A 45548-nucleotide genomic window follows, 5' to 3' on the forward strand; every position below is an offset into this window, starting at 1 on the left:
CAGCGTTTCCGCCAGAATCTGTTGCAGTTAAAGTTTCACCTACTACACTGTCACCACAAGAAAGGGCTATTGCACCAGCGCAATCATCATAAGTCACTACCGGTCCGCCACAGCTAGCTGTACCCACACCTGTAATTGTATTTTCAAAGTCACCGAAGTCACCAGCGCTAAAACCAGTTGTAATCAAATAATATTCAGTACCTGCAGTTAAGTTTACATCTAATATTTGAGAAGTTCCTAAACCACCTGGACCGTCATCATCTCCAGCTACATAATTTGTAGTTTGATCTAATGGATCAAAACAAGTTTCATATAAGAAAATATAACCATCCCAAGCACCGCCATCTTGATCACTGTCAATAGTGTAAAGACCAGTAACATCAACGGTAAATGGACCGTAAACGTCATAAGATACAGGGCCTAAACCTGAGCAGCACGTACCATCTGCAAAAGGTCTGTCCCAAATATCAGGACTTGTTGCGTCGTCTGGAGTGGAGTCTATTAAGTTACAGTCGCTAACTATTGGACAGCCGCCTCCGCCGCCGCACACGAGACCAGGGAAGGTATTATCTGTACCGCCAGCAACTGTACCAGTAATTATTACATTACCTCCACAAGAAACAGTATATGTAGGTGTATTATCACCAAAAGTTCCTATGGACTCTATATAAAATTCTAATGGCTCATTTGAAGTCATTACCATTTGAGTATCTGAATAAGGGGGCGCACCATAGGGACCGCCACTTAAAATTACCGCTCCCAGATTGTCTCTCAATTCCCAAGATACCTCATCACCAAAATTAATAGCATCTTCTACGGTAACGGTCCAATTATTACCACCGCCACTATCACAACTATAAGTTCTAAAGGTATAATCAAAGTCTGGAAATGGATTATAACCTGCATTTGCAAAAACATTACCACCAGGGTATGGGTTAGTAGTGTCTCCCGCAACACAAGGTAACGTTGGATCTCCTTCAATAACAATATAATATGTATCTCCTACCGTTACGTCTACAACGGGATCCCAATATACATCGGCCCATACAGTTCCATCGGTTTGCGATGTTCCGCTCGCTAGCATAGTTCCGCCAGCATTCGGAAGTCCATCCCACAATGATAAATTAACATCCAATCCAGTGGAAGGATCTGTAAACATAATACCAGCTCCAGCAGATTGGTCTTCTAAAGCAATATAAGATTGTGCCAAACCTCCTTGAGTAATGTTAGCCATACAAGTATTGGTAGCATCTTGATTTACTTCGAGGATGGGAGTGCCACAAACTCCGCCGCCACCGCCGCCAGTACCTTCTTCAATTGTTAAAGTATCAATACCTATATAATCTGAATTACTGCCCGCAGGACCTCCATTGGTTACCCAATATCTAAATGCAACGCGCGTATCTGTTGCTCCTGTAAGGCCAGTAATTGCAACAGTGAATTGAGTCCATGTCTCAGGATAACCGCCCACAGTTAAACTCGGGTTTATCTCTAATAACAACTCAGTGTAAGACCCAACATCTGCCGGCCCGGTTGGATCCACATTAGCTCCATCTGGGCTAATACGCACTTCCAATCTATCTGGAAACGTACTTCCCGTAGGAACACGTGTCCAGAAAATAATTTCGTCTCCGTTTTCTAAATTGAGAACTGGTGTAATCATAAAGTTATTAATAACACTTCCCGCAGTATTATTATAATTGGCTCCAATATATGCGGTTGAAGCTCCAGATTGTGCCGGAAAAACCGCATCGTTACCTTGAAACCAATCAGTGGAGCCTACCACATCACTTGCATTCACAAAAGTAAAGCCTGCTCCCGGCAATGTTGTAATGTCGTCAAAATCTTCAGTAAGTAAAGTTGCCTGTGGACCCCGAGCACCAGCTCTTTGGTTGCTCAATATGGGGGTTTCTGAATTGAGGTTCTGCGCATCAAAAGTGGCAGACCGTGTTTCATTATTCAATACTACAGAAGGCATCGTTTCTTGCTGTCTGTTTTCCACACCAGATGTTTTCGATCCGTAAATCGAAGTATTCTGTTGAATAAATTGCGCTTCTACGGTAGCCATTATACCGATGAAAGCAAAAATAAACATTGTAATTTTTTTCATAATTGCTATGAGTTTAGTTAATAAGTCCCTAAATGTACCTAAAAAATGTTTAAAAAAATGATTTTTAGCCCACACATTATCTGTATTAACGAAAAAATCCTGCCTCAGAGAATGGGACAGGATTTTTTAATATTTATTCTCTAGAAAATTACTTGCCTTCTACAAAAGCCTCCATGACACCATCACTCACGCCCATATTAGAAAAACCGCCGTCGTTATATAAATTTTGAAGGGTTACGCGTTTTGTTAAATCGCTAAACATCGCTACCGTATAATTAGCACAGTCTAAGGCTGTTGCGTTACCTAATGGCGACATTTTATCTGCATAACTAATAAAGCCATCAAACCCTTTAACACCTTGTCCGGCCGTAGTTGGTGTTGGCGATTGCGAAATAGTATTTACTCGAACCTTTTTATCTCTTCCAAAGAAATAACCAAAACTACGCGCTATACTCTCCAAATATGCCTTATTATCTGCCATATCGTTGTAATCCGGAAAAACACGCTGCGAAGCCATATAGGTAAGCGCTATAATACTTCCCCATTCATTCATGGCATCTTTTTGGTAAAGCACTTGCATTGTTTTATGAAACGAACCCGCAGAAATATCCCAACCTTTGTGGGTAAAGTCATAATTCTGATTGGTATAATGATTGCCTTTTCGCACGTTAACAGACATACCAATAGAGTGCAAAACAAAATCTATTTTTCCACCCAAAATTTCAGTTGCCTTTGCTACCAAGTTTTCCAGATCTTCAATGCTTGTGGCATCAGCAGGAATAACTTCTGAGTTAGTTTTCTCCGCAAGTTCATTAATGGTTCCCATGCGCAGTGCAATTGGCGCATTTGTAAGTACAAATTTTCCGCCTTCTTCGTGAACGCGTTCCGCGGTTTTCCAAGCTATTGAATTTGCATCCAATGCGCCAAAAATAATTCCTCGTTTTCCTTTTAATAAGTTATACGACATGTTTTAAGTATTTTATTAGTTGAATAGATTTTCGTTTTATCTTAGTTTTAAACCGATGAGTAAAGATACATTTTAATTCAATAATTCCTTCGCATTTGCAATGGCGGCTTCCGAAACATTTTTACCACCCAGCATTTGCGCAATCTCTACAATTCGTTCCTCGGTGTCCAAAATCTTGAGATGAGTTGCAGTAATTTCGTTCACGTCGTCTTTGTAAACTTTTAAATGATGGTCGCCTTTTGCGGCTATTTGCGGTAAGTGCGTAATGCTCAGTAACTGCATCGACGTACTCATTTTATGCATAATTACCGCCATTTTATTAGCCACTTCGCCCGAAACTCCTGTATCAATTTCGTCAAAAACAATGGTTGGTAGTTTTTTGTATTCGGCTAAAACAGCTTTTATGGCAAGCATAATACGGCTCATTTCGCCACCCGAAGCCACTTTTTTTATCGGACCAAAAGCCAATCCCTTATTTGCAGTAAATAGCAATTGTAACGTATCTGTTCCGTTGCTTTTAAAAGTTTCCGAAGCAGTAAGTTCAAACTGAAACCGTGCATTTGGCAGTCCCAAAGGAAAAAGCGTTTCTTCCAGTTTTTTCTTAAGAACGGGAATAGCATCTACTCGCTTCTTATGAAGCTTTTCCCCAGTTTTTAACGCCTTTTCGCGCAAGTCGCTTTTTTGTTTTTCTAATTTTTCAATTTGCTCGTCCAATCCAAGTGTGGTATTCACTTTTTCTTCCAGTTCCTCTTCAATTGCAATCAATTCGGCAACGGTGGCTACTGAGTGTTTCTGCTGAAGTTTATAAAGCGTTTGTAACTTTTCATTAATCTGTGAAAGTGTTTCGGGGTCCGCTTCAATTGTTTCGGCAGTGTTGGCTACTTCGGTCGAAATATCTTCTAATTCAATAATTACGCTGTTTAAACGCTGCCAAAAATCTTCAAATATTTTTGAAAAATCTTTAATTTTCCCCAAAACAATGCGCGCTTCTTTTGCAGTTTGTAAAGCACCAATTTGTTCTTCTTCAAAAAGACCGTTAACACTGCTCAATGCTTCTTGTATTGCTTCAGCATTGTTAAGCGTTTCGTATGTTTCTTCGAGCTCTTCTTGGTTTAGTTTTTTTAAACCCGCAAGCTGCAGTTCATTAAAAAGAAATGTATTGTAATCCAGCTCTTTGGAAGCATTTTCCTTTTGTAATTTTAAAGCCGAAAGTTTATCCGAAATCTTTTTGAAATCTTCAAATTGAAGTTGATACAATTTTAAAACTTCAGCATTTCCTGCAAGCGCATCTATTACTTCCATCTGAAATGTTTCCGAAACAATTTCTAAGGTTTCGTGCTGGCTGTGAACATCTACCAAATACGGCGCCAACGCTTGCAGTTGCGCTAAAGCCACCGGCGTATCGTTTACAAAGGCTCGCGATTTTCCACTGGGCAAAATTTCGCGACGAATAATGGTGTGGTCTTCGTAGTCTAATTCATTTTCGGTGAAAACTTGGTGTAAACTGTAATTTTTTATTTGAAAATGTCCTTCAATTACACATTTAACAGCTTCATTTTTTATGCTACTTAAATCGGCTCGTTTTCCTAACAAAAGCGCCAAAGCTCCTAAAATAATAGATTTTCCAGCACCCGTTTCGCCTGTAATTATGGTTAAACCCTCGTTTAAATCCACACGAATATCTTCAATAAGCGCATAGTTTTTTATGGCGAGGCTGGTTATCATTTTTCGATGTTAGATTTTAATCGTGAGACGCTAGATTTTTCAAAATTAATATTTCAAAGTTGCGTTTTTGAATATTTAACCCTGAATCTATTTTAAACCTATAAATTTAAAGGAAAGATACTAATTGGTATAATCTTGCTAAAATTAAAATTTAATTTCGGCCCAGTTGCTGCGTTTTGTGGGCGCCAATCTATTCAGGTTTTCAACAAGTCTTGTAATATCAACCTGCGGGCCGCCGCTGAAAATGGCTTGTATTTCGTCGCTTTTTGCATCAAAAAACGTACGAACCAAAAAAGAATTTGGTCGGCGATCGTTAATACCTTTTAGCTTATTGATGGCTTCGGCAATGGTTTGTTTGGCTCCTTTTTGATCTGCAGCCATTTTATCCATTCCTTCGCGGTGATATTGATACATTACATCGTGGAATTCCTTATAAACCGAAGACAACAACGCATCGTTATAGCGGTATCTTGACTGGTTACCATCTGTAGCTTTCCAACCTTGATAATTACTTGGTGCAGCCGTATTTGTTATTTGTTTGGCAATTTCAAAATAAGGCGTACCTCCGTTTAGGGTAAAAGTATCGGCATCTAAACCAATCACGGTGTAAACGTGGTAGGCAATCACCGATACAAGGTTAGAATCAAAGCTGTTTATATTAAATGATAACGGCTCAAATTCCTTATAACTAAACTTTACTTGCCTGTCAAAATAGTTGTAAACTGGCGTATCATAAGTAGATTGAAAAACGGGTCGCGAAGACTGAACTTGCAGTGTAGCAGTAAATGAATCGCCGTCAAACTGACTTATAACAAGCGTCATATTACAATCTATTCGCTCTTGGTTTTTGTATTCTTTATCGGTCCATTTTGTGTTGTTTACAAACTCTCGCAACTGCGTTTCCAGGGTGCGGAAAATTTGCAAATTGGGTTGACCGGTTTGTTCGGCATCAATAGAAACGGTACAATTAAGTTCTTGGGCTTCTGCAGTAAATACAGCTACAGTCGCTAATATAAAAAGTAAAATTTTACGCATTTGTCTGTTCTATAATATATTCTAAAATATCTTTTGCTACTTCCGTTTTAGGTTTAACAGGAAAAGGAAGCGTTTTATTGTCTTTGCTAATTAAAGTTATTTTATTGGTGTCAGATTTAAAACCGGCACCTTCGTCTCGAAGCGAATTTAACACAATTAAATCTAAATTCTTTTTTTTCAGTTTCAATTTTGCATTTTCTTCTTCGTTTTGAGTTTCCAACGCAAAACCAACCAAAAATTGTTGTTTCTTAATTTCGCCTAACGAAGCCAATATATCCTTAGTTTTTGTAAGGTGAAGCGTGAAGTTATCTGTTTTCTTTTTTATTTTTTCTGAAACAACTTCCGTCGGGCGATAATCGGCTACAGCAGCGCTTAAAATGGCTACGTCGCTACTATCGAAATATTCGTGCGCCGCATTATACATTTCTTCGGCGGAAGTAACGCGAATAATTTTAATAAAATCGTTTTCAAGTTTTAGAACTGAAGGGCCTGAAATTAAAACAACCTCAGCGCCAAATTCGGCTGCTGTTTCGGCAATTGCATAACCCATTTTCCCGCTGGAATGATTTCCTATAAATCGAACCGGGTCAATTGCTTCGTACGTGGGGCCGGCGGTTACTAAAAACTTCTTCCCGCGTAGTGGTAGTTTCGATAAAATATTATTTTCCAAAAATGAAACAATCTCTTCGGGTTCCGCCATTCTGCCCTGCCCTACCAAACCGCTTGCAAGTTCACCAAAAGCCGCGGGAATTTGAATATTTCCGAAGCTGTTTAGTTTTTCAAAAGTTGCAGCAGTACTTGGGTGTTGGTACATGTCTAAATCCATTGCGGGCGCGTAATACACTGGGCATTTCGCTGAAAGATAGCAGGCAAGCAATAAGTTGTTGCAAGTGCCATTGGCCATTTTGGAAAGTGTGTTTGCAGTAGCCGGAGCTATCAAAAACAAATCAGCCCAAAGGGCCAATTCTACGTGATTGTTCCATTTGGGCTCTTTAAAAGCATTTTCATCTTTTTCATCTGTAAAAGAAGAAAACACTTCGTTTTTTGAAAGTGTTGCAAGAGTAAGTGGGGTAACAAATTCCTTTGCAGAATCCGTCATAACCACTTTTACATTAGCTCCTTTTTTCACTAAAAGCCGAACCAAAAAAGCTGTTTTGTATGCGGCAATCCCGCCAGTTACGCCAAGCAAGATATTTTTCCCGTTCAAAACAGACATAGTTCAGTGTTCAGTAATCAAAGTTCAGTAATCAATCAACACACAGCTTTAAGCGTTTGTATACGCTCTGTGTTCCCCGCAGCGGCGGGTAAGGGGCCTACTCCTCTACTACTTCGTCAGCAGTATTGCGGTAGTATATTTTGTTTTCCAACCATTCCTGCACCGCCAAAGCGTGTGGTTTAGGAAGTCTTTCGTAAAATTTTGAAACCTCTATTTGTTCTTTGTTTTCAAAAATCTCTTCCAAACTATCGTTGTAAGTAGCGAACTCATCAAGCTTTTCAAGCAATTCTTTTTTGATGTCACCATTTATTTGTGTCGCTCTTTTCGAAATAATTGAAATAGCTTCATAAATGTTATTTGTTGGTGCATCAATTAAGTTCTTGTCTAGTGTAACCGTATTGATGGGTGCGTCTGAATTTTTAATATCCATAGTAAAAATTAATTAAATAGTGGGTTCTGTTTCTAAAGGAACGAGCTTGCTCTCAATGTCCTGATAATATTCTAATGCTTGGGGAGCCAAGTCTGTATCCTTGTAATATTTTATAAAATTATTGTAGTGCCCTTTCGCATCACGTAAACGCTCTTGCACCAAAACAGGTATACTGTTAATGGCTAATTTATAAGCGGATACGAATCTTCCGTAAAAGGCATCTTTCCTATAAATTGAACCTGGATTGTCTGTTATAAAATTATCAAAAGCTTCAATTGCAGCTTTGTAATCTTCAACACGTAAATATTGTTTTGCTACTTCAAACTCTTTCTTTTCCAGCTTGTTTCTTAGCTCTGCAACCAAAGCGTTTGCTTCGGGGCGTTTATCTGAGTTGGGGTAATCATTTATAAACTCCTGCAATTTCTCAAGCCCTTTGTAGGTATCTCTTTGATCTAACGAATATCTTGGAGAAAGCTGATAGAAGCTTTTTGCAGATTTAAACGATGCAACTTCAATGCTATCACTCATTGGATAGGCTTGCGTAAATCTTTCAAATTGATACCCGGCAAGATAGTAATCTTCTAAATTGTAATAGGTATTTGCGTAGATATACATTAGTTTTTCGCCTTGCGGCTTTCCTCTGTACGCGGGCACTAACTGCTCCATTAATTTAAGTCCTTTTTTGAACTTTCCCGTTCTATAAAGCGAATCGGCTAACGCGTATTTTTTACCCATATCATCCTTTCGCAAAACCTCTTGATATTGACTACAAGAAGTAAGAAGAATGGTAAGGCAGAGTATTAAAAAAAGTGGTAATCGCATGGGCTTAAAAAACATCGTGCAAAAATAGGGAATTAAACGTGATTGAACAAACTTATTATTTGGCTAAAATATTGCGCCGAAGGCTATTATTTGCAAGCCTTTTGAAATATTTAACTTCTAAATTAAATGAAGTGGTTTCTAAAACTTTTCAACAAAGGCGTCAATTTTAGATTGCAAACCCTCGCTAACTCCCACTAACGGAAGCCGTACGGTATCGCCGCAAACACCTAATTTCTTGAAAACTGCCTTAATTCCGGCCGGATTTCCTTCGGCAAAAATATAATCAATCGCCGGGGCAATTTTATGGTGAATTTTATAGGCTTCATCTACTTTTTTCTCCAAACCTAGTTTTACCATTTGTGAGAATTCCTTCGGGAAACCTTCGCCAATAACCGAAATTACGCCTGCACCTCCAGCAAGCACCATCGGCAATGTAATCATATCGTCACCCGAAATTATTAAGAAATCTTTTGGGCAACCAGCAATTAACTTCATTGCTTGCACAATATCGCCCGCCGCCTCTTTTATTGCCACAATTTTTTCGAAATCGTTTGCTAATCTAATCACTGTTTCAGGCAACATATTTGAAGCCGTTCTCCCCGGAACATTATACAAAATAACAGGTAACGGAGCCGCTTTTGCAATGGCTGCAAAATGTTGGTAAATTCCTTCTTGTGTAGGTTTGTTGTAATATGGCGAAACCGAAAGAATAGCCGTGAAAGCTGATAAATCGCGGGTTTTCATTTCTTCAATAACTTCTTGCGTATTATTGCCACCAATACCTAAAACCAAGGGCAAACGTCCGTTATTTGCCGTAATTACCGTATCGATAACAACTTGCTTTTCTTCTTTTGAAAGCGTTGCGTTTTCGGCGGTGGTGCCTAAAACTACCAAGTAATTAATTCCGTTTTCAATATTGAAATTCACCACATTTTTAAGCCCATCCACATCTACTGAAAAGTCGCTTTTAAATGGGGTGATGAGCGCTACGCCCGTTCCAATTAATTCTTTCATAACAATCTATATTTTTTTAATTTCAAATCTTTTTAAAGATTTTCAAATATTTTATCACTTCACTTTTAAAATCATCTAGTTTTAGAGGCGCCACGGCTAAAAGCAAATCGTATAATCGTTCGTCAGCACCTTTAAAACCAATGGTAAATTTTGCTTTGCTCTGTACAACCATTGCACTTAAATACTCGTGTTTACCTGGGTAAAAACCTATTAAAACATCAAAAGGCAATTCTAAAAATTCTAATGCATTCTGACTTTTAATTTCACCGCGCCACGTAAATTCTTTGTTGGTTATTTGGTTTTGTCGTAGCGAAGGTAACTTCTTCCGCGTTTCAATAAAGCTGAAAATTTTTACGTCTTTTGGTTGTAATCCGAGCGCTGCTCCAAATTCATACAGTTTTTCAAAATCGTTAAAAAAAGCTTCATCTACCACAAATCCCAAACTTTTTAAAGGCTCGTTTCGCTTCGAAAAATCCCGCTTCGACAGGTTTTTATCGATATGTTTTTTTAGTGATTTTTGTTTTACTTTCTTCAACATAAAATGGGCAATGCTTGAGTGGCAAAAATAGTTTTTTTCAATGCTATTTCTATTTTCAATTTGAAATCATTTGCAAAAAATCATCTTCCGAAATAATTGCTACGCCTAGACTTTCTGCCTTGGTTTTTTTACTCGGCCCCATATTTTCGCCTGCGACAACATAATTGGTTTTAGACGAAATTGAGCTGGAAACCTTTCCGCCATTGTCTTCAATCAATTTTTTAAGTTCGTTGCGCGAAACTTTTGTAAAGACACCGGAAACTACAAAGGTATTTCCTTTTAAAGTATCGGTTTGGTTTGCGAGTTTTTCTGCCGAAATTTCCAACTGCACACCGTAACTTTTCATTCGCTCAATTATAGCAATATTTTCTTCGGAAGCAAAAAAAGAAACTACACTTTGAGCGATGCGTTCGCCAATTTCATCAACGGTAATCAATTCTTCTTCCGTTGCATTTTGCAGCGCATCAATTGTTTTGTACTGCTTTGCGAGTTTTTTCGCTACGGTTTCACCCACATAACGAATTCCTAATCCGAAGAGCACTCTTTCAAACGGAATTTGTTTGGAAGCTTCAATTCCCTTCACAATATTTTCGGCACTTTTTTGCGCCATTCGTTCCAACGGAATTATTTGTTCTTCAGTTAAAAGATACAAATCTGCATAGTTGTTTATTAAACCGTTGTTCACTAATAGTGCCACAGTCTCACCGCCCAAACCTTCAATATCCATCGCCTTTCGCGAAATAAAATGCTGAATACGGCCAATAATTTGTGGCGGACAACCAGCCGCATTCGGGCAATAATGCTGGGCTTCGCCTTCGGTGCGAACTAAGGGCGTGCTGCATTCGGGACATTCGGTTATATAATTTGTAGGATTTGAATTTGGATCGCGCTGCGTAAAATCTACTCCAATTATTTTCGGAATAATCTCGCCGCCTTTTTCAACAAAAACGGTATCGCCTTCGCGTATATCGAGCTTTTCAATTTGGTCTGCGTTGTGAAGCGAAGCGCGTTTTACAATGGTTCCCGCCAATTCAACGGGTTCTAAATTTGCAACCGGCGTTATTGCACCAGTCCGCCCTACTTGGTACGTAATTTGGTTTAAAACGGTAGAAACCTGTTCGGCTTTAAATTTGTAAGCCATCGCCCAACGCGGCGATTTTGCTGTATAACCCAACTCTTCCTGCTGCTGGAGATTGTTCACCTTAACCACTACTCCATCCGTTTCGTAAGGCAATTCGTGACGGTGAATATCCCAATAATTTACAAACTCCAAAACCTCATCCATGCTTTTAGCGAGCTTGGCAGCTTCGGGAACTTTAAACCCCCATTGGCGTGCTTTTTCTAAACTTTCAAATTGTGTTTTTATAGGAAGCCTTTCTCCCGTAATACTGTATAACAAACAATCTAACGGACGTTTTGCCACTTCTGCACTGTCTTGCAATTTTAAACTTCCCGAAGCGGTATTTCTTGGGTTGCGATAAGGTTCTTCACCCAATTCAACTCTTTCGGCATTCATCTTTGCAAAACCTTCAAAAGGCAAAACAATTTCACCGCGAATATCAAACAAAGGCGGGTAATCGCCTCTTAATTGCAACGGAACGGAACGGATTGTTTTTACGTTAGCAGTTACATCATCGCCTTGAAAACCATCGCCACGGGTTACGGCTTTTTTCAACTTTCCGTTTTCATAAGTCAAACTAATGGAAGCGCCGTCGTATTTGAGCTCGCAGGTAAATGCGACTTCGCCATCAATCGCTTTTTCAATTCGCTTTTCCCAGTCTTCCAAATCTTCTTTTGAATACGAATTATCCAAAGAATACATTCTGTAAGTGTGGGGAACGGTTTCGAAATTCTTAGTAACCGCTCCGCCAACCCGCAGCGTGGGCGAATTAGCATCGTAAAATTCGGGATGCGCTTTTTCTAACTCCTGAAGTTGCTTCAGTTTTTGATCAAATTCAAAGTCGGAAATTGTTGGATTATCTAATATGTAATAGTTATAATTATGCTCGCGAAGTTCGTTGCGAAGCGATGTTATTTGTTGTTCGATGTTCATGCAACAAATATAAAATTTAAACCTCACAGGTCTTTGAGACCTTTGAGGTTTTTTTTACGCTCTATCCTCATTCAGCCATTTGGGAACATCTGGGCGTTTAAATTCATTCATTTTCTTTAAAAGATTCACGGGATTGGTATCTACCAAAAGCAAACTGTAATTATCCATAGAAAGAAAGCCTTTGCGCACCATGGTTTCGAGCATTTTAATAAGATCGTTGTAAAACCCGTTAATATTCAACAGACCGATTGGTTTTTGATGCAGCCCTAATTGAAGCCAAGTTATTATTTCAAAAAGTTCTTCCAAAGTACCCATGCCGCCCGGAAGTGCGATAAAACCGTCGCTTTCTTCTTGCATTTTCAGTTTACGTTCGTGCATGTTTTCAGTTGTAATTAATTCGGTAAGGCCCAAATGAACAACTTCTTTCTTCTTTAAAAAATTAGGAATTATCCCAATAACCTTTCCTTTGTTCTCCAAAACACTTTTGGCAATAACGCCCATCACGCCAATCTTCGCGGCGCCATAAACTAAAGTAATGTTGCGTTTAGCGAAAATCTGTCCTAAATTCTTTGCAGCATCAGAAATAGCCAAATCGTTGCCATCACTGCTCCCGCAAAAAATGCATATTTTTTCAAGTTTATTCATATTTCCTGTTCTAGTGGAACTTTGCGTATTTGGCTTATTCTTCACCATAAAAACACAGAGAACACGGCGGTTATAAATTACATTTTACCATTCGGTCTTTTCCAAAAATGTCTTTTTTTACTTCAATATTTCTGAAACCTTCACTCGTTAAAAGCGCAGATAATTCTTCACTAAGGTACTCATTAATCTCGAAAAAAAGTTTTCCATCGGGTTTTAAATGACTTTTTGCCAACGTAGAAATTGCTCGGTAAAACAGCAACGGATCGACATCTTTAACGTACAAAGCCGTGTTTGGCTCATATTTTAAAACGTTTTGCTGCATCTTTTCCATTTCCAATTCGCGCACATAGGGCGGATTTGAAACAATTATATTATATTGCGTCGGAAGGGTTTCAGCCTTTAAAATGTCTGTTTGAAAAAAAGTTACTTCAGCAGAATTTAGTTTGGCATTTTCCCGCGCAATTTGTAAAGCCTCCTCTGAAATATCCAAAGCAGCAACTTCAGCGTTTTGAAGATTTTTGGCAAGTGAAATAGCAATGCAACCACTCCCGGTTCCAATATCTAAAATAGTATTGAAGTTTGAGATTTGAGTAGGGAGAGCTTTTTCAGATAATATCCATTCAACCAACTCCTCGGTTTCGGGACGCGGAATTAGAGTGTGTTTATTCACTTTAAAAGGAAGACCGTAAAATTCAGTTTCACCTATTATATATTGAATGGGTTCGTGTTTTTTAAGCCGAAGTAGCGCCTTTTCAAATTTTTCTGAATCTTTTTCAGTTACTTCAACTTTGGGGTCGAGTGCAATTTGCAATCGGGTGAATCCTAAGTATTTTTCAGAAAGTATATTAAAAAACGACTGTATTTCTTCCGAAGGATAAATTCCTGAAAGTTGGTTTTTAAAATGTTCCTTTTGTTCTAAAATTTTCAAGTGATCGTGTTTATATTCAAATGAAATTGAAATTGAATCCCAAATCAACGTTTGAAATTTTGGATTTTGTTATTTGAGGTTTATTTGAAATTTACAAATGTTTAACCATATGCACGGGACACGAATAATGACCCGTATCGCCCAGTGCACCGGCAATATATTCAAAGCCCGATTGTTTGTAAAGTTTTTGGGCGTGCGTCATATATTCCATGGTTTCAAGGTATATTTTTTCATATTCAAATTCGCGTGCTTTTGCCAAACAAAATTCCATCATTTGCGCGCCAAGACCTGTGCCACGGGCTTCGGTAAGAAAATACATTTTTTGAAGTTCGCAGACATTACCTTCATAATTGTCTAATTGGGCAATGCCCGCACCGCCAATAATTTTATTGTTTGCTTCAACTACAAAATAAGCCGCTTTTGGTTTTTGGTAGGTTTCAAACATACAATCTAACGCGGCATCTGCATAAGCCGTACCCACTTTTGGCACATTAAAATCTATTAAAACACTGCGTATTACTTTGGCGATTTGCGGATTGTCTTTCTTTTCAATAAGACGAATAAATGGTGCACTCATTCTAATTAAAACCTTGTATTTTTACGCGGTGAAGATACACGAAAAATATATTACCCGCTGCATTCAACTGGCTAAAAACGGACTGGGAACCACCTATCCAAATCCGTTAGTTGGCAGCGTCATTGTTCATAAAAATGAAATTATTGGCGAAGGTTGGCACTACAAAGCTGGGCAACCGCACGCCGAAGTAAATGCTATTTCCAGCGTAAGCAACACCAAGGTTTTAAAGGAAGCAACCATTTATGTGAGCTTGGAACCGTGCAGCCATTTTGGCAAAACACCGCCCTGTGCAAATTTGATAATTGACACCGGAATTAAAAAAGTGGTTCTAGGTAGTTTAGATCCAAATCCACAAGTAGCTGGTCGGGGAATAAAAAGATTAATGGAAGCCGGCTGCCAAGTAATCGTGGGCGTTTTAGAAAACGAATGCAACCAATTAAACAAACGGTTTTTTACATTTTATCAAAAAAAACGGCCTTATATTTTCTTGAAATGGGCGCAGACTGCAGACGGTTTTATCGCTCCCAAAAGCGAAACCCGCAACGAGACCAAACCTGTGTGGATTACAAATGAATTTTCACGACAATTAGTGCATAAAATGCGAGCCGAAGAGCAAGCTATTTTAGTGGGAACGAACACGGTTTTGCAGGACAATCCATCGCTTACGGTTCGGGAATGGACGGGTGAAAATCCAACGCGGATTGTTATTGATAAAGAGCTGAAAATTGCGCAAGACTTTTCAGTTTTTGATACAAGTTCAAAAACGATTGTTTTCACTGAAAAAGAAGGCAAAACTTCGGAAAATATAACTTTTGAGAAAATTGATTTTTCTGAAGAAATTCCGAAGCAAATTTGCGAAGCTCTTTTCCGAAGTAATATTCAATCCATTATAATTGAAGGCGGTGCGAAAACGCTTCAAACTTTTATTGATGCCAATCTTTGGGATGAGGCTTTCGTGTTTTATGGAAACAACACATTTATTGAAGGTGTGAAAGCTCCTGTTTTTAAAGGTGAAATGATTTCCGAAAAAAACATAAAAGACGACACTTTCCGAAACTTTAAAAACCCCAACTCTTGATAGCACTCGCGCTTAGCATCCTCTCTTCCACAATGATTTTTGTGGTTTTTAAACTATTTTCAAAGTTTAAAATTAACACCCTTCACGGACTTACCTTTAATTATGTAACGGCCTGTTTTTGTGGAATTATTTTTCAAAAAGAAACTGTAGATTTTCTTGCCATTCCAAGTTTTAGTTGGTTTCCATTTGCGTTGGTTTTAGGAGCATTGTTTATAATTGTTTTTAATTTAATGGCAATAACCACGCAGCGCAGCGGACTTTCAGTGGTTTCGGTTGCGACAAAAATGAGCGTTGTAATTCCTATTATTTTTGGCTTAGTTTATTATAACGAAAGTTTGGGGTTTTTAAAAATTACAGGTATTATTTTAGCATTAATCGCTGTGTATTTAGCTTCAATAAAAACGAAGGACGGCATAAAAATAAAACGCTCCAATTTCATCTTTCCTATTTTGGTATTTTTAGGAAGTGGAATAATAGATACCACCGTAAAATATTTGGAAGGAGAATTTATAGCTAAACACGACATCCCTATATTTTCGGCCACTATTTATGCCATGGCCGGCGTAATTGGATTTGTAATTTTAGCATTCCAAGCGAGTAAAGGGAATTTTAAATTTCAGTTTAAAAATGTGCTTGGCGGCATTGCTTTGGGAATTCCAAATTATTTCTCCATCTATTTTTTGGTGCAGGCGCTACGCAGTGGTATTTTTGACAGTTCGGGCGTTTTTACAATCAATAATGTGGCGATTGTAATGTTTTCAACTTTAGTGGGCATTTTACTATTTAAAGAAAAATTATTAGTGAAAAACTGGATTGGAATCGGGCTTGCCGTAATTAGCATTATTTTAATTGCCTTTGAAAAATTTTAGATCACTGACCAAAAAAACCTTGTTATTTGGAAATTGAAAAAGACACATATAAAACCATTTTAAAACCTGCAACAGAAGTTCTTTTTAAGGAAAAGGGAAGCAAATTTTTTGGCTACGCATTTCCTGTAAAATCTGAAGACGATGTAAAAGAACATATTGAAGCGCTTAAAAAACAGCACCACAGTGCGCGACATTGGTGCTACGCTTGGCAGTTGGGCAAAAGTTACGAACACTATCGCGCCAACGATGATGGCGAACCGTCAAACAGTGCAGGAATGCCCATTTACGGGCAACTCCAATCTTTTGACGTTACAAATATTTTAGTGGTGGTTGTGCGTTATTTTGGCGGTACAAAGTTGGGAGTGGGTGGATTAATTCAGGCGTATAAAACCACTGCGCAAATGGCGTTGGAAACCTGCAAGATCGTAAAACGAACTATTGACGAAACATTTCTTTTGAAATTTGAATATCCAGAAATGAATACCGTTATGCAACTAATAAAAAATGAAAATCTAAAACTGATAAGCCAAAAAATGGAATTGAATTGCGAATTTGAAATTGCGGTTCGAAAAAAAGATGCCGAACGTATTTATCAGTTATTCGAAAACACCTATAAAGTTACCATTAAACCAATTGAAGACTAATTACTCTTCTTTTAACTTGTCTATTAAATAGTTAGGTGCTTTCATTAACTTTTTAGTAGTACTATTTACAAAAACGAGAATAGTAGTTGCGGTTACCAAAAGTTGTTTGGATTCATTATAAATTTCATATTGAAATTCAATTTTCACCGATGGCATTTGCTTTAAAGTTGTCTTTATTGTTAATAAATCATCGTAAAAAGCGGGTTGTTTATAATCAATACTCAAGTGCACTACAGGCAAGTGTACATCATTGGCTTCCATCCATTTATAGCTAAAACCAAGCTCTCGCAACCATTCAGTCCTACCTTGTTCTAAATACTGTGCATAGTTGCCATAGTAGACCACACCCATTTGGTCGGTTTCACCATAACGCACTCTAATTTGTGTAAAAGTATTCTTCAAGATTTTGTGCCTTTTAAAGAAAGTTTTTTGTAGTTTTATCGAAAGTCAAGTATGGCGAAAAAAAACTAATAATTCAACCCCAATGTGGTTTTTTTTATAACTTTTTTGTTCACATATTTGCATTGTTAATAAATAGCCCGGAAATACTCCATCCCCTATTTTTTGGCCACACTTAATTAAACAAAAAAACACGACTTTTAACTATGAGCAGAACTGCGGAATCGGTTTGGAACAATTGTTTGGCTTTTATCGAAGATAATATTACTTCGCAGGCTTTCAAAACTTGGTTCGAGCCAATAAAAGCGGTAAAGCTAACCGATAATGCATTAAGCATACAGGTGCCGAGCAAATTTTTTTATGAATGGCTCGAAGAACATTACGTTAAAATTTTAAAGGTTGCCCTCACCAAGGAATTGGGCGCTACAGCCAAATTAGTTTACATTATTAGAATGGAAAACACCTACGGCAACAAACAACCTTTTACCGAAAAAATACCCAGCGCCAACCGTAGCAACCTTACCTCACAAGAGGTTGACGTACCGCTAAAAAATAAAAGCCCAGAACTTAAAAATCCGTTTGTAATTCCTGGTATTCGCAATGTAAAAATTGAATCGCAACTAAACCCAAATTATAATTTTGAAAGTTTTTTAGAAGGCGAATCCAACAGATTGGCCCGCTCGGCAGGATTAGCTGTGGCTAATAAACCCGGTGGCACTTCATTCAACCCCTTGCTTATTTTTGGCGGTGTTGGACTAGGGAAAACACATTTAGGTCACGCAATTGGCGTTGATATAAAAGATAAATATCCAGAAAAAACCGTACTCTATATTTCTGCCGAAAAGTTTACGCAGCAATATATTGAATCTGTAAAAAAGAACAACCGTAACGACTTTATTCACTTCTACCAAATTATAGATGTGTTGATAGTTGACGACATACAATTGCTTTCTGGAAAAGCGGGAACGCAAGATGTTTTCTTTCATATTTTTAATCATTTACACCAAAACGGGAAACAAGTTATTTTAACCAGCGACAAAGCTCCTGTTGACATGATTGATATAGAACAGCGACTGCTTTCACGTTTTAAATGGGGACTCTCTGCTGAATTAAATCATCCAGATTACGACACGCGTGTTGCCATCATTAAAAACAAACTATATCGCGACGGCGTTGAAATGCCCGATGATATTATAGAGTTTTTGGCGAATAATATTAAAACAAACATACGTGAACTTGAAGGCGCCATCATTTCGTTGATTGCGCATTCTTCATTCAATAAAAAGGAAATTACAATTGAACTTGCCCGCAAGATTGTTGACAATTATGTTAAGCACACCAAGCGCGAAGTTTCTATAGATTATATTCAAAAAGTTGTGAGCGATTATTTCCAAATGGATGTAGATACATTACAGTCTAAAACACGAAAAAGACACATCGTTCAGGCACGCCAATTAGCGATGTTTTTTGCGAAAAAATTCACCAAAGCATCGCTTGCATCAATTGGTTCGCAAATTGGGCAACGCGATCACGCAACCGTACTTCACGCTTGCAAAACAGTTGATAATCTTTCGAGTACCGACAAGCAATTCCGCAAATACGTAGAAGATTTAAGCAAAAAATTGACGCTTTAAATTAAGTTGGCAGTAATCTGTTGGAGCATGTTGCAATATAGCTCCTTAATGATGCTAACCTTCTAAACTTACAGAAAATTGGTTATGAAAAAACACAAAATCCTTATGGTCTGCCTTGGCAATATTTGCCGTTCGCCTTTGGCTGAAGGCATTTTAAAATCTAAGGTAGATTCATCAAAAGTTTACGTAGATTCAGCTGGGACAGGGCATTGGCACGTGGGTGATGAACCCGACAAACGAAGTATTGCCGTTGGCAAAAAATACAATATAGATATAACACAACAACGCGGAAGACAGTTTAGCACCAGCGATTTTGAAAATTTCGATGAAATTTATGTGATGGACAATAGCAACAAAGAAAACGTTTTGGCACTGGCCGAAAATGATTCACATAAAGAAAAAGTGAAGCTAATTCTCGATGAAATCTTCCCCAATGAAAATGTAGATGTTCCCGACCCCTATTTTGGCGGAGACGCTGGGTTTGAAAATGTGTATAAAATGCTCGATGAGGCTTGCGAGCAAATAGCACAAAGGTTTTAACCAATTTTACGGTTGATTTTCTTATATTTAATATTTCACATAAAAAATCAACTATGAAAAATCTATTACTCCCGCTCTGCTTTTTTATATTTTCAACATTGGTCTTCTCTCAAGATGTAAGTATCGAATTGTTTAAAGATAATTTCAACCAACCTTTGAGCTTGCAACATGCGAATGATGACCGATTATTTGTTGTTGAAAAAGGTGGAAAAGTAAAAATAATTCAAGTTAATGGCACCGTTAACACTACCCCGTATTTAGATATTTCGGCACAAATTACAACGAATGGTGAACGCGGCTTGCTCGGCCTCGCATTTCATCCCAATTATGCCAACAATGGCTTCTTTTATGTGAATTATACCGACACCAACGGCGATACGCAGATTTCTAGATTTTCAGTAGATAGCAACAATCCCGATTTGGCCGACTTCAATTCAGAATTACCTCTTATAAGCTACGATCAACCCGCCTCAAACCATAATGGCGGTAATCTGGCATTCGGCCCAGATGGTTATCTCTATATTGCTTCTGGCGATGGTGGCGGTAGTGGCGACCCAAACGACAGAGGTCAAGACTTAATTTATCCGTTGGGGAAAATACTGCGGATAGATGTTGATAACCCCACTGGTGGGAATAATTACGGCATTCCGGCTACTAATCCATTTGTAGGAGATCCAAATGCCTTAGATGAAATTTGGGCATACGGCTTGCGAAACCCGTGGCGTTTTTCATTCGATTTTACCGAGAATAATATTTGGATTGCCGATGTGGGGCAAACTAGCAGAGAAGAAATAAACCGAGCGAACATAACTGAAGCAGGCTTAAATTACGGCTGGAGATGCTACGAAGGCACCCAACCGTTTAACACACAAAATTGTCCACCTCAATCTGAAATGACTTTTCCGCTGGCCGAATATACTCACACTAGTGGCAATTGTTCCATTTCGGGCGGCTTTGTTTATCGCGGTTCAATTTATACAGATATTTATGGCCTTTACTTTTTTGCAGACTTTTGCAGCGGATTAATTGGCACAGTTGACGATGCCGGAAACTTAGTGGAACACGGCACTTTTACAGGAAGTTGGGTTTCCTTTGGCGAAGACGTTACTAAAGAACTATACCTACTTGATCTTGGTGGTTCTATTTATAAAATTAAAGGCGACGAAATCGCAAGCACTGAAGATTTTTCAATTGAAAATACGCTGAGTATGCTTCCAAATCCGGCTTCGGAAAATGTTTCTTTTAGTTTAAATAATGAACAACTTAACAGCATTTCACTATTCGATGTTCGCGGACGTTTGATTATTTCCGAAGAAAATATTTTTAACAGTGAAAAAACAATTTCCATTTCAAACTTGAAGTCAGGAATTTATTTCGCTAAAATTACTTCAACGAAAGCGCAAAACATTATTAAAAAACTAATTGTTCAATAGTATTTAATGACTTCAAAAAAGGGAAATTTATACCTAATTCCGTGCCCCATGGGCAATGTGCCACCTTTGGTCGTACTTCCTATTTCAGTAAAAAATGCAGTTGAAAAAATAGATTACTACATTGTTGAGCACGAAAAGAATGCGCGTCGTTTTATAAAAAGCATTGTACCAGAAAAGCAGCAACCCAAGCTAAAACTTAAGGAAATAAATAAATTTACCCTTCCAGAAGAAATTCCAGCTATGCTCAATCCGTGTTTGGAAGGGTTTGACGTTGGTGTGATAAGTGATGCCGGTTGCCCCGGGATTGCAGATCCTGGCGCTCGTGCTGTGCATTATGCGCATGAACTTGAAATTAAAGTGGTTCCGTTGGTAGGGCCATCTTCAATTTTACTGGCCATGATGGCGAGTGGTTTTAATGGGCAGAATTTTGCTTTTAACGGGTATTTACCCATTGATAAAGGCGAACGAAAAAGAGAATTAAAACGTTTGGAAAAACTATCAAAAGACCTAGACCAATCGCAACTCTTTATTGAAACCCCCTATCGCAACAACCAAATGTTGCAAAGTTTGACCGAGAACCTCAACCCACAAACAAGAATATGTGTGGCCTGCGATATTACGTTGCCTTCAGAATACATAAAAACGGCACCTGTGAGCTTGTGGAAAAAAATAAAGGTGGACCTTCATAAAAGACCCACCTTATTTATTATTCAAGGATAATAAATATTAGATTATTCTCGGTTTTTTATTCGCCACTATATGCGAAGTATCATATCCCGAAAACTTGCGCAAGTAGTAACGGATTGAAGTACCGTTAGCATCTTCAAATCGATTTGTTCCTGCACTTCTAAGGAATTTTTTTACATTTCCAGCACCAGCTAAATGGGCAGCGGCTAAAATTCCAGATTCGGTAATTTTAACACCAGCCATTGTTTTACCAACGGAACGCTTAATGTCTTTGCGTAAAATCCACTTATTTAATGATGTGTAAGCCATAAATGCAGCTTCTTGCTGGCGGGTATCGAAAAGAAAATTATCGGCATTCTTAAGCCCCATCATTCTAAGAGTTGCTCGTGAAAACTGATATTTCCCCATATAACCATAATCGTTAACGATTTGGTAATCCCCTCTCGATTCTTTAAAACCAAGCGCTTCTTTAAATCCTAAATAGGTTTTTCCCAAAAATAAATTAAATTGTGGGTTCACAGGAACTAATAATGGAGTAAGCTCAGCTTCTGTGGGAACGTGATAGAATAACTCTAATCCTTCTGTGCTAAAGGCAGAAAAATCGTGGTTTTCCTTTGTATTGAAACCTGTCCCTACTAGTACGGTAACAACAAGTAAAACTGCAATTACAAATATTCTTTTTTTCATTGAGTTTTAAAATTCGAACGTATAATTACGTCTTCGTTTCAGCCGGCAAAGATAATACTTTTTTTAATAATCTGATTTGTAGGCTGTTAAATAAATATTAAATAAAAAAACCAGGCTTGTCAACCTGGTTTTTTCAATAATTATAATGTCGCTCTGGCGTTGTTATCAGGGAGGATTTGTGAAATATCGTAACCTACAAAGCGTTTCATGTATTTTGTAATTGGTACATGATTGGCATCTTTGAATACGATTTCACCATTGCTATCCAGAAATTTTTTCACATTTCCGGCTCCTCCTAAATGTGCCGCCGCCACTAGGCCCGATTCGGTTATTTTTATACCATTAATTGTTTGACCAACAAATTCATCAATATAATCTCTAAGTACCCATTTGTTTTTAGAAATTAAAGCTTCAAAAGCTTTTTCTTGTAACAAAGGGCTATTTAAAAATTGAGATGTATTGTAAATTCCTACCCAATTAAGAGTAGAACGGCCAAACTGGTATTTGCCTAAATAACCCAATCTGTTTACGGCTTTGTAATTACCACTGCTTTCACTAAAGCCGAGGTCATAACTAAAGCCATGGAACGACTTCCCAAGATAGGGAATACCCGCTTGGGAATTCAAATTCACTTCATACTCGTAAGGAACATTGGCAACGCTCCCTACGGGATTTGTAATGAATATAGAACTGCTGTAATCTACTTTCTTTGAAGAGAATGCCATTGCAACAAAAACTGCAACAGCCAGCAGCGCAGACAATTTCATAAAACGTTTTGTCATGTTTTACTTAGTTTAAATTATAATTATCGCGTCATCGCTTTGTGCGAGACGAAATAAATCTTTAATACAAACACGCATTACGGCAAACGCATGTTCGCCGCGCTGTATGAAAAAATCGTGCCAAAGAACGTGTGATCATCAATATTACACTTGATAATCAATTGCTTATGAAAAATAAGATACTATAAAAGGGAAGAATAACCATAGCGTTAACACAATTTAACCTGTGATAACAAGTGGTTTTAACAAATTAAAAAAAATATGCGTAGTTTATCTTTTTAAGCCTTGCTTATTTACCCACCGCACATATTCGGCTTTGTTTACGTTGTGCTGCGCTAAGTTTTTGGCGAACTTGTGATAACCAAAATTTGTAACATCGGCTACAAAGTAGTAATAATCGTGCTTTTCGGGATTTAGCACTGCATCTATCGAAGAAATATCGGGCATTGTGATTGGCCCCGGAGGAACGCCAGCATATTTATAGGTATTGTACGGCGAATCTAATTCTAAATCTGCATAAAGAACTCTTTTTATAATCTGATTGTAATCGCCACTTTCACGTTTTAACGCGTAAATAACCGTTGGATCTGCCTGTAGCAACATTCCAACTTTCAACCTATTAATGTACACCCCTGCCACTCGCGGCCGTTCATCAACCTTTGCTGTTTCCTTCTGAACAATAGAAGCCAAAGCCATTACCTGTTCTTTTGAAAGGTTTAATTTTTTTGCCTTTTGGGTTCTAGATTCATTCCAAAAACGTTCGTATTCGGTTTTCATTCGGTCGCGGAAAGTTTCGGCAGCGCTATTCCAATAAAATTCATACGTATTTGGAATATACATGGATAATCCCGTTTCTTTATCTAAGTCAACTTCCTTTAAAAATTCGGGGTCGGTCATTGCTTTTAAAAGTGAAATGCTATCTGCTTCAATTTGATTTGCAATATGGCCCGCCAAATCTTCCAAACGTTCTTGATTGTTAAATTTCACATTAATCGGAATATTTCTACTGCGAAGCGTATTCACAATATCATTATTGGTCATTCCTTTTTTTATAATGAAATGACCCGGTTTAATGTTTTCAGAATATTGCTTTTGGTCTGCAATTGTTCGAAACGATTTGGCATCTTTTAACAGGGGCTCCAACTCGTCAATTACATTATTTATACTCGCATTGGTAGGTATATAAACGTGCGCTTCTTTATTATTAAAAGCGGTGTTTCCCGTAAAGGCAGTATCGTAAACATACCACGCAAATGCACCCATACCAACGGCTCCGAGCAAAAAGACAATTATTAATATTTTTTTTATATACATTTTTTAGAGTATGAATTCAGGATTTTCAATTTTGAAATAGTTGATAAAAATATTCACTTTTATATTTCCCTTCGGAAAAAATCCAATCCTTTTTTAAACCACTTCGTTCAAAACCTGCTTTTTCGAATAATTTAATGCTGCCTTCATTTTCTTCGGTAATACCCGCGAAAATTTGATGCACTTTTAAATGTTTAAAAGCGTAATTACAGGTGAGTTTTAAAGCTTCGGAAGCAAAGCCTTTCCGTTTATCTTTTTCAGAAAAAATTACAATGCCAACCCCTACTCTGCTGTGTTTTGGATCGAAGTCGAAAAGATCGATAAACCCAACTTGATCTTCATTTTCACTGTTACAAATTACGAGTCGCAATTGTTGTACATCGTAAATATCGCGATGGCTGTTTTCTAAATATTGCTGCAGCATGTATTTTGAATAGGGCGTTGTGGTATTGCTCACTTCCCAAAGCGATTCGGTATTTTCTAAATTGTACAGAAAATCCAGGTCTGAAAGTTCCAATGCGCGTAAAAAAATATTTTCTCCCTTTAGTGTGTTCATTTCCAAATTCCTTTAAAAACCTGTATTGCTGGTCCTTCCAAATATACATTTTTATAATGCGAACCTTTCTTCTTAAAACGCACTTGCAGTTTGCCGCCGGGGGTTTTTAGCGTGATTGTATTTTCTGAAGTTTTACCCGCTTCAAACATTGCAATTGCAACGGCCGTAACCCCCGTGCCGCACGAAAGTGTTTCGTCTTCCACACCGCGTTCATAAGTTCGAACTGAAAATTTGGCAGTATCAAGCTTTTCAACAAAATTTACATTCGCGCCTTCCTTTCCGTAGATTTTATTTCGAATACTTCTGCCATTGTTGAACACATCAAAATTTTCCAAATCTGAAACTATTTCAATGTGATGCGGCGAACCCGTATTTAAAAAAGTATGGTTTTCAGAAGCATTGATTTTTTCAACATCGTTCATTTTTAATGAAACCCAATTATTATTAATCGTCGCTTCGTGCATTCCGTCAACGGCTTCAAAAGTTGTATTATCAGAAATAATTCCCAGAAACTTTGCAAAATGGACAATACACCTTCCGCCGTTACCGCACATTGTGCTTAGGTTTCCGTCGCTATTGAAATAAACCATTTTAAAATCTGCAGTTGCGTGATTCTCCAATAAAAGCAAACCATCAGCGCCTACGCCAAAACGACGATCGCAAATTTTGGCTACGAGCGCGATGTCTTCCTTTGGAAAAAATGTTTCGCGATTATCAATAATCACAAAATCGTTGCCCGTGCCCTGGTATTTGTAAAAGGTGAATTCCATAGAAGCGCAAAGATATAAAAAGCCACCACGTGTAAGGCTGAAGTTTAGACGTTAAATGCAAGTTAAAACTTAAATCTTGGCATACTATTTTCAAGCTATCTTGGTTAAATTTGTAGAGGTATTATTAGAATATTTCTTCCAAAGTACAGTTTTTCATCTCCATCTTCGTAGGATTGAAAAGCTAAAACCGTTAAAAATGCAAAACTTGAGAACAAAGTTTTCATATAACATAAATGTAGTACTAATTAAAAAACTTGTACAATGAAACAAACAATCCGTTTATTTCTGGTTGCGCTCTTTGCTGGCGCTATAACACTTGGGGGTTATAAATATTTTGAAGAAGAGAACACGATTCGTTTTGAAACCCCGCAGCAATCAAAATTTATACCTACAAGCCTTTCGGCTACGGCTGCCGAAATGACAACCGATTTTACCGAAGCAGCTGAAAAAACAGTGCATGCCGTGGTTCACGTAAAAAACACGACGGTAAGCAGGCAACCCACCAATATTTTTGAATATTTACAAGGCGGCGGGCAACCCAGAGCGATGGTTGGCAGTGGTAGTGGCGTAATAATTTCGCCCGACGGTTATATTGTAACCAACAATCACGTAATTGCAAATGCCACAAATCTTGAAGTTACGCTGAATAACAACAAAACCTATAAAGCCGAATTGATAGGTACAGATCCAAATACAGATATTGCCCTGATAAAAATTAAAGACGATAGTGATTTTCCATATATCCCCTTTGGCGATTCAAACAATGTGAAAATTGGCGAATGGGTACTCGCGGTAGGAAATCCTTTCAATTTAACCTCAACGGTTACCGCAGGTATTATAAGCGCCAAAGCCCGTGATTTAAATCAATTTGATGGAAATACGCAATCCTTTCTTCAAACCGATGCCGCTGTAAACCGTGGAAACAGTGGTGGTGCGTTGGTTAATACGCGTGGGGAATTAATTGGTATCAACACGGCTATTACTTCGGAAACTGGGAGTTATGTGGGGTATTCCTTTGCAGTGCCTTCAAACAACGCCCGAAAAGTAATTGAAGATATACTTGAATACGGAAATGTGCAACGCGGAATTTTAGGCATACAGGTTGGGAATTTAAATCCGCAGCTTATTGAAAAGTATGGAATTAACGTAACCCAAGGTGTTTTTGTAGGCGGCATTGAAAAAGGAAGTGGTGCCGATAAGGCGGGTATAAAAAAAGGCGACATCATAAAACAATTGGATGGGTATAAGGTTACAAAATTTGCCGATCTTTCTGGCTATCTAGGTTCCAAACGCCCAAAAGATGTGGTTGAAGTAACTGTGCTTCGCGATGGTACGGAGCGGAAATTTCCGGTTGAACTTATAAAGTTAGAAACTTTTGCTATCGACGATTTGGGAGTAGAAGTTAAAAATATTACACCAGAAGAGCTAAAGGCACGAGGCTTAAAAAACGGTGTAGAAGTAACCCGCGCATTATCGCCCGAAATTGCTCGTTATAAACTGGAAGGCATTATTATAACCCATATAAATGATGAACCCATTAATAATATAAACGATGCAAAACGAATTATGAGCCAGCGCGATTATCACACCCCAATAAAAATGACTTTTATGGATGGAAGCGGAAACATCAATTCGTTTATTTTTAGATAGAAACTCGAATATACTTAATAAACACCGCTGAAAACCCAAATTTACAGCGGTGTTTTTATTATGCGTTTTTATTTCCCCAAGCCGATGAAAATAAGTAGTTTTGCACAAAATTTTAACGCGCTCCACGTTCTTCGTTTTTGCACGGCATTAAAAAAGACGCGGACCTAAAAAAATGTATCCTTATGAGTTTTGATGACGTTTATGAAAAAGAACTGTCTTTTCAAACTGACCGCCGAAAAGCATCAGTAGAATTTATTAAAATCATTAGCGACCTTTGGTACGATAAGTCCATAGAATTGGTACTTTTCCGCAACCAACTTATAGACCGCAATGTGAGTGAAATTTTAAACCTGCACGAATATGCAGGCGAATTTGTTCAAAAGCCTATTTCAATTTTCGACTCAGTTGAAATTGCACAGGCTATTAAAACATTAGATCTTCCCCCAGCAAAATTAGACATTGGTAAACTTACGTACGAATTTCATTTAGAAGACGATAAATATTCCAATGCTTTAGCTTTCGTTTCAGATAAATTGAAAAATGCTAAAGAAGCCAAAGCACTAGTTCCAAAAGACGTAGTGCTGTATGGTTTTGGACGTATTGGTCGTTTGTTGGCTCGTGAGCTTATGACCAAAACAGGACAAGGAAACCAGCTTCGTCTTCGCGCTATTGTTGTTCGTGGCAAAATGGACCAAACTGTTTTAGACAAACGTGCTTCACTTCTTCAATATGACTCTGTACACGGAGATTTTCCTGGAACCGTAAAAACAGATCTTGAAAATAGCGCATTGATAATTAACGGCTCCACCGTCCACATAATTAATGCAAACAATCCAGAAGATATTGATTACACCAAATACGGAATTGAAGATGCTTTAATTATAGACAACACTGGTGCATTCCGCGACGATAAAGAGCTAGGCCGTCATTTAAAAGCGAAAGGCGCCGCAAAGGTTTTACTTACCGCACCTGGCAAAGGCGTTCCAAATATAGTTCACGGAGTAAACCAGAAAGAGCACGACCCACACACGGTCGATATTTTTTCGGCAGCGTCGTGTACTACCAATGCCATCACTCCAATCTTAAAAGCAGTTGAAGATTCTTTCGGTGTAGTTCGCGGGCATTTAGAAACCATTCACGCTTATACAAACGACCAAAATTTGGTTGATAATATGCACGGTAAATACCGTCGTGGGCGCGCTGCAGCACTAAATATGGTAATTACAGAAACTGGCGCCGGAAGTGCAGTTGCAAAAGCCTTACCCGTTTTAGCTGGCAAACTTACTTCCAATGCAATTCGTGTTCCTGTGCCTAATGGTTCTTTGGTAGTTTTAAATCTTGAAGTTGCAAAACCTACTTCAAAAGACGACATAAACGCTACTATGAAGAAATACGCTCTGGAAGGCGATTTGGTTGAGCAAATTAAATATTCAATGAATAACGAGTTGGTTTCCAGCGACATTGTTGGCTCTTGCTCCCCTGCAATTTATGACAGCAACGCAACTATTGTAACTGACGATGGTAAAAATGTAGTACTATATGTATGGTATGATAACGAGTATGGATATAGTCACCAAGTAATTCGCTTGGCGAAGTATATTGCACAAGTTAGAAGATTTACTTACTATTAGTATTAAGTAATTTATGAAATAGGAAAAATCCTGTTGCCAACGCAGCAGGATTTTTTTTATATTTGAGACCTCACTTTTAACATTTCTTTAATAATGCGATTCTTATCTCACAATTCAATTCCTTTTCTTTTGTCAATCTTCTTATTTACATCCTGCTCAAAAGACAGCGATGATCCAGTGCCCCAAGAAACTGTAATAACCGTTTCAACCAGTGATTTTTCCATAACAATAGATGAAAACCCAACAAACGGGCAAGTAATTGGAATTGTTCAAGGAAGCACAAATGACGGAGCAGTTGCTTTCTCAATTACTGAACAAACACCTGAGGGCGCGTTTTCTATTGATGCGGCTTCGGGAGAATTGAAAGTTGCTGATGAAACGCTCTTTGATTTTGAAACAAATCCTACAATTACCGGGATCGTGAATGTAGCCAATGGCGCTGTTTCAGAAAATGCTTCGGTTGTAATTACGTTGAATGATTTGGTGGAGGAGACTGTTTATGAAGGGGATTTAATTTTAAGATCACAGCAAGAAGTAAACGATTTTGGAGCTAATAATTACATGGCAATAATTGGAAACTTATATATTGGTGATCCAGAAGAAGGTACCACTACAGATATTTACGATTTAACTCCACTTCAAAGTTTAAGATCGATAAATGGAGATTTAAGTATTTCTAACAACCCTTCATTGATCTCTACGGTAGGTTTAAATATTCAAAATTTAAATGGCGCACTTGTCATTTTTTCTAATGAAACTTTAGAAATGTTAGAAGGGCTTAACGATTTAACCTCAGTTCATGATCTGGTTTTATCATTTAATGCTGGCTTGTTGGACCTTTCTGGATTAAATCAACTTACTTCCATAGAGGATAGATTGATATTGATTTCTTGCCCACTAATATCAAATCTTGATTGGCTAAGCAATTTAACATCGTTTGGAGGAGACTTAACTATTATAAATTGTAATTCGCTAACAAATATTGATGGTCTCAGCAATCTAACCACTGCGAACGGTGAATATAATTATTTTAGAATAACACATAATAGTTCTCTTTTAAATCTGAATGGAATTGAAAATTTAAATACTGAAATATATCACTTGGAAATAACAATGAACTCTTCGCTTACGAGTATTGAAGGCTTGCAAAATAAAAGAGTGACTACTACATTAAGTATTATAGAAAATCCCTTTTTAGAAAATCTTCATGGTTTAGAATCAACCACTAATATTTCTAATGAACTTAACATACAGAACAATAATTCTCTAATAAATATTCAAGGATTAAGGAATTTAGAAACTGCTGAAACACTTCAAATATTTAATAATGAAAAGCTACCAAATTTGGTTGGCTTAAACAATTTAGAAATATGTCGTAATTTAGATATAAGAGGCAATAATGAACTTGCAGATTTTTGTGACTTACAAAACCTCTTCATAAATGGTAGTAATAATAGCTACATTGCAATATACAACGCCTACAATCCAACAAAACAAGACATAATAGACGGCAATTGCAGCCTTTAAAAACGAAATAATGAATAGACTTTTAACTTTCAGAATAATTGCAGCAGCTATTATTCTCAGCTTCATTTCTTGCTCAAAAGACAGCGATGATCCAGTGCCCCAAGAAATTGAAATAACAGTTTCAACCAGTGATTTTTCCATAACAATGGATGAAAACCCAACAAACGGGCAAATAATTGGAAGCGTTCAAGGAAGCACAAATGATGGAGCAGTTGCTTTCTCAATTACTGAACAAACACCTTCGGGCGCCTTTTCTATTGATTCGGCTTCGGGAGAATTGAAAGTTGCTAATGAAACGCTCTTTGATTTTGAAACAAATCCTACAATTACCGGGATCGTGAATGTAGCCAATGGCGCTGTTTCTGAAAATGCTTCGGTTGAAATTACTTTGAATGATTTGGTTGAGGAGAATGTTTATGAGGGGGATGTAATTTTAAAAACACAAGAAGAAGTTAATGATTTTGGAGCAAATCAATATACACAAATTAACGGCCTACTCCTTATTGGTCATCCTGAAGAAAACGGAACAACAGATATTATTGATTTATCACCGCTTCATAGTATTAAAATTGTGAACAATAGCCTACAAATTAAAAACAATACCATATTAACATCAACTGTAGGGCTCAATGTAAATTTTATTTTAGGGCAAATAGCAATTCTTAATAATCCCTCTTTAGAGAGCATTAAAGGGTTTGAGAGCATTAATTCCACCCTCGGAATTTTCCTTTCTAACAATCAAGTACTCACCGATGTTTCAGGTTTGAGTCAAATTACCCATATCGAACTTAATTTTAGTATAATTTCATGTCCATCATTGCCCGATATTGATTGGCTCCAAAACCTTTCGGAAATTGGAAATGGAATTAAATTAATAGGCCTCAATTCAATTAGAAATATAAACGCTTTAAGTAATTTAAGAAATTTTACTGATGCCTATGGATCCATATATATTGCAAATAACACTTCTTTAGAAAATCTAGATGGACTTCAAAATTTTTCTGATGATATTACTTTTTTAGATATCATTGGCAATACGGCACTTCAAAATATTCAAGGTTTGGAAAATATTGGTGTATTTCAAGAATTGAAAATAAAAAACAATGAATCGCTACAGAGTTTAAACGGGCTTGGAGCAATTACGGCTGTTAACAACAGAATTGAAATTAGAAACAACAACTCTCTTATTGATCTACAAGGCCTCAATAACTTGGAAAGAGCCAGCAACTCATTTTTGATTCAAGATAATGAAAGTCTCACAAGTTTAAATGGGTTGGATGGAATTGAAAGTTTTACATTAATCCGATGCTATAACAATACGGTACTTTCAGATTTTTGTGCTTTACGCAGCGCTTTAATCTTAAATAGCAATTTCGGTTTTAGTGCAGAAAACAACGCCTACAATCCAACAAAACAAGACATCATAGACGGCAATTGTAGCCTTTAAAAACGAAATAATGAATAGACTTTTAACTTTCAGAATAATAGCAGCAGCTATTATTCTCACCTTCATTTCTTGCTCAAAAGACAGCGATGATCCAGTGCCCCAAGAAATTGAAATAACAGTTTCAACAGAAGACTTTTCAACCACAATGGATGAAAACCCAACCAACGGGCAAATAATCGGAACCGTTCAAGGAAGCACTAATGAAGGCGCCATTACTTTTTCAATTAGAGCACAAAACCCTGCGGGGGCGTTTTCTATTGATTCCGCTTCGGGAGAACTGAAAGTTGCTGATGAAGCGCTTTTTGAATTTGAAACTAATCCAACTATTTCCGGGACAGTGCAAGTTTCAAATGGAGCTGTTTCGGAAAATGCTTCGGTTACCATTTCTTTGAATGAGCAAAATATCTATGAATTACCTTATATCCGTTTATGGACACAAGAAGATGTAAACCTTTTTGGAGCTAATCAATATACAAGAATTATGGGTACACTATATATCGGAACTCCATATGAAGGCTATACAACAGATATTTCTGATTTATCTCCACTTGGAAGCATAAAAACGGTTGATGCTAATTTAAAAATACGTAACAACCCCGACTTAATATCCACGACAGGACTGGGTGTTACTCACATTGGAGAAGGACTCATCGTTTCTGAGAATAAAAATTTGGAAAACCTAGATGGACTCGAAGGTTTAACTTACGTTCAGTATTTACAATTAATTCATAATTTTGCATTGTCCGATTTCTCAAGTTTAAGTCAATTAACTTCCCTTGACAATGGGCTTTATCTAAGTGGTTGTTATTTATTGACGGATGTAGACTGGTTAAGTAACGTGGCTTCTATCGGCAATGTCATTGATATTACCAATAATCCCAATTTAACAAATATAAATGGGCTTTCTAATTTAAGAAATTTTACAGGGGAACCCGACTATATTAGCTTTAATACCAATATAAACCTAACAAATTTGAACGGTCTCCGAAATTTAACTGCCAACGTATCTAATTTGTCGCTATTCCAGAACTATTCATTAGTAAATATTGATGGTTTGGCAAATATACAGGTGACTAAGTCAATTAATATACGTTATAATCACGCATTAGAAAATATTGATGGACTCGAGTCAACCATCGGTCTCGAGGATGAACTTTTTATATTTCATAACATTTCTTTGAGAAATTTATTCGGCTTACAACAAATTACTAACATAGGAAAAGTAACTATCGATGAAAATGAAAATCTGCTAAGTCTAAATGGATTAGAAAACCTTTTACGAGTTTCTCAATCATTTAGAGCAAGGCAAAATTCTAATCTTTCAGATTTCTGTGCTTTAACTAATTTATGCGTCAATGGAGATTTAAACATTTTGCAAGCAGAAAACAACGCCTACAACCCCACAAAACAAGACATTATAGATGGCAATTGCAGCTTATAAAGCTATTTTCAATGATTTTTAAATATTGAGATTCCCGCCTTCGCGGGAATTTTTTTATGACTTCATTAACTGAAACTCTCCCTGCTTTAAATCACATTTGTTAAACCAATTTAGCTTTAAAAATGTCTGAAACCAAAAAGAAAAGAGGCTTCAAAAAGAAACGCTACACTGTTCCAATTATAATTTTAGTAGTGCTAATAGCATTTCGAATTTACCTTCCAACGCTCGTAAAAAACAATATAAACAAAGTCTTGGCAAACATTCCTGGCTATTACGGACAGGTGGATGATGTTGATATATCGCTTTATCGCGGCGCTTACGTAATCAACGGAATGTATTTAAACAAAGGCACGGCAGAATCGCAAATCCCTTTTTTAAGTTTTCCAAAAAACGATATCTCCATCGAATGGAAATCGCTCTTTAAAGGCAAAATTGTAAGCGAAATAATAATGACGCGCCCAGAAGTTATCTACGTTTTTGAAGACCAAAAAGAAAAAAGTGGCGATGCAAACGTGGACGATTGGACCAAAGCGCTTACCTATATAGTACCCATAGACATCAACCATTTTGAAGTTCACGACGGCAAAGTAGCATTTGTGCAACTTTCCGCAGAACCAAATATCGATTTACAAATTGCCAAGCTTGAACTCACCGCAGACAACCTTCGCAATGTAGTTGAAAAAGAACGCATCCTTCCCTCCCGCCTTCGCGCAACGGGTGTTTCAATTGGTAATGGGAACGTTTCCTTGGAAGCAAATATGAATTTGATGAAAGAAATTCCAGATATGGATTTGTCTTTTTCGCTCGAAAATGCAGAGGCTACTGCTTTAAACGATTTCACAAATTATTACGCAGGCCTCGATTTTAATAAAGGCACCTTCGGTCTTTATAGCGAAATTGCCATTGCCGACGGTCATTTAATTGGCTATGTAAAACCACTTTTAACCAACACCAAATTGATTGGAAAAGACGATGGTTTTCTCGAAATTTTATGGGAAGGTTTCGCAGGGTTCTTCAAATTCATTCTAAAAAACCAAAGCACAGATACGCTCGCCACTAAAGTTCCTTTTGAAGGTTACCTTAATAATGTTGAAGCTGGCGTTTGGCCCACCGTTATTAACATTTTTGGAAATGCCTGGATAAAAGCGTTTACAGGCAACGTGGACAACGAAATTGAATACAAAGATGCTTTCAAACAAAAAAATCTAACCCGAGAACAAAAGAGTGAGCTTCGTAAAAAAGAGCGCGAACAACGAAAAAAAGAACGCCAAATTAAGAAGGGTTAGTTTTATGAGGCAATTCCGTACTTTTACCGTTTATTTCCGCTAATTATTCAAAAGAATTAAGAATTTTTATAATGCGAATAGACATCATAACCGTAGTACCCGAATTACTCCAAAGTCCTTTTGAAGTTTCAATATTAAAACGCGCCATTGAAAAAGGAATCGTGGAAGTACATACCCACAACCTTCGCGATTGGTCAACAAACGCCTACAGGCAAATTGACGATTATCAATTTGGTGGTGGCGCCGGAATGGTGATGATGATTGAACCTATAGACAAGTGTATTACCGAACTAAAAGCCGAAAGAGATTATGACGAAATAATCTATATGACACCCGACGGTAAAACTTTTAACCAACACACGGCCAACGAACTTTCGTTGAAAGAAAACATAATCATCCTCTGCGGACATTATAAAGGCGTGGACCAACGTGTGCGCGACCATTTTATAACACGTGAAATCTCTGTGGGCGATTTCGTTTTAAGCGGTGGCGAACTTGCTGCAGCTTTAGTTTGCGACGCCATCATTCGTTTGATTCCCGGTGTTTTGGGCAATGAAACCAGTGCATTGACAGATTCTTTTCAAGATAATTTATTGGCGCCACCAATTTACACACGCCCTGCGGAATATAAAGGTTGGACCGTTCCCGAAATACTAACAAGCGGCAACACAGGAAAAATAGAGGAATGGCGCGAAGATCAGGCTTATAAGCGCACAAAAGAACGCAGACCAGATTTGTTGGAGTAATCTCTAAAAGAGTGATTTTAAGAATTCAAAAATTCCCGTTTTAACGGCCAAAGAGTTTTTGGCAAAAAAATAATTTCAGAAGCTCTTAATTTAGAATAAACCTTATGACTAAAATAAGCTATATATTTATTCTCATCTTTTTATTTCCAGTTGCTCCCAAGATTATTGTCAATTAAAAGACGGAACATATAAAGTGGAATTTGATAAGGAGTTTTTTTCCTTTCAATACAAAGTCAACGCTGATACAATTGAAGAAATGTACGATGACGCGAGAGTAACCTCAGTTATAGAATGGATTTCAAATAAGGAATATTTTCTAAGCGATCTTCCTTCTCATATAACTTATAAAGATGATTTGGATAAATCTACCTATACATTTGGCAAACCATTTTATCGATTGATTAAATGTAGCAAAGACACTTTTTATTTTAATTTAATGCGAAATGAAAATAATGTTGTCAATGCAGGAAAACTAATTAAAATAGATTGAAAAACTATTGAATTTTGAAACGCAAAAACTAAAATAAAATGAATAGCAAACAAATTGTAGCAATACTACTAACAGTCGTTCTTTTCGCAGCTTGTAAAAACGAAACCGAAGAAAAGACGGACGCTAAAATAAACAATAACGTGAGCGCAGATTTCAGCACCCTACTAGACAATTATTACGAAGACGGTCTAAAGCTCAACCCTCTGAGCGCTACATTTTCTGGAGATACGCGCTACAACGATAGTTTTCCAAATATCCTTTCGGATGAATATGTTGCTCAATTAAAAAACTATTACACAAGCTATAAAAATGAGGTTTCAAAGTTTAATGACGAAGATTTAAACGAAACTGAAAAGATGAGCAAAGACGTGCTTTTGTGGGAATGCAACATCAACTTGGATGAGTTTTCATTTAAAAACAGCCTCTATTTTCCAATCAATCAAATGTGGACTGTAAATTTAGTGATGGGCCAATTGGCGAGTGGAAGCAGTGCACAACCTTTTAAAACCGTTGAAGATTACACCAATTGGTTGAAACGAGTGGACCAATATGTTGTTTGGTTGCATACCGCGGAAGCAAGAATGAAAGAAGGAATGGCGGCCGGCTACGTGTTGCCAAAATCGTTAATTGTAAAAGTAACACCGCAGTTAAAGGCAATGACCGAGCCAAACCTAGATAAAAATCTATTCTATTCGCCGGTAAAAAACTTTCCCGATTCCTTTTCAGAAATACAGAAGAAAGAGCTTACCAAAGCGTATTCAAAAATGGTATCAGGAAAAATAATTCCTGCGTATCAAAGTCTTTACGATTTTATGGCTGGCGATTATTTAAAAGCAGGAAGAACAACTACCGGAATTGCAGACACTCCCAATGGTGAAGCCTATTACAATCACCAAATAAAAAAATACACCACCACCGAAATGAATGCTGATGAAATCCATCAATTAGGTTTAAGTGAAGTGGCGCGTATTTCTTCGGAAATGGAGAAAGTAAAGGAACAGATTGGTTTTAAAGGCGATTTAAAAGCGTTCTTCAATTTTGTTCGTACCAATAAAGAACTTATGCCGTACAATGAACCACAGCAAATTATCGACCATTTTTACGCTATTTACGACACAATGAAACCAAAACTGGAGCTGCTTTTCGATAAAAAACCGAAAACCGCCTTTGAAGTAAAACAGACCGAAAAGTTTCGTGAAAACTCTGCAAGTGCCGAATACAATCCCGGTAGTTTGGACGGCACACGTCCCGGAATTTTTTATGTTCCAATTCCAAATGCTTCAAAATATAATATTTACAGTGACGAATCGCTCTTTTTGCACGAAGCCATTCCTGGCCATCATTATCAAATTTCATTAACCCAAGAAAATGACGAATTGCCAATGTTTCGCAAAACCCTATTTTACAGCGGTTACGGCGAAGGTTGGGCACTTTACAGCGAATCGCTCGGCAAAGAGCTCGGACTCTATACAGATCCGTATCAATACTTTGGAATGTTGGGTGCCGAAATGCACAGAGCAGTCCGTTTGGTTGTAGATACCGGAATGCACGCCAAAGGCTGGACACGTGAACAAGCCATTCAATATTGTTTGGAAAACGAAGCCGAACCCGAAGCAGGAATTATTTCAGAAATAGAACGCTATATGGCTAACCCCGGGCAAGCATTGGCTTACAAAATAGGGCAATTAAAGATATTAGAGCTTCGTCATAAAGCAGAAAAAGAGCTGGGCGACAAGTTTAAAATAGGTCAATTCCACAATCAAGTTTTAGAAACAGGTTGTATTCCTTTAAAATTGCTTGAAAGCAAGATTGACAAATGGATAACAGATTCTAAATAGAAATTTAAAAAACACAGATTAAAAAAAGGAACAAAATCTTGTTCAATAACTTAATTTCCTTACTTTTGCACCCACTTAATTCAACCTCTGGCGAAAACCGTGAATGTTGTTTTAATTTAAACCTTATCAAGCTAACAAAATGGAAGCATTAATAAAATTTGTAGAAGACGAATTCGTTACAAAAAAAGAATTTCCTGAATTCGGAACTGGTGATACCATTACCGTTTACTACGAAATTCGCGAAGGCGAAAAAACAAGAACCCAATTCTTTAGAGGAGTAGTAATTCAAGTTAAAGGAACAGGTACAACTAAAACTTTTACAATTAGAAAAATGAGTGGTACTGTTGGTGTGGAACGTATCTTCCCACTTAATATGCCAGCACTTCAAAAAATTGAGATCAATAAAAAAGGTAGTGTGCGTAGAGCCCGTATCTTTTACTTTAGAGGTCTTACCGGAAGAAAAGCCCGTATCAAAGAAAAACGTTCATAGTTTATTTTTTGTTGAAAACTCTCAAAAGCCCTGTATTTACAGGGCTTTTTTTATGAACAATTGTTAACATGCACTGTTTGTAAACTGTGGATTTTTAATGGGTTACAAACACTTGCGCATTCCAATTTCCGTATTATATTAGCAATATCAAAAACGGCCTAACAGCCCAATTGAAAACCTAAAGTAACGTTCTTTTACATATTTTTTCAAAATTATAAATGAAGCTAACGCTCGCAAGAATGTTAGTTTCCAGATTTTGAATTAATAAAAAGCAACACACTTTACAAGCTTTTTTTGATTGCTTGAGGTACTCACGATCTTTAGATTATTAGTACTGAGATCAAAAAAGTTTATGAGTCGCTTTTTTAAAAGACGCATTTGTCTTACAGCAATGCGAAACTAGAAAAATTCGAACTCGTGTAAGTAAATCACATTTGCAAGTGGATAATAAACTTGCCTTGTTTCCGCCTTGACGGATAGATGGTAACGATTTACTTTACAAGGAGCCATATCACAATGTATTTATACAGTGATATGGCTTTTCTTGTTTTTAGAAGTTGCATTTTTAAGTAAAGTTAACGCGATTTTAAATCTAAGTTTCTTCGGTGTGTTTCAAGTCTTACTTGAGCAATTATGCTGCTACTTCTCTTTCAAAAACGCCGCCAAATCGCTATCTTTGCAACTTTAAAATTTAATGTTTCCTAAAAATATTTCAATGACGAACGCTTCTAAAATTATATACACCAAAACCGATGAAGCACCGGCTTTGGCAACCCATTCATTTTTACCAATTGTAAAAGCTTTTACTGCACCAGCAAACATAGTATTAGAAAGTAGAGACATTTCGCTTGCTGCAAGAATTTTGGCTGTTTTTCCAGAGTTTTTAAAAGAAGAACAACGTGTAACAGACGATTTGGCCGAATTAGGCCAACTGGCTAAAACCCCAGAAGCAAACATTATTAAACTTCCAAATATTAGTGCTTCAATACCACAATTAAACGAAGCCATTGCCGAGCTTCAAAAGAAAGGTTTTAAAATTCCTAATTATCCCGAAGACCCAAAAACTTCAGAAGAAAAAGAAATTCAAGCTAGATACAACACCGTAAAAGGAAGTGCCGTAAATCCAGTACTCCGTGAAGGAAATAGCGATCGACGCGCCCCAAAAGCCGTAAAAAATTACGCTAAAAAAAATCCACACCGTATGGGTGCTTGGAGTAGCGATAGTAAAAGCCATGTTGCAACAATGCAGGAAGGCGATTTCTTTCACAATGAAAAATCGCTTACACTTGATGCAGACGACACATTAAGTATCGTTTTGGTGGAAAAAGACGGAAACAAAACTATTTTAAAAGAAAATTTAAAAGTTTTAAAAGGCGAAATTATCGATGCAACGGTAATGAGTAAAAAGGCTTTGGTTTCCTTTTTAGAAGAACAAGTAAAAGACGCCACAGATAAAAAGGTATTGTTTTCAATTCATTTGAAAGCGACGATGATGAAAGTGAGCGACCCAATTATTTTCGGGTATGCCGTAAAAGTTTACTTTGAAGATTTATTTAAAAAATACGCCGATACATTTAAGAAATTAGGCGTTGATGCTAACAACGGTTTGGGCGATTTGGAAAACAAACTTTCCGAATTGAACGAATACGAAAGAGACGCCATTCTTCAAGACATTAAAAAGATTATATCTGAAAACGCAGATTTAGCAATGGTTAACAGCGATAAGGGCATAACAAACCTGCACGTTCCAAGTGATGTAATTGTAGATGCTTCTATGCCTGCGATGATTCGCAATTCAGGACAAATGTGGGGGCCAGATGGTAAGAGCCACGACACCAAAGCTGTAATTCCAGATAGTAGTTATGCCAGTGTTTTTGAAACCACAATTGAATTTTGTAAAAAACACGGAGCCTTCGATCCAACTACAATGGGCACAGTGCCAAACGTAGGTTTAATGGCGCAAAAAGCTGAAGAATACGGCAGTCACGACAAAACATTTGAAATTCCAGCAGACGGAATAGTTGAAGTTTTAAACGCTTCTGGAAAAGTAATTATTAAACACAATGTTGAAAAAGGCGATATTTGGAGAATGTGCCAAGTAAAGGATTTGCCAATTCAAGACTGGGTTAAATTAGCTGTAAATCGTGCCCGTGCAACTGGAAACCCAACAGTATTTTGGTTAGATGAAAACCGAGCTCACGATGCCGAACTCATCAAAAAAGTAAACAAATACCTACCCGAGCACAATATAGACGGATTAGAAATAAAAATTCTCTCCCCAGAAAAAGCAACCGAATATACTTTGGAACGCGTAAAAGCTGGGAAAGATACAATTTCGGTTACAGGGAATGTGTTACGCGATTATTTAACAGACCTCTTCCCTATTTTGGAATTGGGTACGAGTGCAAAAATGCTTTCCATCGTTCCACTAATGAATGGTGGTGGCTTATTTGAAACCGGCGCCGGAGGTTCGGCCCCAAAACACGTTGAGCAATTTTTAGAAGACAATCATTTACGTTGGGATTCTTTAGGTGAATTTTTAGCTCTAGCCGTTTCATTGGAACATTTAGGAACCAATTACAACAACCCAAAAGCAATTGTTTTAGCCGATGCTTTAGACGAAGCAACCGAAAAATATCTTGAAAATAGCAAATCGCCTTCTCGAAATGTGAACGAAATAGACAACCGCGGAAGTCATTTTTATTTGGCAATGTATTGGGCAGATGCACTTGCAAAACAAGACAAAGACCAGGAGTTAAAGAATATCTTTGCTCCAATTGCTAAAAAACTTAAGGAAAACGAAGCTAAAATTAATGACGAATTAATTTCTGCCCAAGGCCATAAAGTAGATATTGGCGGTTATTATGAGCCTACCGAAAAACTGGTTTTTGAAACCATGCGGCCTAGTAATACATTTAACACCATACTGGCGCAATTAAATTAAACGCCAAGCGCTCAATAAACCTTCGGCCTCGCTGAAGGTTTTTTTATACCTAATAAAATAACCTTTGAAAAAAATATTCACCTTCCTACTTTTCTTCGGATGCATTGCCGCTTTCGCACAGGAAAAATTTACAATCAGCGGCACCATTTCCGAAGCAGATTCAGGAGAAACCTTGTTCGGGGTAAACGTAATTATTCCTTCAATACAAACGGGAACAGTGACCAATCAATACGGATATTACTCAATTACACTCCCAAAAGGCGATTACGAAATCTATTACAGCAGCATCGGTTTTGCAACTCAAACATTTAATATTTCGCTAACCGAAAACATCAAAAAAGATTTGGCACTGGCAACAGATACAGAAAGTTTAGACGAAGTGGTTATTGAAGCAAACGGCGAAAGGCTCAACGTGCGAAGTTCGCAAATGAGTAAAAACACACTTTCTACAAACACCATTAAAAAAATTCCTGTGGTTTTGGGCGAAGTAGATGTTATAAAAGCAATAACGCTACTTCCCGGAGTTACAAGTGCGGGCGAAGGCGCTAGCGGTTTCAACGTTCGCGGCGGTGCGGCAGATCAAAATTTAATTTTGTTAGACGAGGCTACACTTTATAATTCGTCGCATTTATTTGGTTTCTTTTCGGTTTTTAATCCGGATGCCATCAAAGATTTAACGCTTTATAAAGGAGGAGTTCCCGCCCGTTACGGCGGACGTATTTCTTCAGTTTTAGACATTTACCAAAAAGATGGCAACAATCGCGAATATCGTGCAAGCGGCGGCATTGGTCTGGTTGCGAGCCGTTTGCTTTTGGAAGGGCCTATTAAAAAAGACACTGCTTCATTTTTGATTGGCGGGCGCAGTAGTTACGCACATTTATTTCTTCCGTTATTTAACAATGACAACATCGCTTATTTTTACGATTTAAACACAAAACTAAGTTATAATTTCAATGAAAATAACCGCCTATTTTTATCGGGGTACTTCGGAAGAGACGTTTTTGAAATCTCTGACAGCTTCGCGAATAGCTTCGGAAACACAACTTTAAACCTTCGGTGGAACCATCTCTTTTCAGATAAATTGTTTTCAAATCTATCACTAATTTATTCCGACTACTATTACGGTTTGGAACTGAAATTTGTAGAATTCGATTTTGACAGTGGCATCCGAAATTTCAATTTGAAGTATGATTTCACAAATTATATTTCAAACAACATAGATTTACGCTACGGAATAAACAGTATTTACTACAAATTTAATCCCGGAAATGTATCGCCAACCACCGAAGATTCGGGTGTAAATCGCTTTAAACTCACCGATAAATACGCTTGGGAAAATGCTGCTTATGTTGATGCCGATATTGAAGTTTCTGATAAAATATCTATTCAAGCCGGACTCCGATTGTCAACTTTTAACCGTTTGGGGCAGGATGAATTATTTTTATACGCAAATGACAACCCAATATTTTACAACGAAAGTTTAGATATTTATCAAAAAGCGAAACCAACAGACACCGTCTCATTTAGTAGAAGTGAAACCATAAAATCCTTCGCCAATTTAGAACCGCGCTTTGCAATTTCATATTTATTAAATGACGATTCATCCATCAAAGCAAGTTACAACAGGATGGCGCAATATGTACATTTAATTAGCAACACTACGTCTCCCACTCCTTTTGATATTTATGCGCCCAGCGGAAAATATATTGACCCACAATTAGCAGATCAAGTTGCCTTTGGCTATTTCAGAAATTTCAAAAATTATTCTTTGGAAGTAGAATCCTTTTACAAAGTAGTGAAAAACAGATTAGACTACGTAGACGATGCAGATTTGATTGCCAACAACGCCATTGAGCAAATTTTATTAAAAGGCGAAGCCCGGGCGTACGGATTGGAAATGCTTTTCAGAAAAAATACAGGAAAATTGCAAGGTTGGTTGGCATACACCCTTTCTAAAAGTGAACAACGCACCCCCGGAAGAACGGAAGTAGAAACCGGTATAAATAATGGTGAATGGTATAATAGCGCTTGGGATAAAACGCACGACATTTCAGTTACTGGCCAATATGAACTTACAAAAAAATGGTCTTTTGGCGCCAATTTTATCTTTCAAACTGGAATTCCCACCACCTATCCCGAAGGACAATACAATTACAATGGCGTAGTGGTTCCTGTTTACGGAGCACGTAACAGTAGTCGTCTTTCAACATTTAACCGTTTAGATTTGTCTGCCACTTGGACTCCAAAAGGTGAAAGAGATTCCGGCCTTCGCGGAAATTCACGCTGGAAAGGCGAATGGGTTTTCAGTATTTATAACGTGTATAATCGTAAGAATGCCGCGTCTATCAGTTTTAGGGAAAATACAGATATTGATCAAAATGAAGCAGTAAAGCTCTCTATTTTTGGGATAATCCCTTCGGTAACCTATAATTTTAAATTTTAAGATTATGAAACAGCTATTATTTTTAGTGATTTTCTTCGGGATACTAACTTCCTGCGAAGACGTTATTGAAGTAGAATTAAATGAAGCTGATCCCCGACTCGTCGTAGAAGCAAATTTAAATTTATTGCAGGGCGGTAGCGCTAGTTCTGTTGTTCGGTTAACCACAACAACACCTTTTTTCGATAATAATGTGCCATACGTTACTAATGCAAACGTCGCCGTTACAGATGCAAACGGCAGGGTTTATCCATTCAATTATACCCAAGATGGCTTTTACGTGAGTAACATTAACCTCCAATTAAACATAGCTTATACTTTAACAATCGTTTATAATGATGAAACTTACACCGCCACTGAACAGCTTTACCCGGTCGTTCCGTTGGAATATGTTGAACAACGCGATGATGGAGGTTTTTCAGGAGAAGATATTGAGCTAAAAGCATTTTTTACAGATCCTGCCGGCGAAGGGAATTTTTATCTTTTTGAAGGACTTTCTGATAGAGGCGATTTGCTCGATGTTTACAAGGATGAATTTTTTGACGGCAATCCTATTTTTGGATATTATTTAGTAGACGACCTGGCTCCTGGCGATGAAGTACAATTTAATCTGTATGGAACGAGCGAAGCGTATTATAATTTTATGTTCACGCTTTTGCAACAAACTGGGGGAGGCGGTGGACCTTTTGAAACACAGCCCGCTACAGTTCGCGGCAATATTGTGAACCAAACAAACCCAGATAATTTCCCACTGGGCTATTATAGAATTTCTGAAGTTTCTACACTTATTTATACTGTTCAGTAAAATGTTTTAACTTCGCAATTTACTCTTTGAAGAAATCGAAATCGAAATCGAAATCGAAATCAAAATCGAAACTGAACACTGATCGTTGAACATTGAACACTGAAAAAATGTCTTTTATAAAAACTACGGAATCGGATTCAAAATACAATCATTTAGAAGAAATGAGCGTTTCTGAATTGCTTAAAAATATAAATGATGAAGATAAAAGCGTTGCGTTTTCTGTTGAAAAAGCGCTTCCGCAGATAGAAAAACTTACCGAAAAAGTAATTGAAAAATTAAAAGCAGGCGGTAGGTTATTTTACATCGGCGCTGGCACGAGTGGCCGTTTGGGTATTTTGGATGCTAGTGAATGCCCGCCAACCTTCGGCGTACCACACGAATTGATCATTGGTTTAATTGCTGGTGGCGATTCCGCCATTCGCAAAGCCGTAGAATTTGCCGAAGATTCCGAAAACCAAGGCTGGAAGGATCTTCAGCAAGAAAATATCTCAGAAAAAGACATAGTAATTGGCATTGCCGCTTCCGGAACCACACCCTACGTAATTGGAGCCTTGAAAAAGTGTAATGAAAACAATATTGTAACTGGTTGCATAACTTGTAACGAAGGAAGTCCGTTGGCCTTAACCGCACAATTTCCAGTGGCGGTAGTTGTAGGTTCAGAATTTGTTACAGGAAGCTCGCGAATGAAAGCCGGTACCGCACAAAAGTTAGTTTTAAATATGATTTCAACCGCCGCCATGATTCAATTAGGACGCGTTAAAGGAAACAAAATGGTAGATATGCAGTTAAGCAATAATAAGCTTGTGGATCGCGGCGTACGAATGATTATGACTGAATTGAATATTTCTGAAAGAGAAGCACAAACACTGTTGGAAAAACATAAAAATGTTCGAAACGCAATAAACAATTTTCAAGATGAGTAACAAACACACAAACTTCGATCTATTAAAAAAAGGTATAAAATTTTTAGCCTTTGCTTTACCGTTACTTTTCTTAAGTCCGTATTTACTTACTTTATCTTTTTTGAATAAAGAAACATTTATGCTATTCGTGTTTCTTTTCTTCGGAATTATTGCGGGTGCTGGAGCTATTTTTCTTTTATTCAAAGGCATCAACACAATTATGAGTGCTATTTTTTACAAATAACGGAAGGTTGTTTAGTTGAAAAAATTGCCTCACTTTATTATTTCGGAACTTACTTGACTTTCGGGGTCCATTTGTTGTATCTTGTGTCAATATTGTTCTTCCATACTCATATTTCTACTCCCAAATGGCGACTCAAAGCCGACTTAATGCCGATAAAATGCCGACGTAATGCCGACTCCTAGCCGACTCAATGCCGACTCTACTCCATAGATACTCC

41 protein-coding genes are annotated in these 45548 nt (G+C 37.5%); 22 read left to right on the top strand and 19 right to left on the bottom strand.

The window, feature by feature from the left end:
- The 13 genes from K8089_RS13460 to K8089_RS13520 form a co-directional block, all read right to left on the bottom strand.
- A partial coding sequence (locus K8089_RS13460) for a choice-of-anchor J domain-containing protein (protein ID WP_237603817.1) occupies positions 1 to 2110 on the bottom strand: 2110 nt, incomplete at its 3' end.
- Positions 2111 to 2258: 148 nt separating this feature from the next.
- Positions 2259 to 3077 (bottom strand): enoyl-ACP reductase FabI, encoded by an 819-nt coding sequence (locus K8089_RS13465; protein ID WP_237603818.1) that lies wholly within the window; start codon positions 3075 to 3077, stop codon positions 2259 to 2261.
- 72 nt (positions 3078 to 3149) lie between these two features.
- Positions 3150 to 4802: a DNA repair protein RecN gene (gene recN, locus K8089_RS13470; RefSeq protein ID WP_237603819.1), complete on the bottom strand. Its 1653-nt coding sequence runs from the start codon at positions 4800 to 4802 to the stop codon at positions 3150 to 3152.
- A 144-nt stretch (positions 4803 to 4946) separates the two neighbouring features.
- Positions 4947 to 5837, bottom strand: a complete 891-nt coding sequence (gene porD, locus K8089_RS13475; protein ID WP_237603820.1) for a type IX secretion system protein PorD — start codon at positions 5835 to 5837, stop codon at positions 4947 to 4949.
- Entirely contained in the window at positions 5830 to 7053 is a 1224-nt protein-coding gene (coaBC, locus tag K8089_RS13480; RefSeq protein ID WP_237603821.1) for a bifunctional phosphopantothenoylcysteine decarboxylase/phosphopantothenate--cysteine ligase CoaBC, read from the bottom strand. The genes porD and coaBC overlap by 8 nt, the downstream gene beginning before the upstream one ends.
- Before the next feature lie 97 nt (positions 7054 to 7150).
- On the bottom strand, positions 7151 to 7483 hold the full coding sequence (locus K8089_RS13485; RefSeq protein ID WP_237603822.1) for a DNA-directed RNA polymerase subunit omega: 333 nt from the start codon (positions 7481 to 7483) through the stop codon (positions 7151 to 7153).
- 12 nt (positions 7484 to 7495) lie between these two features.
- Positions 7496 to 8305: an outer membrane protein assembly factor BamD gene (locus K8089_RS13490; RefSeq protein WP_237603823.1), complete on the bottom strand. Its 810-nt coding sequence runs from the start codon at positions 8303 to 8305 to the stop codon at positions 7496 to 7498.
- Positions 8306 to 8443: 138 nt separating this feature from the next.
- The gene (gene dapA, locus K8089_RS13495; RefSeq protein ID WP_237603824.1) at positions 8444 to 9319 is read right to left on the bottom strand and encodes a 4-hydroxy-tetrahydrodipicolinate synthase; all 876 of its coding nucleotides are present in this window, start codon (positions 9317 to 9319) and stop codon (positions 8444 to 8446) included.
- A 22-nt stretch (positions 9320 to 9341) separates the two neighbouring features.
- The gene (locus K8089_RS13500) at positions 9342 to 9857 is read right to left on the bottom strand and encodes a DUF6913 domain-containing protein (RefSeq protein WP_237603825.1); all 516 of its coding nucleotides are present in this window, start codon (positions 9855 to 9857) and stop codon (positions 9342 to 9344) included.
- Between the two features lie 55 nt (positions 9858 to 9912).
- Complete coding sequence (ligA, locus tag K8089_RS13505) at positions 9913 to 11910, bottom strand: NAD-dependent DNA ligase LigA (protein WP_237603826.1); 1998 nt, start codon at positions 11908 to 11910, stop codon at positions 9913 to 9915.
- A 54-nt stretch (positions 11911 to 11964) separates the two neighbouring features.
- Positions 11965 to 12555: an LOG family protein gene (locus K8089_RS13510; protein ID WP_237603827.1), complete on the bottom strand. Its 591-nt coding sequence runs from the start codon at positions 12553 to 12555 to the stop codon at positions 11965 to 11967.
- A gap of 70 nt (positions 12556 to 12625) precedes the next feature.
- The gene (gene prmC / locus K8089_RS13515) at positions 12626 to 13483 is read right to left on the bottom strand and encodes a peptide chain release factor N(5)-glutamine methyltransferase (RefSeq protein ID WP_237603828.1); all 858 of its coding nucleotides are present in this window, start codon (positions 13481 to 13483) and stop codon (positions 12626 to 12628) included.
- A 91-nt stretch (positions 13484 to 13574) separates the two neighbouring features.
- Positions 13575 to 14060, bottom strand: a complete 486-nt coding sequence (locus K8089_RS13520; RefSeq protein ID WP_237603829.1) for a GNAT family N-acetyltransferase — start codon at positions 14058 to 14060, stop codon at positions 13575 to 13577.
- 28 nt (positions 14061 to 14088) lie between these two features.
- Between K8089_RS13520 and ribD the strand changes: the two genes are divergently transcribed.
- From ribD to K8089_RS13535, 3 genes are read left to right on the top strand one after another with little or no spacing between them, the layout of a single operon-like run.
- Positions 14089 to 15138: a bifunctional diaminohydroxyphosphoribosylaminopyrimidine deaminase/5-amino-6-(5-phosphoribosylamino)uracil reductase RibD gene (gene ribD, locus K8089_RS13525; RefSeq protein ID WP_237603830.1), complete on the top strand. Its 1050-nt coding sequence runs from the start codon at positions 14089 to 14091 to the stop codon at positions 15136 to 15138.
- Positions 15135 to 16007: an EamA family transporter gene (locus tag K8089_RS13530; RefSeq protein ID WP_237603831.1), complete on the top strand. Its 873-nt coding sequence runs from the start codon at positions 15135 to 15137 to the stop codon at positions 16005 to 16007. Before ribD ends, K8089_RS13530 begins: the two co-directional genes overlap by 4 nt.
- 26 nt (positions 16008 to 16033) lie before the next feature.
- Positions 16034 to 16651, top strand: a complete 618-nt coding sequence (locus tag K8089_RS13535; RefSeq protein WP_237603832.1) for an IMPACT family protein — start codon at positions 16034 to 16036, stop codon at positions 16649 to 16651.
- Here K8089_RS13535 and K8089_RS13540 read toward each other — a convergent pair whose 3' ends face one another.
- Positions 16652 to 17053: an acyl-CoA thioesterase gene (locus K8089_RS13540; RefSeq protein WP_237603833.1), complete on the bottom strand. Its 402-nt coding sequence runs from the start codon at positions 17051 to 17053 to the stop codon at positions 16652 to 16654.
- A gap of 203 nt (positions 17054 to 17256) precedes the next feature.
- Here K8089_RS13540 and dnaA point away from each other — a divergent pair, with 203 nt between their 5' ends.
- From dnaA to K8089_RS13560, 4 genes are all read left to right on the top strand, one after another.
- Positions 17257 to 18684, top strand: coding sequence for a chromosomal replication initiator protein DnaA (gene dnaA, locus K8089_RS13545; RefSeq protein WP_237603834.1), 1428 nt, complete (start codon positions 17257 to 17259; stop codon positions 18682 to 18684).
- Between the two features lie 84 nt (positions 18685 to 18768).
- The gene (locus tag K8089_RS13550; RefSeq protein ID WP_237603835.1) at positions 18769 to 19224 is read left to right on the top strand and encodes a low molecular weight protein-tyrosine-phosphatase; all 456 of its coding nucleotides are present in this window, start codon (positions 18769 to 18771) and stop codon (positions 19222 to 19224) included.
- Positions 19225 to 19277: 53 nt separating this feature from the next.
- A complete protein-coding gene (locus K8089_RS13555) occupies positions 19278 to 20657 on the top strand; it encodes a PQQ-dependent sugar dehydrogenase (protein WP_237603836.1) in 1380 nt (459 codons plus the stop codon).
- 6 nt (positions 20658 to 20663) lie between these two features.
- Positions 20664 to 21377 (top strand): SAM-dependent methyltransferase, encoded by a 714-nt coding sequence (locus tag K8089_RS13560; RefSeq protein WP_237603837.1) that lies wholly within the window; start codon positions 20664 to 20666, stop codon positions 21375 to 21377.
- Positions 21378 to 21383: 6 nt separating this feature from the next.
- Here the strand turns inward: K8089_RS13560 and K8089_RS13565 are convergent, their stop codons facing one another.
- The 5 genes from K8089_RS13565 to dapF form a co-directional block, all read right to left on the bottom strand.
- Positions 21384 to 22031, bottom strand: a complete 648-nt coding sequence (locus K8089_RS13565; RefSeq protein WP_237603838.1) for a peptidoglycan-binding protein LysM — start codon at positions 22029 to 22031, stop codon at positions 21384 to 21386.
- Positions 22032 to 22171: 140 nt separating this feature from the next.
- Positions 22172 to 22813 carry a hypothetical protein gene (locus K8089_RS13570; protein ID WP_237603839.1) on the bottom strand — a complete coding sequence of 214 codons (642 nt, stop codon included), beginning with the start codon at positions 22811 to 22813 and terminating at the stop codon, positions 22172 to 22174.
- Positions 22814 to 23083: 270 nt separating this feature from the next.
- Positions 23084 to 24127 (bottom strand): endolytic transglycosylase MltG, encoded by a 1044-nt coding sequence (mltG, locus tag K8089_RS13575; RefSeq protein WP_237603840.1) that lies wholly within the window; start codon positions 24125 to 24127, stop codon positions 23084 to 23086.
- Between the two features lie 25 nt (positions 24128 to 24152).
- Positions 24153 to 24680, bottom strand: coding sequence for a GNAT family N-acetyltransferase (locus tag K8089_RS13580; protein WP_237603841.1), 528 nt, complete (start codon positions 24678 to 24680; stop codon positions 24153 to 24155).
- Positions 24677 to 25450: a diaminopimelate epimerase gene (dapF, locus tag K8089_RS13585; protein WP_237603842.1), complete on the bottom strand. Its 774-nt coding sequence runs from the start codon at positions 25448 to 25450 to the stop codon at positions 24677 to 24679. Before dapF ends, K8089_RS13580 begins: the two co-directional genes overlap by 4 nt.
- 261 nt (positions 25451 to 25711) lie before the next feature.
- On the opposite strand from dapF, the gene K8089_RS13590 reads away from it, so the two are divergent.
- The 15 genes from K8089_RS13590 (at position 25712) to K8089_RS13660 (ending at position 45331) form a co-directional block, all read left to right on the top strand.
- Positions 25712 to 27100 carry a trypsin-like peptidase domain-containing protein gene (locus K8089_RS13590; RefSeq protein ID WP_237603843.1) on the top strand — a complete coding sequence of 463 codons (1389 nt, stop codon included), beginning with the start codon at positions 25712 to 25714 and terminating at the stop codon, positions 27098 to 27100.
- Positions 27101 to 27282: 182 nt separating this feature from the next.
- The gene (locus K8089_RS13595; protein WP_237603844.1) at positions 27283 to 28731 is read left to right on the top strand and encodes a glyceraldehyde-3-phosphate dehydrogenase; all 1449 of its coding nucleotides are present in this window, start codon (positions 27283 to 27285) and stop codon (positions 28729 to 28731) included.
- Positions 28732 to 28908: 177 nt separating this feature from the next.
- A complete protein-coding gene (locus K8089_RS13600) occupies positions 28909 to 30258 on the top strand; it encodes a cadherin repeat domain-containing protein (protein WP_237603845.1) in 1350 nt (449 codons plus the stop codon).
- 10 nt (positions 30259 to 30268) lie between these two features.
- Positions 30269 to 31705 carry a cadherin repeat domain-containing protein gene (locus tag K8089_RS13605; RefSeq protein WP_237603846.1) on the top strand — a complete coding sequence of 479 codons (1437 nt, stop codon included), beginning with the start codon at positions 30269 to 30271 and terminating at the stop codon, positions 31703 to 31705.
- Positions 31706 to 31715: 10 nt separating this feature from the next.
- Positions 31716 to 33146, top strand: a complete 1431-nt coding sequence (locus K8089_RS13610) for a cadherin repeat domain-containing protein (protein ID WP_237603847.1) — start codon at positions 31716 to 31718, stop codon at positions 33144 to 33146.
- Positions 33147 to 33268: 122 nt separating this feature from the next.
- Entirely contained in the window at positions 33269 to 34432 is a 1164-nt protein-coding gene (locus K8089_RS13615) for a DUF748 domain-containing protein (protein ID WP_237603848.1), read from the top strand.
- A gap of 71 nt (positions 34433 to 34503) precedes the next feature.
- Positions 34504 to 35178: a tRNA (guanosine(37)-N1)-methyltransferase TrmD gene (gene trmD, locus K8089_RS13620; protein ID WP_237603849.1), complete on the top strand. Its 675-nt coding sequence runs from the start codon at positions 34504 to 34506 to the stop codon at positions 35176 to 35178.
- Between the two features lie 256 nt (positions 35179 to 35434).
- Positions 35435 to 35668, top strand: coding sequence for a hypothetical protein (locus tag K8089_RS13625; protein ID WP_237603850.1), 234 nt, complete (start codon positions 35435 to 35437; stop codon positions 35666 to 35668).
- A gap of 38 nt (positions 35669 to 35706) precedes the next feature.
- Positions 35707 to 37506: a DUF885 domain-containing protein gene (locus K8089_RS13630; protein WP_237603851.1), complete on the top strand. Its 1800-nt coding sequence runs from the start codon at positions 35707 to 35709 to the stop codon at positions 37504 to 37506.
- Between the two features lie 139 nt (positions 37507 to 37645).
- On the top strand, positions 37646 to 37996 hold the full coding sequence (rplS, locus tag K8089_RS13635) for a 50S ribosomal protein L19 (RefSeq protein WP_237603852.1): 351 nt from the start codon (positions 37646 to 37648) through the stop codon (positions 37994 to 37996).
- Positions 37997 to 38711: 715 nt separating this feature from the next.
- Positions 38712 to 40940, top strand: coding sequence for an NADP-dependent isocitrate dehydrogenase (locus K8089_RS13640; protein WP_237603853.1), 2229 nt, complete (start codon positions 38712 to 38714; stop codon positions 40938 to 40940).
- Between the two features lie 64 nt (positions 40941 to 41004).
- The gene (locus tag K8089_RS13645; protein ID WP_237603854.1) at positions 41005 to 43383 is read left to right on the top strand and encodes a TonB-dependent receptor; all 2379 of its coding nucleotides are present in this window, start codon (positions 41005 to 41007) and stop codon (positions 43381 to 43383) included.
- A 4-nt stretch (positions 43384 to 43387) separates the two neighbouring features.
- Complete coding sequence (locus K8089_RS13650; RefSeq protein ID WP_237603855.1) at positions 43388 to 44185, top strand: DUF4249 domain-containing protein; 798 nt, start codon at positions 43388 to 43390, stop codon at positions 44183 to 44185.
- Between the two features lie 107 nt (positions 44186 to 44292).
- Positions 44293 to 45108: an N-acetylmuramic acid 6-phosphate etherase gene (gene murQ / locus K8089_RS13655; RefSeq protein WP_237603856.1), complete on the top strand. Its 816-nt coding sequence runs from the start codon at positions 44293 to 44295 to the stop codon at positions 45106 to 45108.
- A complete protein-coding gene (locus tag K8089_RS13660) occupies positions 45101 to 45331 on the top strand; it encodes a DUF6095 family protein (protein ID WP_237603857.1) in 231 nt (76 codons plus the stop codon). The genes murQ and K8089_RS13660 overlap by 8 nt, the downstream gene beginning before the upstream one ends.
- The last annotated feature ends 217 nt before the right edge of the window (positions 45332 to 45548 follow it).

It is taken from the genome of Aequorivita vitellina (assembly GCF_022008365.1).
GTDB classification, from domain to species: Bacteria; Bacteroidota; Bacteroidia; order Flavobacteriales; family Flavobacteriaceae; genus Aequorivita; species Aequorivita vitellina.

What these genes read in the sequence shown, in the direction of transcription:
- K8089_RS13650 (WP_237603855.1), top strand. Translation starts at nt 43,388, where the DNA reads ATGAAACAGCTATTATTTTTAGTGATTTTCTTCGGGATACTAACTTCC.
- dapF (WP_237603842.1), bottom strand. Translation starts at nt 25,450, where the DNA reads ATGGAATTCACCTTTTACAAATACCAGGGCACGGGCAACGATTTTGTG.
- K8089_RS13580 (WP_237603841.1), bottom strand. Translation starts at nt 24,680, where the DNA reads ATGAACACACTAAAGGGAGAAAATATTTTTTTACGCGCATTGGAACTT.
- K8089_RS13570 (WP_237603839.1), bottom strand. Translation starts at nt 22,813, where the DNA reads ATGACAAAACGTTTTATGAAATTGTCTGCGCTGCTGGCTGTTGCAGTT.
- mltG (WP_237603840.1), bottom strand. Translation starts at nt 24,127, where the DNA reads ATGTATATAAAAAAAATATTAATAATTGTCTTTTTGCTCGGAGCCGTT.
- coaBC (WP_237603821.1), bottom strand. Translation starts at nt 7,053, where the DNA reads ATGTCTGTTTTGAACGGGAAAAATATCTTGCTTGGCGTAACTGGCGGG.
- K8089_RS13520 (WP_237603829.1), bottom strand. Translation starts at nt 14,060, where the DNA reads ATGAGTGCACCATTTATTCGTCTTATTGAAAAGAAAGACAATCCGCAA.
- K8089_RS13465 (WP_237603818.1), bottom strand. Translation starts at nt 3,077, where the DNA reads ATGTCGTATAACTTATTAAAAGGAAAACGAGGAATTATTTTTGGCGCA.
- recN (WP_237603819.1), bottom strand. Translation starts at nt 4,802, where the DNA reads ATGATAACCAGCCTCGCCATAAAAAACTATGCGCTTATTGAAGATATT.
- K8089_RS13615 (WP_237603848.1), top strand. Translation starts at nt 33,269, where the DNA reads ATGTCTGAAACCAAAAAGAAAAGAGGCTTCAAAAAGAAACGCTACACT.
- K8089_RS13595 (WP_237603844.1), top strand. Translation starts at nt 27,283, where the DNA reads ATGAGTTTTGATGACGTTTATGAAAAAGAACTGTCTTTTCAAACTGAC.
- K8089_RS13565 (WP_237603838.1), bottom strand. Translation starts at nt 22,031, where the DNA reads ATGAAAAAAAGAATATTTGTAATTGCAGTTTTACTTGTTGTTACCGTA.
- K8089_RS13500 (WP_237603825.1), bottom strand. Translation starts at nt 9,857, where the DNA reads ATGTTGAAGAAAGTAAAACAAAAATCACTAAAAAAACATATCGATAAA.
- trmD (WP_237603849.1), top strand. Translation starts at nt 34,504, where the DNA reads ATGCGAATAGACATCATAACCGTAGTACCCGAATTACTCCAAAGTCCT.
- ligA (WP_237603826.1), bottom strand. Translation starts at nt 11,910, where the DNA reads ATGAACATCGAACAACAAATAACATCGCTTCGCAACGAACTTCGCGAG.
- K8089_RS13625 (WP_237603850.1), top strand. Translation starts at nt 35,435, where the DNA reads ATGTACGATGACGCGAGAGTAACCTCAGTTATAGAATGGATTTCAAAT.
- K8089_RS13550 (WP_237603835.1), top strand. Translation starts at nt 18,769, where the DNA reads ATGAAAAAACACAAAATCCTTATGGTCTGCCTTGGCAATATTTGCCGT.
- K8089_RS13485 (WP_237603822.1), bottom strand. Translation starts at nt 7,483, where the DNA reads ATGGATATTAAAAATTCAGACGCACCCATCAATACGGTTACACTAGAC.
- K8089_RS13630 (WP_237603851.1), top strand. Translation starts at nt 35,707, where the DNA reads ATGAATAGCAAACAAATTGTAGCAATACTACTAACAGTCGTTCTTTTC.
- K8089_RS13560 (WP_237603837.1), top strand. Translation starts at nt 20,664, where the DNA reads ATGACTTCAAAAAAGGGAAATTTATACCTAATTCCGTGCCCCATGGGC.
- dapA (WP_237603824.1), bottom strand. Translation starts at nt 9,319, where the DNA reads ATGAAAGAATTAATTGGAACGGGCGTAGCGCTCATCACCCCATTTAAA.
- rplS (WP_237603852.1), top strand. Translation starts at nt 37,646, where the DNA reads ATGGAAGCATTAATAAAATTTGTAGAAGACGAATTCGTTACAAAAAAA.
- K8089_RS13490 (WP_237603823.1), bottom strand. Translation starts at nt 8,305, where the DNA reads ATGCGATTACCACTTTTTTTAATACTCTGCCTTACCATTCTTCTTACT.
- dnaA (WP_237603834.1), top strand. Translation starts at nt 17,257, where the DNA reads ATGAGCAGAACTGCGGAATCGGTTTGGAACAATTGTTTGGCTTTTATC.
- porD (WP_237603820.1), bottom strand. Translation starts at nt 5,837, where the DNA reads ATGCGTAAAATTTTACTTTTTATATTAGCGACTGTAGCTGTATTTACT.
- K8089_RS13510 (WP_237603827.1), bottom strand. Translation starts at nt 12,555, where the DNA reads ATGAATAAACTTGAAAAAATATGCATTTTTTGCGGGAGCAGTGATGGC.
- K8089_RS13660 (WP_237603857.1), top strand. Translation starts at nt 45,101, where the DNA reads ATGAGTAACAAACACACAAACTTCGATCTATTAAAAAAAGGTATAAAA.
- K8089_RS13590 (WP_237603843.1), top strand. Translation starts at nt 25,712, where the DNA reads ATGAAACAAACAATCCGTTTATTTCTGGTTGCGCTCTTTGCTGGCGCT.
- K8089_RS13640 (WP_237603853.1), top strand. Translation starts at nt 38,712, where the DNA reads ATGACGAACGCTTCTAAAATTATATACACCAAAACCGATGAAGCACCG.
- murQ (WP_237603856.1), top strand. Translation starts at nt 44,293, where the DNA reads ATGTCTTTTATAAAAACTACGGAATCGGATTCAAAATACAATCATTTA.
- K8089_RS13555 (WP_237603836.1), top strand. Translation starts at nt 19,278, where the DNA reads ATGAAAAATCTATTACTCCCGCTCTGCTTTTTTATATTTTCAACATTG.
- K8089_RS13605 (WP_237603846.1), top strand. Translation starts at nt 30,269, where the DNA reads ATGAATAGACTTTTAACTTTCAGAATAATTGCAGCAGCTATTATTCTC.
- K8089_RS13610 (WP_237603847.1), top strand. Translation starts at nt 31,716, where the DNA reads ATGAATAGACTTTTAACTTTCAGAATAATAGCAGCAGCTATTATTCTC.